General features: G+C 73.1%; 45 protein-coding genes and 3 pseudogenes (1 of these 48 cut by a window edge). 17 read left to right on the forward strand and 31 right to left on the reverse strand.

Annotation, left to right across the window (positions count from 1 at the left end; translation table 11 throughout):
- Window positions 1–147: 147 nt before the first annotated feature.
- Window positions 148–1968, reverse strand: a pseudogene (locus tag ABZ261_RS25455) (FAD-dependent monooxygenase); the annotation flags it as partial.
- Here ABZ261_RS25455 and mscL point away from each other — a divergent pair.
- Window positions 1901–2350, forward strand: coding sequence for a large conductance mechanosensitive channel protein MscL (gene mscL, locus ABZ261_RS25460; RefSeq protein WP_356863052.1), 450 nt, complete (start codon window positions 1901–1903; stop codon window positions 2348–2350). The pseudogene ABZ261_RS25455 and the gene mscL overlap by 68 nt on opposite strands.
- A gap of 75 nt (window positions 2351–2425) precedes the next feature.
- Here mscL and ABZ261_RS25465 read toward each other — a convergent pair whose 3' ends face one another.
- The 4 genes from ABZ261_RS25465 to ABZ261_RS25480 form a co-directional block, all read right to left on the reverse strand.
- Window positions 2426–2752, reverse strand: coding sequence for a DUF1048 domain-containing protein (locus ABZ261_RS25465; RefSeq protein ID WP_356862945.1), 327 nt, complete (start codon window positions 2750–2752; stop codon window positions 2426–2428).
- A gap of 1 nt (window position 2753) precedes the next feature.
- On the reverse strand, window positions 2754–3110 hold the full coding sequence (locus ABZ261_RS25470) for a DUF1048 domain-containing protein (RefSeq protein WP_356862947.1): 357 nt from the start codon (window positions 3108–3110) through the stop codon (window positions 2754–2756).
- Window positions 3107–3433 (reverse strand): PadR family transcriptional regulator, encoded by a 327-nt coding sequence (locus ABZ261_RS25475; RefSeq protein WP_356862949.1) that lies wholly within the window; start codon window positions 3431–3433, stop codon window positions 3107–3109. Before ABZ261_RS25475 ends, ABZ261_RS25470 begins: the two co-directional genes overlap by 4 nt.
- Before the next feature lie 122 nt (window positions 3434–3555).
- A complete protein-coding gene (locus tag ABZ261_RS25480) occupies window positions 3556–4569 on the reverse strand; it encodes a 2-hydroxyacid dehydrogenase (RefSeq protein WP_356862951.1) in 1014 nt (337 codons plus the stop codon).
- 372 nt (window positions 4570–4941) lie between these two features.
- Here ABZ261_RS25480 and ABZ261_RS25485 point away from each other — a divergent pair, with 372 nt between their 5' ends.
- Complete coding sequence (locus ABZ261_RS25485) at window positions 4942–6078, forward strand: serine hydrolase domain-containing protein (protein WP_356862953.1); 1137 nt, start codon at window positions 4942–4944, stop codon at window positions 6076–6078.
- 82 nt (window positions 6079–6160) lie between these two features.
- On the opposite strand, the gene ABZ261_RS25490 is transcribed toward ABZ261_RS25485, so the two are convergent.
- Together ABZ261_RS25490 and ABZ261_RS25495 are read right to left on the reverse strand one after the other, a co-directional pair.
- A complete protein-coding gene (locus tag ABZ261_RS25490; protein WP_356862955.1) occupies window positions 6161–7702 on the reverse strand; it encodes an ABC transporter substrate-binding protein in 1542 nt (513 codons plus the stop codon).
- On the reverse strand, window positions 7699–9744 hold the full coding sequence (locus ABZ261_RS25495; protein ID WP_356862957.1) for a hypothetical protein: 2046 nt from the start codon (window positions 9742–9744) through the stop codon (window positions 7699–7701). Before ABZ261_RS25495 ends, ABZ261_RS25490 begins: the two co-directional genes overlap by 4 nt.
- 266 nt (window positions 9745–10010) lie before the next feature.
- Between ABZ261_RS25495 and ABZ261_RS25500 the strand changes: the two genes are divergently transcribed.
- Window positions 10011–10994 (forward strand): aldo/keto reductase, encoded by a 984-nt coding sequence (locus tag ABZ261_RS25500; RefSeq protein WP_356862959.1) that lies wholly within the window; start codon window positions 10011–10013, stop codon window positions 10992–10994.
- Window positions 10995–11089: 95 nt separating this feature from the next.
- Entirely contained in the window at window positions 11090–11965 is an 876-nt protein-coding gene (locus ABZ261_RS25505) for a PhzF family phenazine biosynthesis isomerase (RefSeq protein WP_356862960.1), read from the forward strand.
- Window positions 11966–12024: 59 nt separating this feature from the next.
- Here the strand turns inward: ABZ261_RS25505 and ABZ261_RS25510 are convergent, their stop codons facing one another.
- Window positions 12025–13041: a multicopper oxidase domain-containing protein gene (locus tag ABZ261_RS25510; RefSeq protein WP_356862962.1), complete on the reverse strand. Its 1017-nt coding sequence runs from the start codon at window positions 13039–13041 to the stop codon at window positions 12025–12027.
- Between the two features lie 283 nt (window positions 13042–13324).
- Here ABZ261_RS25510 and ABZ261_RS25515 point away from each other — a divergent pair, with 283 nt between their 5' ends.
- The 3 genes from ABZ261_RS25515 to ABZ261_RS25525 all read left to right on the forward strand — a co-directional run bounded on the left by ABZ261_RS25515 (window position 13325) and on the right by ABZ261_RS25525 (window position 19022).
- A complete protein-coding gene (locus ABZ261_RS25515) occupies window positions 13325–15754 on the forward strand; it encodes a ThuA domain-containing protein (protein ID WP_356863054.1) in 2430 nt (809 codons plus the stop codon).
- Window positions 15755–15798: 44 nt separating this feature from the next.
- Complete coding sequence (locus tag ABZ261_RS25520) at window positions 15799–17949, forward strand: family 16 glycoside hydrolase (RefSeq protein ID WP_356863056.1); 2151 nt, start codon at window positions 15799–15801, stop codon at window positions 17947–17949.
- A 182-nt stretch (window positions 17950–18131) separates the two neighbouring features.
- Window positions 18132–19022: a neutral zinc metallopeptidase gene (locus ABZ261_RS25525; protein WP_356862964.1), complete on the forward strand. Its 891-nt coding sequence runs from the start codon at window positions 18132–18134 to the stop codon at window positions 19020–19022.
- 179 nt (window positions 19023–19201) lie between these two features.
- Here the strand turns inward: ABZ261_RS25525 and ABZ261_RS25530 are convergent, their stop codons facing one another.
- The 16 genes from ABZ261_RS25530 to ABZ261_RS25605 form a co-directional block, all read right to left on the reverse strand.
- Window positions 19202–20356: a TIM barrel protein gene (locus tag ABZ261_RS25530; RefSeq protein ID WP_356862966.1), complete on the reverse strand. Its 1155-nt coding sequence runs from the start codon at window positions 20354–20356 to the stop codon at window positions 19202–19204.
- Window positions 20353–21933, reverse strand: coding sequence for an alkaline phosphatase family protein (locus ABZ261_RS25535; protein ID WP_356862968.1), 1581 nt, complete (start codon window positions 21931–21933; stop codon window positions 20353–20355). The genes ABZ261_RS25530 and ABZ261_RS25535 overlap by 4 nt, the downstream gene beginning before the upstream one ends.
- A complete protein-coding gene (eboE, locus tag ABZ261_RS25540) occupies window positions 21930–23099 on the reverse strand; it encodes a metabolite traffic protein EboE (RefSeq protein WP_356862970.1) in 1170 nt (389 codons plus the stop codon). Before eboE ends, ABZ261_RS25535 begins: the two co-directional genes overlap by 4 nt.
- Before the next feature lie 3 nt (window positions 23100–23102).
- Entirely contained in the window at window positions 23103–24017 is a 915-nt protein-coding gene (locus ABZ261_RS25545; protein ID WP_356862972.1) for a TatD family hydrolase, read from the reverse strand.
- The gene (locus ABZ261_RS25550) at window positions 24017–24700 is read right to left on the reverse strand and encodes an EboA domain-containing protein (RefSeq protein WP_356862973.1); all 684 of its coding nucleotides are present in this window, start codon (window positions 24698–24700) and stop codon (window positions 24017–24019) included. The genes ABZ261_RS25545 and ABZ261_RS25550 overlap by 1 nt, the downstream gene beginning before the upstream one ends.
- Window positions 24697–25812 carry a sugar phosphate isomerase/epimerase family protein gene (locus tag ABZ261_RS25555; RefSeq protein WP_356862975.1) on the reverse strand — a complete coding sequence of 372 codons (1116 nt, stop codon included), beginning with the start codon at window positions 25810–25812 and terminating at the stop codon, window positions 24697–24699. Before ABZ261_RS25555 ends, ABZ261_RS25550 begins: the two co-directional genes overlap by 4 nt.
- The gene (locus ABZ261_RS25560) at window positions 25809–26966 is read right to left on the reverse strand and encodes an SCO3242 family prenyltransferase (protein ID WP_356862976.1); all 1158 of its coding nucleotides are present in this window, start codon (window positions 26964–26966) and stop codon (window positions 25809–25811) included. The genes ABZ261_RS25555 and ABZ261_RS25560 overlap by 4 nt, the downstream gene beginning before the upstream one ends.
- The gene (locus ABZ261_RS25565; protein WP_356862977.1) at window positions 26963–28087 is read right to left on the reverse strand and encodes an inositol-3-phosphate synthase; all 1125 of its coding nucleotides are present in this window, start codon (window positions 28085–28087) and stop codon (window positions 26963–26965) included. The genes ABZ261_RS25560 and ABZ261_RS25565 overlap by 4 nt, the downstream gene beginning before the upstream one ends.
- 102 nt (window positions 28088–28189) lie before the next feature.
- Window positions 28190–29533 carry a ThuA domain-containing protein gene (locus ABZ261_RS25570; RefSeq protein WP_356862979.1) on the reverse strand — a complete coding sequence of 448 codons (1344 nt, stop codon included), beginning with the start codon at window positions 29531–29533 and terminating at the stop codon, window positions 28190–28192.
- 14 nt (window positions 29534–29547) lie between these two features.
- Window positions 29548–32043, reverse strand: coding sequence for a PQQ-dependent sugar dehydrogenase (locus tag ABZ261_RS25575; RefSeq protein WP_356862981.1), 2496 nt, complete (start codon window positions 32041–32043; stop codon window positions 29548–29550).
- A gap of 190 nt (window positions 32044–32233) precedes the next feature.
- Window positions 32234–33238, reverse strand: coding sequence for a sugar phosphate isomerase/epimerase family protein (locus tag ABZ261_RS25580; protein ID WP_356862983.1), 1005 nt, complete (start codon window positions 33236–33238; stop codon window positions 32234–32236).
- Between the two features lies 1 nt (window position 33239).
- Window positions 33240–34514 carry a Gfo/Idh/MocA family oxidoreductase gene (locus ABZ261_RS25585; RefSeq protein WP_356862985.1) on the reverse strand — a complete coding sequence of 425 codons (1275 nt, stop codon included), beginning with the start codon at window positions 34512–34514 and terminating at the stop codon, window positions 33240–33242.
- A 106-nt stretch (window positions 34515–34620) separates the two neighbouring features.
- The gene (locus ABZ261_RS25590; protein WP_356862987.1) at window positions 34621–35658 is read right to left on the reverse strand and encodes a substrate-binding domain-containing protein; all 1038 of its coding nucleotides are present in this window, start codon (window positions 35656–35658) and stop codon (window positions 34621–34623) included.
- Window positions 35659–35675: 17 nt separating this feature from the next.
- The gene (locus tag ABZ261_RS25595) at window positions 35676–36695 is read right to left on the reverse strand and encodes an ABC transporter permease (protein ID WP_356862989.1); all 1020 of its coding nucleotides are present in this window, start codon (window positions 36693–36695) and stop codon (window positions 35676–35678) included.
- Window positions 36692–38212 carry a sugar ABC transporter ATP-binding protein gene (locus tag ABZ261_RS25600; protein WP_356862991.1) on the reverse strand — a complete coding sequence of 507 codons (1521 nt, stop codon included), beginning with the start codon at window positions 38210–38212 and terminating at the stop codon, window positions 36692–36694. The genes ABZ261_RS25595 and ABZ261_RS25600 overlap by 4 nt, the downstream gene beginning before the upstream one ends.
- 155 nt (window positions 38213–38367) lie before the next feature.
- Entirely contained in the window at window positions 38368–39549 is a 1182-nt protein-coding gene (locus ABZ261_RS25605) for an ROK family transcriptional regulator (RefSeq protein WP_356863058.1), read from the reverse strand.
- A 563-nt stretch (window positions 39550–40112) separates the two neighbouring features.
- On the opposite strand from ABZ261_RS25605, the gene ABZ261_RS25610 reads away from it, so the two are divergent.
- The 6 genes and pseudogenes from ABZ261_RS25610 to ABZ261_RS25635 all read left to right on the forward strand — a co-directional run bounded on the left by ABZ261_RS25610 (window position 40113) and on the right by ABZ261_RS25635 (window position 44404).
- A complete protein-coding gene (locus ABZ261_RS25610) occupies window positions 40113–40547 on the forward strand; it encodes a class I SAM-dependent methyltransferase (protein WP_356862993.1) in 435 nt (144 codons plus the stop codon).
- A complete protein-coding gene (locus ABZ261_RS25615) occupies window positions 40538–41782 on the forward strand; it encodes an NUDIX domain-containing protein (protein WP_356862995.1) in 1245 nt (414 codons plus the stop codon). The genes ABZ261_RS25610 and ABZ261_RS25615 overlap by 10 nt, the downstream gene beginning before the upstream one ends.
- Window positions 41779–42186, forward strand: a pseudogene (locus ABZ261_RS25620) (GNAT family N-acetyltransferase); the annotation flags it as partial. The gene ABZ261_RS25615 and the pseudogene ABZ261_RS25620, both read left to right, overlap by 4 nt.
- Window positions 42187–42282: 96 nt before the next feature.
- Window positions 42283–42654, forward strand: a complete 372-nt coding sequence (locus ABZ261_RS25625) for a MazG-like family protein (RefSeq protein ID WP_356863060.1) — start codon at window positions 42283–42285, stop codon at window positions 42652–42654.
- Window positions 42655–42828: 174 nt separating this feature from the next.
- Window positions 42829–43605, forward strand: a complete 777-nt coding sequence (locus ABZ261_RS25630) for an oxidoreductase (RefSeq protein ID WP_356862997.1) — start codon at window positions 42829–42831, stop codon at window positions 43603–43605.
- Between the two features lie 52 nt (window positions 43606–43657).
- Window positions 43658–44404: an SDR family oxidoreductase gene (locus ABZ261_RS25635; protein WP_356862999.1), complete on the forward strand. Its 747-nt coding sequence runs from the start codon at window positions 43658–43660 to the stop codon at window positions 44402–44404.
- On the opposite strand, the gene ABZ261_RS25640 is transcribed toward ABZ261_RS25635, so the two are convergent.
- From ABZ261_RS25640 to ABZ261_RS25650, 3 genes are all read right to left on the reverse strand, one after another.
- The gene (locus ABZ261_RS25640; RefSeq protein ID WP_356863001.1) at window positions 44353–45309 is read right to left on the reverse strand and encodes a LysR family transcriptional regulator; all 957 of its coding nucleotides are present in this window, start codon (window positions 45307–45309) and stop codon (window positions 44353–44355) included. The genes ABZ261_RS25635 and ABZ261_RS25640 overlap by 52 nt on opposite strands.
- 357 nt (window positions 45310–45666) lie before the next feature.
- The gene (locus tag ABZ261_RS25645; protein ID WP_356863003.1) at window positions 45667–47499 is read right to left on the reverse strand and encodes an FG-GAP-like repeat-containing protein; all 1833 of its coding nucleotides are present in this window, start codon (window positions 47497–47499) and stop codon (window positions 45667–45669) included.
- A 67-nt stretch (window positions 47500–47566) separates the two neighbouring features.
- A complete protein-coding gene (locus tag ABZ261_RS25650; protein WP_356863005.1) occupies window positions 47567–48286 on the reverse strand; it encodes a hypothetical protein in 720 nt (239 codons plus the stop codon).
- 305 nt (window positions 48287–48591) lie between these two features.
- Here ABZ261_RS25650 and ABZ261_RS25655 point away from each other — a divergent pair, with 305 nt between their 5' ends.
- Both ABZ261_RS25655 and ABZ261_RS25660 read left to right on the forward strand, forming a co-directional pair.
- Window positions 48592–49683 (forward strand): hypothetical protein, encoded by a 1092-nt coding sequence (locus ABZ261_RS25655; RefSeq protein WP_356863007.1) that lies wholly within the window; start codon window positions 48592–48594, stop codon window positions 49681–49683.
- Between the two features lie 43 nt (window positions 49684–49726).
- Window positions 49727–50263: a hypothetical protein gene (locus ABZ261_RS25660; protein ID WP_356863062.1), complete on the forward strand. Its 537-nt coding sequence runs from the start codon at window positions 49727–49729 to the stop codon at window positions 50261–50263.
- A gap of 52 nt (window positions 50264–50315) precedes the next feature.
- Here ABZ261_RS25660 and ABZ261_RS25665 read toward each other — a convergent pair whose 3' ends face one another.
- Window positions 50316–51842 (reverse strand): RICIN domain-containing protein, encoded by a 1527-nt coding sequence (locus tag ABZ261_RS25665; protein WP_356863009.1) that lies wholly within the window; start codon window positions 51840–51842, stop codon window positions 50316–50318.
- A 948-nt stretch (window positions 51843–52790) separates the two neighbouring features.
- Between ABZ261_RS25665 and ABZ261_RS25670 the strand changes: the two genes are divergently transcribed.
- Window positions 52791–53657, forward strand: a complete 867-nt coding sequence (locus ABZ261_RS25670; RefSeq protein WP_356863011.1) for a response regulator transcription factor — start codon at window positions 52791–52793, stop codon at window positions 53655–53657.
- A gap of 365 nt (window positions 53658–54022) precedes the next feature.
- Here the strand turns inward: ABZ261_RS25670 and ABZ261_RS25675 are convergent.
- From ABZ261_RS25675 to ABZ261_RS25685, 3 genes and pseudogenes are all read right to left on the reverse strand, one after another.
- Window positions 54023–54721, reverse strand: a pseudogene (locus ABZ261_RS25675) (beta-ketoacyl synthase N-terminal-like domain-containing protein); the annotation flags it as partial.
- Window positions 54718–55911, reverse strand: coding sequence for a beta-ketoacyl-[acyl-carrier-protein] synthase family protein (locus ABZ261_RS25680; protein ID WP_356863013.1), 1194 nt, complete (start codon window positions 55909–55911; stop codon window positions 54718–54720). The gene ABZ261_RS25680 and the pseudogene ABZ261_RS25675, both read right to left, overlap by 4 nt.
- A 22-nt stretch (window positions 55912–55933) precedes the next feature.
- Window positions 55934–56212 carry an acyl carrier protein gene (locus ABZ261_RS25685; RefSeq protein WP_356863015.1) on the reverse strand — a complete coding sequence of 93 codons (279 nt, stop codon included), beginning with the start codon at window positions 56210–56212 and terminating at the stop codon, window positions 55934–55936.
- Window positions 56213–56509: 297 nt separating this feature from the next.
- Between ABZ261_RS25685 and ABZ261_RS25690 the strand changes: the two genes are divergently transcribed.
- Window positions 56510–56989: the beginning of a ketoacyl-ACP synthase III family protein gene (locus ABZ261_RS25690; RefSeq protein ID WP_356863017.1), read on the forward strand. Its footprint extends 540 nt past the window's final position; only the first 480 of its 1020 coding nucleotides appear in the window; its start codon is at window positions 56510–56512; its stop codon lies off the right edge, out of view.

A 56989-nucleotide genomic window follows, 5' to 3' on the forward strand; every position in this document is an offset into this window, starting at 1 on the left:
GCGGCTCGCCCGCGCGCTGGAGGAGCGGACACCGGCCGAGGTGCGGTTCTCCACCACCACCCGGTCGCCGGTGCTCGCGGTCGACGACCCCGGGTCCTCCGTGGCGAGCCCCACATACCCGTCGGGCCGTACCAGGAAGAGTCCCCGGTCCCCGTACGCCCGGTGCGCGTGCCCGTCCACGTCGACGACGTCGGCCTGCCGGCCGGGCCGGCCGACCCGGACCAGCCTGTGGCGCTCCGAGGCCGGGGCGTCGGCCCCGCCGAAGGCGAGGAGCGTGGCGTGCGGGCCGCGGAAGAGGTCGAAGAGGCGGACGGGCCCGCACGGGGCGTCGGGGGCGCGGTCCCCGGCGCGCAGCGCGTCGTCCGCCAGTCCCTCGCGGCACTCGCGGGTCAGGGGGCTCTCGCGGTAGCCGAGGCCCAGTTGGAAGGTCTCGCCGCCGCGCCGGGAGAAGCCGCGGTCCGTGTCCGCGCGGTCCTGCTCGAAGACCTGAGTGGTGAGGGCGAGCACCTGCTGCGCGACCGGCCGCCGCTCGGCCTCGTAGGTGTCGAGGAGCGCGTCGGAGGCGCCGCGCAGCACCGCGCCGAGCTTCCAGCCGAGGTTGTACGCGTCCTGGATGCTGGTGTTGAGGCCCTGGCCGCCCGTAGGCGAATGGATGTGCGCGGCGTCGCCCGCGAGCAGGACGCGGCCGACGCGGAAGCGGTCGGCGATCCCGGCCTTGATGCGCAGCACCGACGACCACCGCACCTCGTGCACCCGCACGCCCTCGTGGCCGGTGCGCTCCACGACGAGCTGCTGGACGGCCTGCGGCGTGGCGTCGGGGGTGAAGTCCGGGCCCGCGCCCTGGAAGAAGGCGATCATCTGGAAGAGGTCCGACCCTTCGAGCGGGCGGAATGCGACGCGTCCGCCCGGCGCGGTGGGCCACACGTGCCAGTGCGCGCGGTCCACTCCGTCGACGAGGACGTCCGCGATCAGTGTCGGGTCGGTGACGAGCTCGGTGACGGGGAAGCCCACGCCGAGGGCCTTGCGGACCGTGCTGCGTCCGCCGTCGGCCGCGACCAGATAACCGGCCCGTACGGCCGACTCGGCGCCGTCCGGTCCCCGCAGCCGTGCCGTCACCCCGTCCGCGTCCTGCTCGAAACCGGTCAGCCCGCAGCCGAACTCGACGCTTCCGCCCAGCTCTTCGAGCCGCGCCTGGAGGATCTCGACGGTGCGCCACTGCGGGAGCATCCAGATGTCGCCGTACGGGACGGTGGGCGAGGGCTCGGAGCGCTCGACCACGTCCCATTCGGCGACCCGTGCGGTGCCGTCCCAGCTCTGGAGGCGCTGCACGGGGCCGCCCGCCGCCCGTACCGCGTCGATGACGCCCAGGTCGTCGAAGACCTCCAGGCTGCGCGGCTGGAGGCCGGAGCCGCGTGAGCCGGGGAAGCCGCGGCTCGCCCGCTCCACGACGCGGCAGGCGATCCCGCGCCGGGCGAGGTCGCAGGCGAGCACGAGGCCGGTGGGCCCGGCTCCGGCTATCAGGACTTCGGTGGTGGTTGCGGGCAGGCCCATCACATGCTCCTCGACGTCGTCGGGCCGCCCCCTCGGTGCAGGGGCGGCCCGCCTGACAGGGGGACATGACGGTACGTCATGGCGGAGGGGCGGCGAACCGGAGCGGTCGCGTCCCGGACACGCCCTGCCCGGTCGCCCCGGTCCTCGTCGTGGACGACGCGGGTGCGCGCGGAGCCGCTGTGCCGTGCCGCGCCGCGGAGTTCGGTGGCGACGCCGTGCGGGGTGTGTGGCGATCGGCTCAGGGCCGGTGTGCCGGCGGCACAGGGGGCACACGTAGGGCGGGCGGGCGACCGGTCCCGCCCTGGGCGCCGAAAGGCACACGGGAAAGGAGACGACACCGATGAAGGAACTGCTGGGAGGGTTCCGCAGTTTCATCCTGCGCGGCAACGTGGTGGACCTGGCCGTCGGCATCGTCATCGGGGCCGCCTTCACCGCCGTCGTCAACGGTTTCGTGAAGGCCTTCCTGACCCCGGTCGTGGGACTGGCCACGGGAGTGACGGGCGACTTCAGCCGCAAGACGTTCACAGCAGGCCGGACCACCTTCCCCTACGGCCAGTTCGTCAACGCCGCGATCAGCTTCCTCCTCATCGCGTCCGCGCTGTACTTCCTCGTCGTCCTGCCGATCAACCGGCTGCACGAGCGCTTCGCCCCGCACAGCGACGTGCAGGCCGAACAACGTGACTGCCCGGCCTGCCTGAACGTCGTGCCCGCCCGGGCCAGCCGATGCGGGCACTGCACCAGCGAGCTGACGCCGCTGACCGGGGCGGACGACCGCGGCGCTCCGCAGGCGCGCGTGTGACGCGCACCGGGACCGACATCGCCGTGCGCGGCGGAGGGCGGAGCTGCGAACGTCCCGGACCGCTGCCCGCGTGCGTCACTTCTCGCCCGCGCCGGACTCCGCGTCGAGGGACGCCTGGTAGAGATCCGCGTACGTGGGGGAGTCCTTGACCAGGTCGTCGCAGAACGCGGCGACGTCGGCGCCGATGAGTTCGACGACTCCCCTGCCCGCGGCGACGCCCTCCTCGAAGAAGTCGAGGATCCCGGGGAGCAGGGGCCCGTCGGGCAGGCTGATCGGTCCGACCTTGAACAGGTACTTCTGCATCTCCTTGTAGACGATCCGGTAGTCCGGCGGGAGTGCCTTGACCCGGGCCACGTGCGCCCGCCACTGCTTCTTGCCTTCGATGATGTCCTGGATGCTCACGTCAGCCTCCCAGCCGGCTCAGTTTCCTCGCGACGTTCCTGTTCAACTGCTCGCGCCACCGGTCGCGATACGTCCGGGCGCCCGCTCCGCCGGCCAGCGCGGTGCAGAAGCCCGGGACGTCCTCGCCGAGCACCTCGTGGGCGCTCTGCCCGTCCGCCGCTGCCAGTTCGAGCAGCCCCAGGGCGGAGTCGAGGATCGGCAGCAGGTTGCGGCCGGTGAAGTCCCCGTACGGGAAAAGGTGGGCGATGATCTGCCCCCACGCCGCCCGGTGGTCGTCCGGCAGGACCTCGGCCCGGGCCTCGAACGCCTTCCACTCCCTGGTGAGATCGCTGCCTGTGACCTTCTCCCAGAAGTTCATCTCCCGCCTTCCTTCAGCCTGTCGATGCGTGATGAGAGGTACTGCCACTTCGCCCAGAACTTCGCGAGTTCCTCGCGTCCGGCGTCGTTGAGCGCGTAGAACTTGCGCGGCGGACCGACACCGGAGGGTCGTTTCGTCACCTGGACGAGCCCTTTCCTCTCCAGCCGCAGCAAGATGGTGTAGACCGTCCCCTCGATGACGTCGGTGAAGCCGAGCTCGTTCAGCCGGCGGGTGATGGCGTACCCGTAGGTTTCCTCGCTGCCGATGATCTCGAGCACGCACCCTTCGAGCGTGCCTTTCAGCATCTCCGTCAGGTCGTCCATCGCGGATGCTCCTCAACCCTGTCGGTACTTGGTGACACCGAGTACCGCTGTACGGTACCACTGAGTAGTGGCAAGGGCGGCAGGACGGGGCTGCGGCGCCCGGGGATCCGCGGAGCGCGCGCTCAGACGGCGGCGGGCCGGACCAGGGTGTTGTCGCCGGTGCGGCCGGCCAGGTGGTCGGCGACGTTGCCGGCGGTGGACTCCGCGATCTGCGCCACGGCGTCCCGCGTGAAGTACGCCTGGTGCGAGGTGACCAGCACGTTGGAGAAGGTCATCAGCCGGGCGAGGCGTTCGTCGGTCATCACCTCGAGCGACTTGTCGAGGAAGAACACCCCGGCCTCCTCCTCGTACACGTCGAGGCCGACGCCGCTCAGCCGTCCCGCCCGCAGGGTCTGGAGCAGCGCGTCGGTGTCCACCAGGCCGCCCCGGCTGGAGTTGACCAGGATCGCGTCGTCCTTCATCAGCGCCAGGGCCCGGGCGTCCACCAGGTGATGGGTCTCCGCCAGCAGCGGCACGTGCAGGCTGACCAGGTCCGCCTCGGCGAACAGCCGCTCCCGTTCGACGTACTCCATGCCCAGGGCGAGGCAGTCGGGATTCCCGGCGACGTCCCAGCCCAGCAGCCGCATCCCGAAGCCGTGCGCGATGCGGGCGAACGCGGTCCCGATCTTCCCGGTGCCCACCACTCCGGCGGTGCGGCCGTGCAGGTCGCGGCCCATCAGCCCGTCGAGCCGGAAGTCGAACTCCCGCGTCCGGTGCGCCGCCCGCACGATCCGCCGGTCCACGGCGAGCGCCAGCGCCCAGGCGAACTCGGCGACTGCGTACGGCGAGTAGGACGACACCCGGGCCACGGTCAGTCCGAGTTCCCCGGCCGCCGTCAGGTCGATGTTGTTGTAGCCGGTGGCCCGCTGGGCGATCATCCTCGTGCCGCCCCCGGCCAGCGTGCGCAGAACCCCCGCGTCCAGGACGTCGTTGACACCGCTGAGCACCACCTCGTGGCCGGCGGCGGTGGGGGCGGTGTCCCGGTCGAGGAACAGCCGCAGGGAGCGCAGCCGATGACGGCCGGCGAACGCCCGGTCGAAGGCGTCCTGCAGCAGCGGCTCCTCGTCGGCGAGGACACCGTAGGCGACGATCTCCATGAGCTCTCCTCACAGGACGCGGGCGATCACCTGTCCCACCCTAGGCCCGGAGCACCGCGACGGCAGGGCCGGAAAGCCTCCCCGCACCGCCGGGTCGCCGGGCCCTGTCCGGGACTTCCGGCCCTGTTCGACGGCAGCGCTCCCCGGCGGGGTCAGGCAGCGGGGTGGTGAACCGCGACCCGGCGAAGGCCGCCCGGACGCGTCGCGGCGCAGGTCGTGGTGGAGCGCGGGGGCCGGTCCCACCGCCTGCACCGCCGCGGAGCCGGGACGCCCCCCGGGGATCCGTCGGGGTGGTGTCAGGGGTCGACCAGGGGCCGACCAGGGGGCGTCCCGGATGCCGCGGTGGGGGCAGACGCGGAACCATCTTCCACCATGACCTTCCTCTCCAGACGCGCCTTCACCGGCGCCTGCGCGGCCGGTGCCCTCGCCGTCCTCACGGGTCGCGCCAGCGCCCGGGCGGCATCGGCGTCCCCGGATCCCGCGGACCTGCAGGCCGCGATCAGCGATCTGTCGCATCCGCCGGCGACCGCCTCCCACCTGCTGATCGACCGGCGGGGCGACCGCTGGTACGGCACCGCGGGCGCCGCCGACCTCACGAGCGGGCGACCGGTCCGCGCCGGCGACCGGTTCCGGGCGGGCAGCGTGACGAAACCCTTCGTGGCGACGGTCGTCCTCCAGCTGTGGGCGGAGGGCCGCCTGGACCTGGACGCCCCTGTCACCGACTGTCTGCCCGGACTGTCCCTGCCCCGCAGCTTCCGCCGCATCACCGTGTCGCACCTGCTCGACCACACCAGCGGCCTGCCCGACCATCGGGGCCAGCCGGACCTCAGCACACCGGAAGCGGTCCTGCGCCACCGCTTCGACCACTGGACACCGCACGCCCTGGTCGCCACCGTGACGCACGACCGGCCGAAGTTCGCCCCCGGCACCAGGCAGGAGTACCGGGGCATCAACTACGTGCTGCTCGCCCTGCTCGTCGAGGCCGTGACCGGGCGTCCTTACGCAGACGCGATCGACTCCCGCATCGTGCGCCCCCTGAGACTGACCGGCACGCTGATCCCCGGCGGCGACCCCCGGCTGCACGGCCCCCACATCCATGGCTACCTGCGCATGACGGACGGCAGCCTGCGCGACGTGACGACGTACGACCAGTCCTCCGCATGGGGTGAAGGGGAACTGGTCTCCACCGCCGACGATCTCTTCCGCTTCCAGGACGCCCTGTTCTCCGGCGCGCTCCTGCCGCCCCGCGCGCTGGAGAAGCTGACCACCCTGCCGCCGCCCGCGGTGCGCATGCTGGACGGCGGCCCGGCCCGCTACAGCATGGGCCTGCAAGCGGTCAGGGTGAAGGGCACGCTCTTCTGGGGGAAGACCGGGGAGAGCTACGGGTACCGCACCCGCATGTTCGCCAGTGAAGACCTCGGGACCCGCCTCGTGCTGTCCTACACGCCCACTCCGCTGACGACCGAGGAGGACATGGTCGTGAGGATCGCCGACCTCCTCGTCCCCTGATCACCCGCGGCCGGCCGGCCTCCGGCCCCGCCGGGGCGGGCGGGGCCGGCGGGGCCGGACGCTCCCCGACGGCCCCGCGCGTTCACCTCTTCCTGGGAATCGAGCAGTTGACGTCGGGGGCCCGGCCCGCGGGCCAGGCGATGCGGTCGAAGACGGCGGTCTTCCTGCGCGGGTCGAGGTGGACGATGGGCACCGCCTTGTTGTGGGGGTTGCCGTACTGGTCGAGGCAGATCCAGCCGCTGGCGCCCCCGACCCGGTTGGTGCCGTGCAGCCGCAGCCAGCTGTCGGCGACCTCCGCGAGGGTGGGCATGTCCACTGCGCCCACGGCGTCGTTGCGGATGCCCTCGACCGCGGTGCCGACCGCGTCGTAGGTGATGATGATCCGGCCGTCGACGAGGTCGGGCGGGGTGGCGCCGGCCTCACGGAGCAGGCCGGTCAGCTCCTTCATCGCGGCCCTGCTGCCTCCCGTCCTCTCGGTGCTCCTGTCGCCCCAGGCATCGGGGTGGGCCAGTGCGGCGTAGCGGAGGGTGATGCCCGCGCCCTTGGTGAGAGCGTCCCAGTGGTGGGCGAACTTCTCGTCGACCGTGAGGGTCGAGGCGTGCGAGCCGGTGATGACGGTGTAGTGCTTGTTGCAGTTCCGCTCGCCCAGCTCGATCAGGAACTGCCTCAGCTGCACCGGCCGTCCGGCGAAGTAGACGGTCTTCGCGGCCGAGGTGCAGATGTCCGGGACCATCTGGTGGAAGTCGTTGGAGAGGTTCCCCTCGTCGTTGAAGTCGGGCGGGGAGCGGAAGGTCTCCGGCGCGTTGGGAGCGCCATCGGCGAGCTCCTCGAACCTCTTGCGCAGGCTCTCCAGATAGTTGTCGCCCTCCCGGATGTCTTCGATGACCATCGTCTCGGCGGGCTTGATGTCCTTGCCGTAGGAGGCGAGGGCGTCGGCCTGGTCGGCGTTGCCGGGGGCGACGCGGGCCAGCCCCGGGTACCGGTGCGGGTGCTTCTCCCCGTTCGCGATGTCGTCCGCGGTCATGGGGCCGGCGACCACGGGAATGCCCTTCTCCTCGGTCAGGTACGCGATGGCGTCCGCGGTCTCCTTCAGGCTGATGTTGATGCCGGCCACGGCCCGCAGGTTCTGCTTCTCGTCGGACGCGGCCCGTACCAGCTGGTCGGCGACCACCCGCCACTGCTTGTAGCCGCGGCCGGGGTTGGCGAGGAGGAGGCGGATCGGCGGTTGCCTGTTGGTGTTGTGGTTGGCGCGGTACTGGGCGAGGTAGGCGCCCTGGACCTGCTCGACGTACTCCCGCTGCTCGGCGGGGTTGTCGGAGATCATGGGGATCATCAGGGCGATGGTGGCGGGCGGCGTCGCCGCGCCCTTGGTCCGGTGTCCGGCGCGCTCGTTCTCGGCGCGGATGAGGCCGGTGACCTTCTTCAGCGACGGGTCGTAGGTGTAGGCGCCGTCCGTGACGCCCACGCACTCGTGCCGGGGGCCGTGCCTCGACACCCCGGGGGCGCAGGCCGGGTCGTCGGCGAACCAGGAGCGGTAGACGAAGTAGCCACCGGTCGCGACGGCGGTGGCAGCGGCTATGACCAGCAGGGCTTGGTACAGGGGGCCGGCGGGCCAGAGCTTCATGTGCGGGCCTCTCCGTAGGTCGGCAAGTCGGGCGCCTGACACCAGCGGTTCAGGAGCAGCGGCCACTGCTCGTACGCCTGGAAGAAGACCCGCTGGGCCGTGGGGGCGCTGCGCTGGGCGAGCGTGAGCAGTTGCAGCCGGACACTGTTGATCTTCTCCGTGTCGGGCGGTGCCAGAGGGTGTGACTGCTCCCAGAGGTTGGTCAGCAGGAGCCGCACGGCCTGGTGCACGGGGTCGTCGTCGGCCGTGCACGCCGGGCAGGTCGAAGGCGCCGCGGGCGGGGCGGCCAGGTTCGCCGGGGGGTGCGGCGCCGCGCAGACCAGGTTGAGGGCCGTGAGCCAGGACGGGGCGTCCTGTTCGGCCAGGCGGCGGTGCAGGGCCCGGGTGACCGTGTCCGCGTCACCGATCGCGAGCGAGTGGTGCAGGTAGCGGACGTCGTGCAGTGCCGTCGCGCCGCCGTAGGCGTCCGGTGCGTACAGGGAGCGCAGCAGCAGGTGGATGTTCCTCCACCGCTCGGCCCCCGGCGTCTCCTGGGCCCGTAGGTGCAGGTCGTGCAGGAGCAGGGTGCGCAGGGTGGGGTCGCCGACGAACGGTCCGTCGACGCCCGGCCAGGGACGGCGGCCCCAGTGGTCGTCGCGCAGCCGGACCAGGGTCTCCTGCACGGGGACACCCCCGGGGTCGCCGGGCGGGTAGTGGGCGCTGAGCTGGTGGGCGGCCGTGTCGTCCAGGGCCGGGGCGTAGTACACCAGGCGCGCTCTGGCGACCTCGGCGGGGATCAGGATCCGCAGCAGCCGCTCGTTCACGGACGGCCCCGGCTCGTCGCCGTGCGGCACGTCGAGCAGCGAGCGGAGGTCGAGGGGCTCCCCGCGGCGGATCTGTCCCCGGACGGCCTGCACCAGCGTGTGGGCGATCCCGGCCCGTCCGGCGCTGAGCCGGTGGATCACCTGGGCCGCGCCGGGCTCGGGCCGGTCCGCGCCGAACATCTCCTTGACCTCGTCGAGGCCGAGCTGCGCCAGCGGCAGCCGCAGCACCCAGCCCGCCGGGGCGTCCGGCGCCTCCCGTCTCCAGAACGGGCCGGCCGCGCTCCGCGTGGACGGGGCGCTCTCCGGATCCGGCACGGCCGGCTCCGCGGCGAGGGACGTCGCGACGACGCCCGGCCGGGACCGGGGGGCCTCCTCGTGCCACACGCGGGTCAGCGTGTCCCACACCTCACGGCCCAGCGCCGTGTGGACGTTGTCCAGCAGCAGCAGCGGGCGTGGCACACGGTTCGCCCGGCGCAGCCGGGTGTAGTGGTCGGCCAGATCCTCCAGGAGGGCCGCGTACAGGTGCCGTTCCGCGAGCCGCCGGTCGTCGGGGTCGCCGCGGAACCGCATGGCGAGCTCGGTCAGCTGGGCGTGCGCGTCGCCCTGGGAGCTCACCCGCCGCTCCGACCACCATCTCAGCCCGTCCCTGTTGGCGTGGGGGCCGAGCAGCTCGGTGGTGACGATCTCCGTGAGCGGCGGCACGAGCTCCCGCAGTCCGGGCCCCAGCCCCGGCACGGCGCCGAGGCCCTCCGTGACCTGTGTGATCCAGCCCGCCACCCGGTTCCTGCGAGCCTGCAGGTCCGGTTGGCTCTCCCGGAGCAGGCCCGCCAGCCGGCTGCGCGCCGCGGCGAGTTCGGCGGGCTGGACCGCCTGCCAGCTCGTGACCGCGAGCAGCCCCTGGGTGAGCCGCGGAAAGGCCAGCTTCCCGCGGAACTCCCGCGGCTGCTGACTCAGCCTGTCCATCAGGTAGAAGAGCAGATCCGTCGTACGCGACGCGTTGGCGGTGTCGTCGTCCGGGGGCGCGAGGCCGGGCTGGCCGAAGTCGTCCGCCGCGAGATCCGCGTACGCCTGCGGTATGCGCTGCGCGTACCGCTCCGCGAGCCGTTCCAGCAGCGCGGTCTTGCCGGTGCGCCGCCCGCCGGTGCACTCGACCAGCAGCGGGCTCCCGCCCGGAATACGCAATCGGCTGTGCCCCTCCGGCTTGAGCCCCACCAGTTCGGGTACCAGCTCGTCGAGCACGGCAGACCGTCCGTACAGAGTCACTGCGCTCCCCCGTCGTCCGACTCAGTGACGCCTCGTCAGGCTCGAAGAGAATAAGTGTCGCACCTCACACGGCGACACACAGTACGCACTGCAGCACCTCTCGGTTACGCAATCGTGACGCCCCGCGCACGGACGCGGGGCCCGCCCTGCGGTGTCCGGGCCGGCCCCGGGCCGGACCCCGACCCGCGGGGCGGACCGTCCGGCCGGGGTCACCCGGGGATCGCTCGTGAGGGGAACGGTGGATGAGACGGAACCGACTCGGCCGGAGCGAGGTGCACGTCACGGAGCTGGGATTCGGCGGCGGTCCGCTCGGCGGGCTCTACGCCCCGGTCGACGACGAGACCGCCGCGGGAGCCCTCGAAGCGGCCTGGGACAGCGGGATCCGCTGGTTCGACACCGCTCCGCACTACGGCCTCGGGCACTCCGAGCGCCGCGTCGGCGAACTGCTCCGCGGCAGACCGCGCACGGAGGTGACGCTGTCGACGAAGGTGGGCAGGCTCCTGGTGCCGCAGGATCCGGCGGGCCGCATGGACGAGAGCTTCGCGGTGCCGGCCACGCACCGCCGGGTGTGGGACTTCACGCGGGACGGCGTCTTGCGCAGTGTGGAGGACTCGCTGGAGCGGATGGGCGTCGACCGTGTCGACCTGCTGCTCCTGCACGACGCGGAGGACCGGTTCGAGGAGGCGTTGGAGGAGGGCTGTCCGGCCCTCGCCGAACTGCGCGCCCAGGGGGTGGTGGGCGCGATCGGCGCGGGGATGCACCATCCCGGCAAGCTGACCCGGCTGGTCCGCGAGTCGGACGTCGACGTGGTGATGCTGTCCGGCCGTTACACGCTGATGGACCAGAGCGCCCTGGACGAACTCCTGCCGGCGTGCGGGGAGCGGCAGGTGTCGGTTCTCGCGGCGTCGGTCTTCAACTCGGGCCTGCTGGCCGTGGCCCGCCCCGCCGAGGGCGCCGCCTTCGACTACGCGCCCGCCTCGCCGCGGATGCTGGAGCGCGCCCACCGCATGGCCGACGTGTGCGAGGCGCACGGTGTGACGCTGCCCGCGGTGGCGATGGCCTTTCCGCTCCGCCACCCGGCGGTCGCGGGCATCGTGGTCGGCATGCGCAGCGCCGAGGAGGTACGGCGCGACGTCGCGGCGTTCGGCGTGGAGATCCCGGCACAGGTCTGGGACGATCTGCGCGGCGAGGGCCTGCTGGACGAACGGGCCCCGGTGCACGGCTGACGGCTCCCCCCTCGGGACCGCCGTCCGGTCCTCGCCCCCGCCGCGCTGACCTACGGCGAGGAATACCCGCGGACCCGTCCCGCGTTCCCGGAACCATGACGACGAACGCCCCGCAGCCCGAGGTGCTGCGCTACACCGCCTTCTCCGGTGATCCCGACGGCGGCAATCCCGCCGGTGTCGTTCTCGACGCCTCCGCCCTGGACGACGACGACATGCTCGCCGTCGCAGCCGGCCTCGGTTACTCGGAGTCCGCGTTCCTGACCGCGCCCCCGGAGGGGCTCGGCGGCCAGGAGGGGCGGGCTTACGGCATCCGGTACTTCAGCCCCAAGGCCGAGGTGCCGTTCTGCGGGCACGCCACCGTGGCGGCGGCCGTCGCGCTCGCCGAGCGGACGGGCCCCGGGAAGCTGGTGTTCGCGACGCGCGCCGGCACCGTGCCGGTGGAGGTGACCGTGGAGGGCGGGGCGCTCAGGGCCACGCTGACCAGCGTCGAGCCGCACACCGAGGAGATCGCCGACGCCGACCTCGCCGAGGCGCTCGCCGCGCTCGGCTGGCCGTCCGCGGACCTCGACCCGGACTTCCCGCCGCGTATCGCCTTCGCCGGCGCCCGCCACCTCGTCCTCGCGGCGGCGACACGTGCGCGCCTCGCGGATCTCGCCTACGACTTCCCGCGCCTCGAAGCGCTGATGCACCGTCTGGACCTGACCACGCTCCAGTTGGTGTGGCGGGAGTCGGCCTCCGTCTTCCACGTCCGTGACCCGTTCCCGGTCGGCGGCGTCGTCGAGGACCCCGCGACCGGCGCCGCGGCCGCCGCGTTCGGCGCCTACGCCCGGGAGCTGGGCCTGGTCCCGCAGGACGCCGTCCTCACCCTGTATCAGGGCGAGGACCTGGGCCGCCCCGGCGAGCTCACGGTGACGCTGCGCGCGGGCGAAGCGCGCGTCCGTGTCAGCGGAACGGGAACCCGCATCGGCTGAGCCGCCGCCCCGGGGGTCCGGCGCCCCGCGGACCCCCGGGCTCACCCGGTCGCGGACCATCAGTGCCGGTGCCCGGCCTCCGGCTCGGCGTCCGGCGCGGCCTCGGCGTCCGGCTCGGCCTCGGTGACCTGCCCGTGCTCGTGCGGGTCGTACCCGGGAATCGTTCCGTCCGGCTTCTTCACCAGGAACAGCCCCACCATCCCCATGTCGGCGTGGCTCTGCACGTGGCAGTGGTACATCCAGGCGCCGGCGCCGACCCCCTCCCCCGCGATCACCTGGAACCCGAAGGAGTCCGCCGGGCCGACGATCTTGTTGTCGACGACCTGGCTCGGGTCGTCGGGTCCGGTGAGCATGCCCGTGCGGTTGTCCGCCCAGCGGTGCCCGTGCATGTGGAAGGTGTGGTAGTAGTCACCGTGGGTGATCATGACGAACTCGACCCGGTCGCCCACGGTGGCCTCGAAGTTCGGCCCCGAGTGCGCGGGCTTGTTGTTGATCAGCCCGTCGTTGAAGACGATGGTGTGCGTGGTGTCCGGCAGGACGTCGCCCTTGCGGCGGACGATCACCGGTCCGTACAGGCCCTTGCGGATGCCGCCGGTGCCGTGGTCGGTGCCCACGACGTGGTCGTGGTAGTGCCAGTAGCCGGCGCTCCCCGCCCGCCAGGTGCCGTCCTTGCGGCGGCCGGGCGCGTGCGTGCGCCAGGTGTAGGTGCGGGTGCCGCCCGGCTCCACGTGGCTGTTGTTCATGCGGGTGCCGTCGCTGGATATCTCGTAGTCGAGGCCGTGCACGTGCAGGCTCGCGGCGACGTCCATGGTGTTCTCGAACTCGATGTGCAGGGTGTCGCCCTCGTTGAGTTCGATCAGCGGGCCGGGGATCGTCGCCTTGCCCTTCTCCAGGCCGTAGCCCATCTGGCCGTCGGGCAGCTTCTCGGCGTACAGCTTGAGGTGCCTGACCTCGCCCCCGGCCGGGGCCGTCCTCGCCGACGTCACGGCGCCGGCCGGGTCCGGGGACAGCGACAGCGAGGTGGCGGCGACCGCACCGCCCAGCAGCACGCGCCGGTTGAAGCCGCGTCGGTTCATGCCGAACTCCCCCCGTGGGTACGGTGTTTGCAAGACGGAGCTGTGGTGAACCCGTGGGACGGTACCGGGCGCCGCCCTGTTTATCCACTCCCAGGACAAAGTTCGTCGCAACCTGGTCATACCTATTGGCGAACTGTGCAAAGAGGTCTAGCTTCCTTGGCGCTGCTGCCGCGACCAAGGAGGGGTGGGTGACCACGTGCGGTTCGCATCGCATCGACAACCCGAGCACTTACGAGGGTCGAGCGCCAAAGGCACGGGAAGAAGACGCGTCCGGCTGGCCTCCCTGACCGCCGGCTTCCTCGCGGCGGGGCTCCTGTCGGCTCCCGCGGCCGGCGCACGGCCGGCGCCGGACCCGTCCTCGACAACGATGTCGATCACGTCGCCGCCCGGTGGCGAGGACGTGCGCGTGCTGATCTTCTACGGGACCGCCGCGTCCGGGGACGAATCGCCGCTGGTGAACGCCGGGATCGCGGCGATCGAGAAGATCGGGCTCAGCGGCCCGGCGGCCGAGCGCTTCAAGGTCGAGGCCACCGACGACGCCTCCGTCTTCACCAAGGAGCGCAGACTCGGCCGCTACAACGCGATCGTGTTCCTCACCGGCGGCGGTGACGTCCTCGACGCCGACCAGGAGGCCGGTCTCGAGGCGTACATGGAAGCCGGCGGCGGTTTCGTCGGCATCCATGACGCGGCCCGCGCGGAACCGTACTCGGACTGGTTCACGGGCCTCGTGGGCGCCCGCCCGGCCGCGGGCGGTCCGTCGGGCGTCCAGCGGGCCACCGTCGAGGTCGGTGACCGCCGGCACCCCGCCACCAAGGACCTGCCGCTGCAGTGGAAACGGCCCGACAAGTGGCTGAACTGGCAGAAGAACCCGTCCGGCGAGGTGCACACCGTGGCGCGGGTGCGCGAGTCGACCTACCAGCCGGGAACCGGCGCGAACGGCTGGGACCACCCCGTCAGCTGGTGCCGGGACTACGACGGAGGACGGTCCTTCTACACCGGCATGGGCGGCACGGTGTCCTCGTACGACGAGGCCGACTTCCGCGCCCACCTGCGCGGCGCCCTGCTGTGGGCCACCCGGCTGGTGCGGGCCGACTGCAAGGCGACCATCACCGGCAACTACAAGGCGGAACGGCTCACCCAGCCCAACCAGCCGGGACGCAACGACCAGATCGGCGAGCCGCACGGCCTGGTCACCGCGCCCGACGGCCGCGTCTTCTACATCGGCCGCGGCGGCGCGGACTCCTCCCAGCCCGTGGTCACCGACTGGAACGACCCCGACATCGGCAAGGGCAAGGGCCAGATCCACGTCTACGACCCGGCCACCGGGAAGGTCACCCTGGCCGGTGAGCTCACCGTCTTCGGCAACAAGGGCGGCGGCGACGAGCTGACCAAGGTCGAGGAGGGACTCCTCGGGATCGAACTCGACCCGCGCTTCGAGCAGAACGGGTGGGTGTATCTGCACTACACGCCCCACTCCGAGATCAACCGCAGCACCCACATGGCCGAGCGGCGCGTGTCCCGCTTCACCTTCGACCACGCCACCAGCAAGCTCGACCTGAGCAGCGAGAAGGTGCTGCTGAAGTGGCCGGTGCAGATCCACAGCTGCTGCCACGCGGGCGGCGGGATGGCCTGGGACTCCAAGGGCAACCTGTACATCGCCACCGGTGACAACAACTCCAGCGGCTTCAGCGACGGTTACTCGGGCAACAATCCGCAGCCCGCATACAAGGGCGTGTCCTTCGCCGACGCGCGCCGCACCGCCGGCAACACCAACAACCTCAACGGCAAGATCCTGCGCATCCACCCGGAGCCGGACGGGACCTACACCCTCCCCGAGGGCAACCTGTTCACCGGCCGGGAGACCGCGGAGGGCGGCGGCAAGACACGCGGCGAGATCTACGTCATGGGCGTGCGCAACCCGGCACGCATCTCCGTCGACAAGGCCACCGACACGCTGTACGCGGGCTGGGTCGGACCGGACGCGGGCGCCCCGTCGACGACATGGGGCCCGGCCAAGTACGACACGTTCGCCGTGATCACCAAGGCGAGCAACCGGGGCTGGCCGTACTGCATGGGCAACCGGCAGCCGTACCGGGACCGGAACCTGCCGGACCCGTCCGAGCCGCTGGGCTGGTACGACTGCGACCACCCGAAGAACGAGTCGCCCAACAACGACGGCCTGGTCAACCTGCCCCCCGTGACCGGGAACAACATCTGGTACTCCCCGCAGGGCGGCGGACCCGACTACCCGCGCGACGCGAACGGCGTGCCGTCGTACAAGCAGGAGGAGGCGGCCTACCGGCTGCCGTGGCTCAAGGGCGGCGGCCAGGCCGCGATGGACGGCCCGGTCTACCGCTACGACGCCGCGAAGGCGAGCGGCACCGCATGGCCGGAGTACTGGGACGGCAAGTGGTTCGTCGGCGACTTCTACGACGCCGACCAGCCGCGCAACGCGGTGCTGATGGACCCGAAGACGCAGGGGGACGGCGGTCTGCCGGTGCACTCGGAGTCACTGAAGAAGATCGTGCCGACCGGGAACAACGGCATCAAGAACCTGATGGACTGGAAGTTCGGTCCGGACGGTGCGCTGTACGTCCTCGACTACGGCCGCGGCTTCTTCACCTCCGACTCCAAGTCGGCCCTGTGGCGGGTCACCTACACCGGAGGCGGGCCCACCCCGGCCGCCGGACAACTGGCGAGGGGGACGCGGTGATACGCGGGCGAAGGAAGTGGGCCGCCCTGCTGGCCGGCCTGCTGATGGTGCTCGGCCTGCAGGCGGTGCCCGCGGCCGGGCAGCCGGAGGCCGCCGGGGCCGCGGCGGAACAGGTCCTGACCTGGACCGCCGGCGACGACATCACCCGGTACGGGTCGGCGCCCGCCACGGCGGTGGCGGGCCCGGCGACGATCGTCTTCGAGAACAGCGCGGCGACCGGCAACACCATGGGCATGCCGCACACCCTGACCTTCGTCGCCAACGACCCCGAGTACAACAGCGACGTGCAGCTCAACATCCTCGCCAACCCCTTCGACGACCAGGGCGGCCGGCACACCGCCGAGGTCACGCTGACGCCCGGCCGCTACTTCTACCACTGCACGATCCCCGGGCACGGGGAGATGAAGGGCGTGCTGGTGGTGACCCAGGGCGGCGGTGCGGACACCACGGCGCCCACGACGTCGGCGGAGGTCACGGGCACGCGGAACGCCCAGGGCCAGTACGTCGGTTCGGCGAGCGTGACGATCGGCGCCACCGACGACGGCTCGGGTGTCGACCGCGTCGAGTACGCGCTCGGCGCCGACGGCGCCTGGCAGCCGTACACCACGCCCGTCGTCGTCGACCGGGTCGGCGACCACACGGTCCGCTACCGCGCCTTCGACAAGGCGGGCAACGCCGCCGCCGAGAAGAGCGTGGCCTTCACGGTGGTCGCCCGGCCGGCCGACGACACCGTGCCGCCGGAGACCTCCGCGACGGTCAGCGGCGAGCGAGACGCGGACGGGGCGTACATCGGCATGGCCACGGTGACCGTCACCGCCTCCGACACCGGGTCCGGCGTCAACGCCATCGAGTACGCGGTCGGTGACGGCGCCTGGCAGGCGTACACCGCGCCCGTGATGGTGCACCAGACCGGCGTCCACACCGTGCGCTACCGCGCCACCGACAAGGCGGGCAACGTCTCGGCGGAGAAGAACGTGCGGTTCACCGTCGTCGCCGCTCCCCCGCAGGACACCACCCCGCCCGTCACCGGCGCCACCGTGGAGGGCACGAGGAACTCCGCCGGCGCCTACGTCGGCCACGCCAGGGTGACCGTGAGCGCCGCGGACGAGGGCGGATCGGGCGTCGCTGCCGTGGAGTACTCCCTGGACGGCGGCCCCTACCTGGCGTACACCGGGCCCGTGGTCGTCGACCGCGCCGGCGCCCACACCGTGGCGTACCGGGCGAGCGACAGGGCGGGCAACACCTCCGCGCCGCTGACCGTGAGCTTCACGGTGGTGGCCGGCGGCGGGGTGCCCGCGCCGGACTGCCCGGAGTACGACGAGCGGCTGACGGTGATCGTCGGCACGGTCGACTCGGGGGTGCCCAACCGGGTGACGAACAACCGGTGCCGGATCAACGAGCTGATCGAGGACGAGAAGGAATGGACCTCGCACGCCCTGTTCCTCAAGCACGTGACGGGGGTGCTGGACCGGCTGCTGACCGAGGGCGTCCTCGACAAGCGGGAGAGCCGGGCCATCGACAAGGCCGCCCGCAGGTCCGGGATCGGCGAGCCCGGCCGCACCGAGGGCTACCGGACCATCCTCGACGGCACCCCGGAGTCGTTCGCGAAGTGGGAGCAGGTGGGCGGCGGCTCGTTCCGGCCGAACCCGGACGGGTCGATCACCTCCGGCACCACGAAGCCGGGTCTGGGCATGCTGTGGTTCCCCGAGCGGACCTACGGCGACTTCTCGCTGAAACTCCAGTGGCGTGACGACGCCCCCGGTTCCGGAAACGCCAACTCGGGTGTGTTCGTGCGCTTCCCGTGGGTCCACGACCACCCGGAGGAGACACGGCCGGAGTGGGTCGCCATCGAATACGGCCACGAGGTCCAGGTGTTCGACAGCCCCAGTGGCGACATGTACAAGACCGGGTCGGTCTACGGCTTCGACCGGGTGGGGCTCGCCGGCGCCGGAGTGACCCAGAAGGGCACCTGGAACGACTACGAGATCCGGGTGGTGGGCCAGCACTACTCGGTCTACCGCAACGGCGTGCTCATCAACGAGTTCGACAACGTCGGCGGGCTGGAGTTCGAGCCGCCGCGCTCGGGCGACCCCGGCACGGACGGGCGGCGGTTCGCCTCCGGCTACATCGGGCTCCAGGTGCACAGCACGACGGACGTGGTCTCGTTCCGGGACGTCCGGATCAGGGAGTTGTAGACCGCGGTACCGACCGGTCCGCCGTATCCGCCGTTCCCGGTGTCACCGGGCCCGGGCGGGTGCGGCGGACCGCCGCGTCTCCGCGTCCGGGGCAGGCTCCGCGCGCCGGCAGGACGCCGGGCACGGCAAACGGGGTACACGGAGCAGCGACCTGGCAACGACGTACCCCGAAGGTGGCCTCCATGCAGTTCGACGACAACGCCCGTCTGGACGCCTCCGAGGTGGAGGACGTGCGCGGCAGCCGGATCCCCGGTGGCGGAGCGGCCATCGGCGGCGGCATCGCCGGCCTCGTCGCGCTGGTCGTGGCCCTGGTGTTCGGCATCGGCCCCGACGGGCCGGGATCGCCCTCCGGTGGCGGCGGGCCCGCACCGGCCATGTCCTCCCCCGGCCGGGCGGAGCAGTCCTGCCGCACCGGGCAGGACGCCAACACCAAGGACGACTGCCGCATCGTGGCGGTGGTCAACAGCGTCCAGGACTACTGGACGCAGGAGTTCCGGCGCCGCCACCGTTCGTACACCGCGGCGCCGACGGTGTTCTTCAGCCGGCAGGTGGACACGGCCTGCGGCGCCGCCACGTCGGCGGTGGGGCCCTTCTACTGCCCCGGTGACCGGAAGGTCTACCTCGATCTCGACTTCTTCCGCGAACTGCGGACGAAGTTCGGGGCGACCGGCGGGCCCTTCGCCCAGGCCTACGTGGTGGCACACGAGTACGGGCACCACGTCCAGGACCTCGAGGGCACGCTGGAGAAGTCACGGGACGGGCTGACCGGCGCCGACAGCGCCTCGGTCAGGACGGAGCTCCAGGCCGACTGCTACGCCGGCGTGTGGGCGCACCACGCGACGACGGCCGCGGACGAGTCCACGGGCAGGCCGCTGATCACGAGCCTCACGGACGCGGACATCCGGGACGGGCTGGACGCGGCCGCGGCCGTCGGCGACGACCGGATCCAGGAGCGGTACCAGGGGCGGGTGACCCCGGACACCTGGACCCACGGCTCGGCCGAACAGCGTCAGCAGTGGTTCGAGCGTGGCCGCCGCACCGGGGACATGGACCGGTGCGACACCTTCCGCTGAGCGCCGCCGGGACGGCACGGCGGTGACACACCGCGTCCGCCCGCGGCGCCTGCGACCGGCCTGCGACCGGCCGGCGCCTGCGACGGCCGGCGCGACGAGGGCGGAGCGGCGGGGGCGGAGCGGCGGTGCGCCGGCGGCGGCATCCGAGCGGGGCGGACGCCGCGCCGGCGCGACCGGTGTCAGCGGCACCTCCTGCGCAGGGCCGCGAGGTTGTCGTAGCCGATCCGGGCGTACCTCAGCGACTGGCCGGGGTCCGTGGCGCTCGGCGCGTCGTCCTGCTCGACCATCGGATGGTGCCGTGTGCCGACGCGGGAGAAGAACGCGGTGTAGTCGATGTCGCCCGTGCCGAAGGGCACCATCTCGTAGCCCATGCCGTTCGTGGTGTCGACCGTGCCGTCCTTGGCGTGGAAGAGCGGGTAGCGCCTGTTGTGGCGTTCGACGAGCCCGGCCGGGTCGAAGACGCTCTCCCGGGTGGAGCCGTCGTGGGCGGTGTAGGTGCGGAACTTGTACTGGGCGACGTGCGCCCAGAAGACGTCCATCTCCAGCCACACGGACTTCGGGTCGGTGACCTTCAGGAAGTACTCCAGTCTGCGGATGCCGGAGCTGCGGGTGGGGCGGCCCCGGTCGTCCAGCGGGCCCCCGTCGAGCAGGAAGTCGTAGGCCGCGTCGTGGTTGTGGGTGTACAGCTTGACGCCCGCGCGCCGGGCGATCTCGCCGAGCGTGTTCCACTTGTCCGCCGCCACGTCCCAGTCGGCGCGGTAGGCGCTGCCGGTGGGGTCGCCACCGGTGCCCATGTGGTCCATGCCGAGGATGTTGGCGATCTCCAGGTGCTTCTTGAAGGTGTCGAGGTCGGCGGTCGTCAGGGGCCACGAGGACGGGATGAAGCCGTGGTTGCCCTGCGCGCGCAGCCCGTGGGCGTCGAGCCAGGAGCGCAGCAGCCGGGCGCCCGCGACCGACTCCAGGTCGGCGCCGCCGGGGGCGTTGGCGTGCTGGCCGTATCCGGCGAACTCCACCTGCCGGTAGCCGTAGCGCGACAGCTGCGCGAAGACCTCGCGGAAGCCGGAGGGCAGGTCCGTGGCGAGCGGGTCGCGGCCCGTCGCGTCCCGGACGGTGTAGAGGATGATGCCCCGCCGGTCCGCAGGGACGAGGACGTCGCCGCCGTGGCGCCGGTCCCGGCCGCGGTCCTGGGCCAGGGCGGGTGAGGAGCCGAGGACGGGTGCGGCGACGGCCGCGGTGGCGGCGGCGGTGCAGGTGCTGAGGAAGCGGCGGCGGCTGATGCCGAGGGTGCGGCGCAGGGCGTCGCCGGTTCCGGATCCGTCGTTCGAGGCGGTCACGAGGTCTCCCTTTCGGGTCGGTGTGCGGCTGGCGGGCGTGCCGGTGGGTGTCCGGCCGCGCCGGGGACGGTGCCGGTCGGCGCCGGTGGGTGCGCCCGGTGCGCGGGGAGCGAACCGGTGCCCGGGGCGCGTCCGGGAGCGCTGGGGGCGCCGGCCGGTGGCTCGTCGGACCGTGTCAACGACAGACCGGCCAGGCGGAGCAGCAGGGATTTCACCTCGGTGGCCGCGACGCGGTCGCCGAGCGCACGGGGGGTGGAGCACAGGATGAGCGGACCGTCGTCGTCGCTCTCGGGAAGGCGGCCGTGGCTGCCCCGGACGGGCGAGGGGTCCAGCGGCACGACCGCCATGCGGTAGCGCAGGCCGAGCTTCTTGCGGGCCACCGCGCCCGCCGCCTTGACCCTGACGTAGGGATCGAGGGGGTCCAGGAACAGTTCGGCCGGGTCGTAGCCGGGTTTGCGGTGGATCTCGACCAGTTGCGCGAAGTCGGGCGCTCGGGCGTCGTCCAGCCAGTAGTAGTACGTGAACCAGGCGTCCGGTTCCGCGACGGCGACCAGTTCGCCCGAGCGGGGATGGTCGAGGTGATGGGTCTTCTTGCCCTCGTCGTCCAGGAGGCACGCGATGCCGGGCAGGTCGGCGAGGACCGCCCGGGTGGCCGCCAGGTCCTCGGGTCTGCGGACGTAGACGTGGGCGATCTGGTGGTCGGCGACGGCGAAGGCCCGCGAGGCCGCCGGGTCGAGGTATTCCATGCCGTCCTGGGTGTGCACCTCGAGCAGGCCGGCGCGGCGCAGGGCGCGGTTGACGTCGACGGGGCGATCGGCGCGGGTGATGCCGTACTCGGACAGGGCGACGACGGTGCGGCCCGCCGCGCGGGCCTCGTCGAGCAGCGGCGCCACGGCCGCGTCCAGGTCGGCGGCCGCCTTGTGGGAGCGGGGGTCGTCCGGGCCGAAGCGCTGCAGGTCGTAGTCGAGGTGGGGGAGGTAGGCGAGGATCAGGTCGGGGCGGCGGGTGCGCATGACGTGGCGGGTGGCGTCGATGATCCAGCGGCTGGACACGAGGTCGGCGCCGGGGCCCCAGAAGTGGAACAGCGGGAAGGTGCCGAGTTTCTCGGTGAGTTCCCCGTGCAGGGCCGGTGGGCGGGTGTAGCAGTCGGGTTCCTTGCGGCCGTCGGCGTGGTAGACCGGGCGGGGGGTGACGGTGATGTCGGTGTCGGCGCCCATGGCGTACCACCAGCAGATGTTGGCGACCGTGTAGCCGGGGTGGGCGCGGCGTGCGGCGTCCCACAGCTTGTCCCCCGCGACGAGGCGGTTGTGCTGGCGCCACAGCAGCACCTCGCCGAGTTCGCGGAAGTACCAGCCGTTGCCGACGACGCCGTGTTCGCCGGGGTGCGCGCCGGTCAGGAAGGTGGACTGGACGGCGCAGGTCACGGCGGGCAGGACCGTGCCGAGCGGGGCGCGGGAGCCGGACCGGCCGAGCGCCTTCAGCCGGGGCATGTGGTCCAGCAGACGGGGGGTGAGGCCGACGACGTCCAGGACGAGGAGCGGGACGGGGCCACCGGGCGGTGCGTCGGAGTAACTCATGGGAGCTCCTTCAGGCCGAGGTCCGTCAGCAGGTCGCGGGCGAGGGCGAGTTCCGCGGCGATGCCGTCGGCGAGCTGGGAGCGGGTCCGTGGCCGCAGTCCGGGTGGCAGGGCCTGCCAGGTGTAGGTCTCCACCTCCAGGTGCCGGGTCATCGGGTGCGGGCCGCCGACCAGGCCGGTCAGCGCGGCGCGCAGCACGGGCAGGGTGGAGGTGAGGGGAGCGGCGGGAGCCGCGTGCAGGGGCACGTGGAAGTGAGCGCGCCACGGGGAGGTGTCGGGGAGGGCTCCGCCGGCCAGGGCTTCGCCCAGGTCGTCGGTGCCGCGCAGGCCGGTGGCGGTGGCGGTGCGGGTCTGGTGCAGGAAGCGCGGCTCGTCGAAGGCGGCGAGCGCGGCGCGGACCTCGGGGAGGCGGGGGTGTTCGGCGTGCAGGGCGGCGGAGAGCTGGGACTTGACGACGGGGACGCGGGCCGCGGCGAGCGCGGCGAGCGCGGTGTGCGGGTCTTCGAAGGAGGTGGCGAGGTGGCAGGTGTCGACGCAGACGCCGATGCGGGGGTGGCCGATCCGGGTGAGCGGGGCGATGGCGTCGGCGGTGGTCTCCACCGCGCAGCCCGGCTCGGGCTCCAGGCCGACGCGGATGGAGCGGCCGGTGAGGTCGTCGAGGGCGTCGAGGCGTTCGGCCAGGGTGAGCAGGGCCGTGCGGGCGGCCCTGGCACGCTCGTCGTCGTAGGCGGTGCGCCAGGCCAGCGGCAGGGTGGAGACGGTGCCTTCGGTGACGTCCTCCGGCAGGAGGCCGGCGAGGACCCGGGCGAGGGCGGTGGTGTGGGCGAGCCGCTCGGGGTCGGCCCAGTCGGGCCGGTACACGCGGTACTTGACCTCTTCCGCGCCGAAGCCCTGGTAGGGGAAGCCGTTGAGGGTGACGACCTCCAGGCCGCGCCGGTCGAGCGCGCAGCGCAGGCCGCGCAGCGCGGACGGGTCGCTGACGAGGGCGTGGGCGGCGTCCTCGGCCAGCCACAGCCCGATGCCGAGCCGGTCGCGGCCCAGGCGCCGGCGTACGGGTTCGCAGTGGTCGCGGAGCTGGGCGAGGACGCCGTCGAGGGTCTCGGCCGGGTGCACGTTGGTGCAGTAGGCGACGTGGACGGTGGACCCGTCGGGATGGCGGAAGCGCACGGGTCACCCCTCCGGTACCGGGACGCCGCCGCGGTGCTCGCCGTCCCGGTCCGGCCGCAGGCCGTCGTCCCGCAGCTCGCCGCGCAGGACGGAGTTCCCCTCGTGGGTCGCGGCCGTCTCGGGTACGTCGAGGACGAGACGGCCGCTTCGGCCGTAGAAGGCGACCGGGTTGCGCCACAGCACCCGGTCGACGTCGTCCTCGCCGAAGCCCTCGGCGAGCATCAGGTCACCGACCCTGCGGGGCCCCAGCGGGTCGCTTCTGCCCCAGTCGGCCGCGGAGTTGACCAGCACCCGCTCCGTCCCGTAGGCGCGCAGGATCTCCACCATGCGCCGCTCGTCCATCTTGGTGTCGGGATAGACGGAGAAGCCCAGCCAGCAGCCGCTGTCCTTGGCCCGGCGGACCGTCGTCTCGTTCAGGTGGTCGACCAGCACCCGGTCCGGGGCGAGTGCGGACTCCCGCACCACGTCCAGGGTGCGGCGCAGCCCGGCCGCCTTGTCCCGGTGCGGAGTGTGCACCAGGGCCGGCAGCCCGTGGTCGGCGGCCAGCTGCAGCTGCACGGCCAGCGCGGTGTCCTCGGCCGGCGTCATCGCGTCGTAGCCGATCTCCCCGACCGCCACGACCTGGTCCTTGACCAGGTAGCGGGGCAGCTCCTCCAGCACGGGCGTGCAGCGCGGGTCGTTGGCCTCCTTCGGGTTGAGGGCCAGGGTGCAGTGGTGGGTGATGCCGTACTGGGCGGCGCGGTAGGGCTCCCAGCCGAGCAGGGAGTCGAAGTAGTCGCGGAAGGACGCCGGGGAGGTGCGGGGCTGGCCCAGCCAGAAGGCGGGCTCGACCACCGCGCGCACCCCCGCGGCATGCATCGCCTCGTAGTCGTCGGTGGTCCGGGAGGTCATGTGGATGTGCGGGTCGAAGATGCGCATCAGGACTCCTCGCCGTCGGTGCCGTCCGGGTGGGGCCGGGTGGCCGTGGGGTCGGTCAGGGCCAGAACGCGGTACAGGTCGCCGGGCACGGTGCGGCCGGCCGCGGAGCGCTCCGCGGCGTAGTCGCGGAGCATGCGGGCCAGTTCGGCGTCGCCGCGGGCGCGTTGCGGCAGCCCGGCCACCTCGTCGACGGGCACCCCGGTGAACAGGCACTTCAGGACGGCGTGCCGCCAGAGGTGGGCGTCCAGGTGGCGGGCGGCGTAGGGGCCGACGGCGGCGGCGACGAGCCGGGTGTCATGGGTGCGCAGGGCGTCCTCGACCAGCGGCAGGGCGTCGGGGCCCGGCACGAGGTGGGGCAGGGCGTGCAGCACCGCGCGGCGCTCGGCGGCGGTGCCCTGGCGGTAGACGCGGGTCAGGGCGGCCGCGTCCGCGCGGGCCGCGTGCAGGATCAGGAGCCGGGCGACGTCGGCGTGTTCGGGGCCGCAGCGCCGGCCGGCCTCGGCGATGCGCAGTTCCCACACCGAGATGGGGCCGCGGGCGCCGGGGTGGGCGGCCGCTTCGCCCAGCGCCTGGTCGAGCCAGTCCCGGGCGGCGTCGTCGAGCCGGGCGGCGAGGCGGGCACGGAGGTCGTCCGGCCGGATGCGGGCGAGGGTGGTGCCCGGGTGCGTGTGCGGGTCGGTCACGGGGTTCTCCCTTCGGGGCCGGCGCCGGGCGCGCCGGCGAGGCGTGCGTGAGGCGGGGTGCCGCCGGTGTGGGGAGTCCGTCGCGGGTGGCGGGCGGGGTCTTCGGTGGGGTCTGCCGGGCCCGGGGCCGGGGTGTCCGGGGCCGGGGTGTCCGCGGCCGGGGTGTCCGGCAGGGGGTGCCCGGCGGACGCGGCGGCCCGGCGGAGGAAGTCCAGGGAGTGCGCGGCGAAGTGGGGGCCGGCGTGGGAGTGGCGGGGCAGTTCGACGACGGTCAGGCCCTGGTACCCGGTGGCGGCGAGGGCCGCGAGGACGGCCGGGAAGTCGATCTCGCCGTCCCCGAACGGGAGGTGCTCGTGGACGCCGCGGCGCATGTCCTCGATCTGCACGTGCCGCAGCCAGGGGGCGGCGGCGCGTACGCAGTCGGCGGGAGCCAGGGGCTCGAGGCACTGGCAGTGGCCGATGTCGAGGGTGAGTCCGAGGGCGTCCGGGTCGCCGAGCGTCCGGCGGAGGCGGTGGAAGTCGGCGAGGGTCGCGAGCAGATGACCGGGTTCGGGTTCCACGGCGAGCGGGACACCGGCGGCTGCGGCCGCTTCCAGGACCGGGGCGAGTGTCCGCGCCAGCCGGGCCCACGCGGTGTCCTCGTCCGTCGCGGCCGGGGGGACGCCGCTGAAGCAGTGCACCGCGTGGGCGCCGAGGTCCGCGGCGACGCGCACGGCCCGGATCAGCAGGTCGGCGCGGCGGGCGCGGTCGTCCGGGTCGGGGTCGAGCAGCGAGGGCCCGTGTTTGCGGCGCGGGTCGAGCACGTAGCGGGCGCCGGTCTCGACGGTGACCTGCAGGCCGAGCGCGTCCAGCCGCCGCGCGACCCGGCGGGTGCGGGCGGCGAGGTCGCGGGCGAGCGGGTCGAGGTGCATGTGGTCGAGGGTGAGGCCGACGCCGTCGTAGCCGAGGTCGGCGAGCAGGTCCAGGGCGTCGCCGAGGCGGAGGTCGGCGAGGCCGTTGGTGCCGTATCCGAGGCGGATCCGGCGCTGCGGGGCGGTGGCCGCGGCGGGGGTGGGGCTGTGCCGGGCGGGGTGCCCGGCCGGCGGCTCGGGGGCCGGGGTTGCGGCGTTCATGTGATGCTCACCTTCCTCGCGAACCTCCGTGCCGCCGGGGCCAGGGCGGCGGTGAGCAGCGCGGTGGCGCGGGCGCCGGAGCGGGCGGCCAGTGCGGCCTGGAGCGGGATCATGGCGCGGATGCCGCCGCCGACGGCCCGCTGCGTGAGCGGGGGCGAGGGGTTGAGCGCGGCATGGAGGTAGGGCCGGCCGGCGGTCGCGGCGTACGCGACGGCGAGTGCCGCCGGCAGGACGTCACCCGCGGCGGGCCGGGGGGCGCGGTGCGCCGGGGACCGTCCGGGGCCTGCCCGGCCGGCGGTGCCCGCCGGGGAGCCGGTGCGCGGGTCCGCGGCCGCTCCCGTCCCGGTGCGCACCGGTGTCCCGGCGTCCGTGCGGGTCGCGGCGGGCGGTGGGCCCGGCGGGCTGGGGGCGGCTGCTGCCCCTCGGCCCGCCGGGAGTGCGAAGGGGTGGTGCGGATGCCCGGCGGGGCCGGGGGCCGGCGTGCTGCGCGCCGGCTCCCCGGGCGTCCGCGGCCGGGTGCGGCGGCGGCTCAGCAGGTGGGTCAGGACGCCGGTCGCGGTCAGTGCCGCCAGAGGAGCCCGCGAGGAGCCTCCCCGGGCCTCCTGCCGGGAGACCGCCGTCACCGCGAGGGTGTGGGCGCCGAGCAGCGCCGCGGGGGCGAGGGCCTCGCGGGTGCGCCCGGCGGTGGCCGCGGCGCCGAGGAGCAGGTCCAGGCTCCTGGCCGCGGCCATCGCCGCCGGGCCTGCCGGGGTGTGCTTCAGGGCGAGGTCGTACGCCCAGACGGTGCCCGCGAGGGGGACGGCGACCGCGAGCGCGGGGCGGCCGGCGCGGGCGGCCAGGGCCAGGCCGGCGCCGGTGAGGGCGCCGGCCGCGGCGAGCGCGGCGGCCGGGCGTATGCGGCCGGACGGGAGGGGGCGGTGCGGGCGTTCCGCGGCGTCCTCGTGGCGGTCGGCCCAGTCGTTGAGGGCCATGCCCGCCTCGTACAGGAGGAGGGAGGAGCCGACGGCGAGGAGGGTGCGGGGGCCGGGGCGCGGGGCGACCGCGGCCGCGCCGGCCAGGGCGTCACCGGGGACGGTGAACAGGGCGGGCACCCGCAGGAGTTCCGCCCAGGCGGTGAGGCGGGGGCGGGCCGGCGGGCCGGGCCGGCGGCTCACCGGTCGCTCTCCCGCAGCCGCCGCGCGAACCGCACGAGGGCCGCGTACTGCTCGCCGAGGGCGGAGGGGCCCTGGCCCACCGGGTCCTTGAAGTAGAAGCCGAGGCCGGCGAGGGGACCGGTGAGCCCGGCCTCGTGGGCCCGGGCGGTGAGCCGGGCCAGATCCAGGACCAGGGGCGCGGCCAGGGCCGAGTCGCAGCCCTGCCAGGTGGTCTGGAGCACCATGCGCGCGCCGAGGAAGCCGTCGAAGGCGATGTGGTCCCAGGCGGTCTTCCAGTCGCCGAGGGCGGGCACGTCGTCGATGTGGACCTGCCCCTCGGGGGCGGTGCCGAGCGTGTCGGCGAGGACGCGTTCCTTGCCCGCGTTCTTCGCGGCGGCGGCAGCGGGGTCCGCCAGGGCGGCGCCGTCCCCGCCGCCGAGCAGGTTGGTGCCGGACCAGGCGCGTACCGCGAGGGCGCGCTGCGCGAACATCGGGCCCAGCACGGACCGCAGGAGCGTCTGACCGGTCTTGCCGTCGCGTCCGGCGTAGGGGAGGCCGGACGACTGGACCGCCCGTGCCAGCGCCGGGTGCTGCAGGCCGGTGGAGGGCGTGAAGTTCACGTACGGGCAGCCGGCGCGCAGGGCGGCTGCGGCGTAGAGGGAGCTGGCGGGAAGGTCCCGGCCGGTCGGTGCGGGCTCGGTGGACGCGACGTTGACCACGACGGCCCGGGCGAGGCCGTGGCGGTGCACGAAGTCCTGGATGTCGCTCGCGAACGCCGTCACCAGGTCCTCGGGGTCGCGCGTGTCTCCGGGGAGGGGGCCGCCCGCTCTGATCTCGCGGTCGGCGGCGGTGAGTTCGGCGGCGACGGCGGACGGCAGGCCGTGCGGGAGGACGCCGCCGGCGGCGAGCGCCTCGGCGCGTTTGGGCAGCGGGCAGCTCAGCGTGTCGTGCCCGCCGAAGACGAGGGACGGCAGGCCGGGCAGGCCGCAGCCGGCGAAGGGGGCGGTCTCGGTGACCATCCCGGTGGGCGGATGCAGACCCGCGGTGACGGCGGCGCACCCGGCGACGACGGTGGTGGCGACGGAGCCGCGTGCTCCGATCAGCCAGACACCGACTCGGGCGGGGGGAAGGGACGCGGACATGGGCAGCCTCCTTGTCGTGCGCGATCCCGGGCAGCGTGCGAGTGCCGGAGCGGTGGGGCCGGCACGGCGGACGGGGGTCCGCAGTCCCCCGTCCGCCGCCGCTCAGCCGGCCTTCACGGGCAGTTCCTTGATCCGCACGTCGCGGAAGGACACCGTGTCGTCGGCTCCGTGGTTCTGCAGGCCGATGTGCCCGTCACGCAGGCTCCGGGCCGGATCGGTGTTGGTGAAGTCGTTGATCTTCACACCGTTGAGATAGATGCGGACCCGTTCGCCCTCCACACGGATCTCGTACGTGTTCCACTCCCCCGGCGGGTTCAGCGCGCGATCGCGCTTGTCCAGGTCGGCGGACCGGAAGCCGTAGACGGATCCGGTGGTCTTCTCGGGCACGTCCGTGGCGTCGATCTGGATCTCGTAACCGTTGTCCACCGCCGACCACGGGTCGTCCGAGGGCGGGAAGCCCACGAACACGCCGGAGTTGTCGTCGCCGGCGGTCTTCCAGTCGAGCTTCAGGGAGTACGCGCCGAAGCTCTTGCCCGCGTACCAGAGCAGGCCCATGCCGCCGGTCGACGTCAGCGTGCCGTCGTCGCCGAGGGTGAACGAGCCGGGGCCCGCCTGCTTCCAGTCGGTCAGCGATTCCCGGGTGCCGTCGAACAGCGGCCGGTAGCCGGTCTCCGGGCGGCAGTCCGCCTGTGCGGCGCCGGTCGCCCAGCGGATCCCGCCCAGCAGGTGCTGCCGGAAGGCGGGTTCGGCGTAGGACTCCCCGGTGTGGCCGCCGCCGGTGTAGAAGGCGCGGCCGCCCTGGTAGGTCTGGCACCAGGCGATCGGATGGTCGCCGTTCATGGCGCCGCCGGTGTACGACGACTCGTCGAGCGTGGCGAGGATGCGGGCCCGCGCCCGGGGGTTCGAGCGGTAGTCGTACCACTCGTCGGTGCGGTTCCAGACCCCGGGCAGCGCGGCGGTCGCCGGGTGTCCGCGGTCCTCGACGTCCACCCGGGCCGGCTGGACCGCCGGGTGCGACCGGAAGTAGGCGCCGACCAGGCCCCCGTAGAAGGCCCAGTCGTACTCGGTGTCGGCGGCGGCGTGCACGCCGACGTACCCGCCGCCGCCCCGGATGTACCCCTCGAAGGCGCGCTGCTGGGCGCCGTCGAGGACGTCGCCGGTCGTGGACAGGAAGACGACCGCGGCGTACCGCTGCAGGTTCGCCGCGGTGAACGCCCCGGCGTCCTCGGTGGCGTCGACCGCGAAGCCGGCCGTGGCGCCGAGCTCCTGCACGGCGGCGACGCCTTCGGGGATCGAGTCGTGCCGGTAGCCGGCCGTCTTGGAGAAGACGAGCACCCGCTCGTCGGGGGACGGGGCGCCGGTCGTGGACGCGGCCGGTCCCGTCACGCAGCCGAGGAGCAGGGCGGCTCCGACGACGGCGGTCGCTGTGCGTGCTGGTGTCGCCATACGACTCACTCCTTTCAGCCGGTCGTGAAGGTGAAGTCGTCCACGTCGTACAGGGCCCGGGTGCCGCTGCCGCGGAAGACCAGGTGGAGCGTCGTGGTGCCCGCGGGGGCCCTGGAGAGGTCCGCGGTGACGTCCTGGAAGGTCTCCCAGCCGCCGGTCACCGGGACGGTCGCCTTGCCCAGGAGCCGTCCGGTCGGCGAACCGGCGCGTATCTCGAGGGTGCCGCCCGCGCCGGCCGAGGAGACGCGCGCCGTGATCTTCCGGGCGTTGCCGAGGGCGTACGGCGTGAAGGAGATCCAGTCGCCGTCGTGGATGTCGCCCACCGTCCTGCCGCCGTGCGCGGCGGCCTTGGTGATCACCGCGACGCCCGAGGAGCCGCCGAAGTGCTCGGCCTGGCGGTGCCGTGGCTGGACGACGTTCTGGTCGTGCGAGGTGAGGGCCGCCTGGCCGCCGCCTCCGCCGTCGGTGTACTCGGCGTCGAAGACGCCGAAGATGTTGGCGTCCTCGTCGTGGCCGCCGTCGGCGCTGGTCCTGATGGTGCCGGAGCAGCCGTTGGCCGAGGTCAGCGGGTGTCCGTGGCTGTCGTGGCCGAGGATGAAGCTGACCTTGACCTTGGAGCAGTCGATGCTTTGGTCCTCCGGGTCGGTGACCTGCACCGTGAACGGCACCGCGTCCCCGAAGTCGAACAGCTGCCCGTTCTGGGGGAGTTGCAGGGTGACGGTGGGGGCGGTGTTGCCGACGACGACCTGCACGCCGGCGCTTCCGGTGCGGCCGGTGCCGTCCTTGGCGGTGAGCGTCGCCGTGTAGGTGCCGTTGCCGCGGTACCGGTGGGTGGGGTTGGCCTCGGTGGAGGTGGTGCCGTCGCCGAAGTCCCACCGGTAGGTGAGCGTGTCGCCGTCGGCGTCGGTCGTGCCGGCGGAGGAGAAGCGGACCTTCAGCGGCGCCTGGCCCGAGGTCCGGTCGGCGGCGGCCTGCGCGACCGGTGAGTGGCCGCCGGTGGCGTTCTCGATGCGGTACAGCGCGGAGTTGGCGTCGCCGCCGAACCATCCGGTGCCGTAGTCGAGGACGTACAGCGCGCCGTCGGGGCCGAACGCCATGTCCATCACCTGGGTGCCGTTCCACGGCACGGGGTTGATCGACTGGACGGTCCCGTTGGCGTCGCTGGAGATGCGCTTGATCCAGCGGCGGCCGAACTCGCCGGCGAAGAAGTCGCCGTCGTACGCCTCCGGGAACTTGACGGGCGAGTCGAGCGAGGCGTCGTAGCGGTAGACCGGTCCGCCCATCGGGGATTCGGAGCCGTCGCCGAACTCGGGCACCAACGGCCCGTCGTAGGGGATCCAGGCCGGCTGCGCCGGGGGCAGGTCGGTCAGGCCCGTGTTGTGGGGCGAGGTGTTCTTCGGGGCGGCGCAGTCGAAGGCCTCACCGGACGTCCTGGTGGCGAAGTCGAAGTCGCGGTAGGCGTCGTTGTCGCCGGTGCAGTACGGCCAGCCGAAGTTGCCGGGTGCGGTGACGCGCGCGAACTCGACCTGGCCGGCGGGGCCGCGGGCCGGGTCGGCCGCGCCCGCGTCGGGGCCGTAGTCGCCGACGTAGAGGACGCCGGTGGCCTTGTCCACGCTGAAGCGGAACGGGTTGCGGAAGCCCATCGCGTAGATCTCCGGGCGTGTCCTGTCCGTTCCGGGGGCGAAGAGGTTGCCGTCGGGTATCGAGTACGAACCGTCGGCCTCGACCTTGATCCGCAGGATCTTGCCGCGCAGGTCGTCGGTGTTGGCCGAGGTGCGCTGGGCGTCGAAGGCCGGGTTGCGGTCGGCGCGTTCGTCGATGGGGGTGAAGCCGTCGGACTGGAAGGGGTTGGAGTCGTCCCCGGTCGACAGGTACAGGTTGCCGGCCGCGTCGAAGTCGATGTCACCGCCGACGTGGCAGCAGATCCCGCGGGACGTCCGCACGTCGAGGATCTTCTTCTCGCTCGCCGTGTCGAGGGTGCCGTCCGTCTTCAGGACGAACCGGGAGAGCCGGTTGACGCCGTCGAAGCGCGCGAAGTCCGCGGCGGTGCCGGTCTCGGGGGCGTCGCCCTCGGGGGTGTCGAGCCGCGGCGCGTAGTAGAGGTAGACGAAGCGGTTGTCGGCGAAGTGGGGATCGACGCCGACTCCCTGCAGGCCCTCCTCGTCGTGCGTGTAGACGTCGAGTCGGCCGGCGATGCGGGTGCCGCCCCCGGCGTCGGTGATGCGGAGCACTCCGTCGCGCGAGGTGTGCAGGACCGAGCGGTCCGGGAGCACGGCGAGCGACATGGGCTCGCCGACCTCGGGCTCGCCCTTGGCGAGGGTCACCTGCTGGAAGTCCTCGGCGGCCGCCGCCTCGCGGCCGGTGCCGGCCGCGCCGGCCTGCGGGGCGGCGAGGGTGAGGGACGCGCCGGCGAGCAGGGCTGTGCCGAGCAGGGCCAGCGCCTTGCGTAAGGCCGGGCGTCTGCGGTGCGCGGCGCCGTCGGTGCGGGTGGTGTCGTGTTTCCCGTGCACAAGTGCCTCCAGGTGGGGCTGGTTGTACTGGCGGGTGCGGGTGGACCGGGATGCGCGCGTCGTCCCGGACGTCACAGGTGTCGCGTGCCGGTGGCCGCCGGACGGCCGGACCGCGCGCGAGCGTGGGGTCGCGCGGGGCGATGCCGTGCGGCGGTCTCCTGGCCGCCGCCGGTCCGTGCCGGCGGACCGGCTAGCCGTTGCCGCCGAACGCCGCGTCGAAGGAGGCCGACGGCGGCTCGAAGTCGTAGGCCCTGAGGCGGCTCAGGGCCTCCGGGGCGCCCTGGAGCCGGTCCATGCCGGCGTCCTCCCACTCGACGGAGACGGGACCTCGGTAGCCGATGGAGCGCAGCATCCGGAAGACGTCCTCCCAGGGCACGTCACCGTGGCCGGCGGAGACGAAGTCCCAGCCGCGGCGCGGGTCGCCCCAGGGCAGGTGCGAGCCGAGGCGGCCGTTGCGCCCGTCGAGGCGTCTGCGGGCCTCCTTGCAGTCGACGTGGTAGATGCGGTCGCGGAAGTCCCACAGGAAGCCGACGGGGTCGAGGTCCTGCCACACGAAGTGCGACGGGTCGAAGTTGAGGCCGAAGGCCGGCCGGCGCCCGACGGCCTCCAGGGCGCGGTGCGTGGTCCAGTAGTCGTAGGCGATCTCGCTCGGGTGGACCTCGTGGGCGAACCGCACGCCCTCGGCGTCGAAGACGTCGAGGATCGGGTTCCAGCGCGACGCGAAGTCGTCGTAGCCGCGCTCGATCATGGACTCGGGAGCGGGCGGGAACATGGCGACCAGGTGCCAGATCGCGGAGCCGGTGAAGCCGACGACCGTGTCGACGCCGAAGGCCGCCGCCGCGCGGGCCGTGTCGGCCATCTCGGCCGCGGCCCGCCGCCGTACGCCCTCGGGTTCGCCGTCGCCCCAGATGCGGGCGGGCAGGATGGCGCGGTGGCGCTCGTCGATGATCGCGTCGCAGACCGCCTGGCCCACCAGGTGGTTGGAGACGGCCCAGCACTTGAGGCCGTGGGCGTCGAGCAACCGGTGCCGCGACGCCAGGTAGCCGGGGTCGCGGAGGGCCTTGTCGACCTCGAAGTGGTCGCCCCAGCAGGCGAGTTCCAGACCGTCGTAGCCGAAGTCGCGGGCCAGCCGGCAGACCTCCTCCAGCGGCAGGTCGGCCCACTGACCGGTGAAGAGCGTGAACGCGCGCGGCATGCTAGAGGCCTCCTGCGACCGTTACGGGGGTGTAGACGGAGTTCTTCCCGGCGCTCTCCTCCACTGCCGCGAGGACGCGCTGCACCTGCAGCCCGTCGGCGAAGGAGGGGTCCGGCCGGCGGCCCTCGGCGACGGCCCGCACCAGGTCGCGGGCCTGGTGCACGAAGGTGTGCTCGTAGCCGAGGCCGTGGCCCGGCGGCCACCACGCGTCGAGGTAGGGGTGGTCGGCCTCGGTGACCAGGATGCGGCGGAAGCCCGCGTGCGCGGCCGGCTCGGTGGCGTCGTGGTAGGAGAGTTCGTTGAGGCGCTCCAGGTCGAAGGCCAGCGAGCCGCGCTCGCCGTTGAGTTCGACGCGCAGGGCGTTCTTGCGTCCGGTGGCGTACCGGGTGGCCTCGAAGGAGGCGAGCGCCCCGGAGGGGAAGCGGCCGGTGAACAGCACGGCGTCGTCCACGGTGACCTCTCCGGTGCCGTCGGCCGCGGGGGCGGCGGGTGCGTCGGCCGCCGCGCCGGGCAGGGGACGCCGGCGTACGAACGTCTCGGTGAGCGCGGAGACCCCGGCGAGCCGCTCCCCGGTCAGGTGCTGGGCGAGGTCGACGATGTGCGCGCCGAGGTCGCCGAGGGCGCCCGACCCGGCCCGTTCCCTGCGCAGCCGCCAGGTCAGCGGGAAGGCGGGGTCGACCAGCCAGTCCTGGAGATAGGTCACGCGGACGTGGCGCAGGGCGCCCAGCCGGCCCTCGGCGACCATGGTCCGGGCCAGCGCGGTGGCGGGTACCCGGCGGTAGTTGAAGCCGACCATGGCCACCTGTCCGCGCCGGTGGGCCGTTTCGGCCGCCTCGGTCATGGCCTCGGCCTCCTCGACGGAGTTGGCGAGGGGCTTCTCGCACAGGACGTGCTTGCCGGCGGCGAGGGCGGCGAGGGCGATCTCGGCGTGGCTGTCGCCGGGGGTGCAGATGTCGACGAGGTCGACGTCGTCCCGTGCGATCAGGGCCCGCCAGTCGGTCTCGGCGGCGGCCCAGCCGTGCCGTTCGGCCGCGGCCCGCACCGCCTGTCCGTCGCGTCCGCAGATCGCGGCGAGGACGGGCCGGCGCGGCAGGTCGAAGACGTGGCCGACGGTCCGCCACCCCTGGGAGTGCGCGGCCCCCATGAAGGCGTAGCCGACCATGCCCACGCCGAGCGGCGGCCTGCCGGAACCGTCGCCCGTGTCGTCGCCGGGGCTCGCGCCGGTCCGGGCCCCTGCGTGCGCCCCGGCCCCGGCGGGCTGCTGCGGCTGTCCCATGCGGTGTCCTCCTCGTCGTGGTGGCGCGGTGGGGGGCCGAGCGGCGGCTCGGGCCCGTGGCGCCGGGCGTCCTGCGGTGCCGGGCGTCCTGCGGTGCCGGGCGTCCTCACCGGAAGCCGGTGGACATGTACCGGTCGACGTTGTCCTTGTCGACGACGGCCGAGTAGAGCGTGAGCGCGGTGGGGATCTCGAACTCGGCGAGCCCGCCGACGCCCTTGCCCTGGCCGAGGGCGCGGGCGAGGTCGATCGCGGACGCGGCCATGGTCGGCGGGTAGAGGACGGTGGCCTTCAGGACGCCGTCGCCCCGCTTGATGGCCTGGAACGCGGACAGCGCGCCCGCGCCGCCGACCATCAGGAAGTCGTCGCGTCCGGCCTGCTCGACGGCGCGCAGCGCGCCCACGCCCTGATCGTCGTCGTGGTTCCACAGCGCGTCGAACTCGGGCTGCGCCTGCAGCAGCTGGGCCATCTTGGCCTGCCCGGACTCGACGGTGAAATCGGCGGCCTGCCGGGCCACCTTCTTGATGTCGGGGTAGTTCTTCAGGGCGTCGTCGAAGCCCCGGGTGCGCTGCTTGGTGAGTTCCAGGTTGTCCAGTCCGGCCAGTTCGACGACCCGGGCGTTCTTCTTGCCCTTGAGCTTCTCGCCGATGTAGTGGCCGGCGTTGAGGCCCATGCCGTAGTTGTCGCCGCCGATCCAGCAGCGGTACGCCTGCGGGCTGTCGAAGACCCGGTCGAGGTTGACCACGGGGATGCCCGCGCGCATCGCCTTCAGGCCGACCTGCGTGAGCGCCTTGCCGTCGGCGGGCAGCACGACCAGCACGTCGACCTTCTTGTTGATGAGCGTCTCGATCTGCCCGATCTGGGAGGCGGTGTCGTTGGAGCCCTCGGTGATCTCCAGCGTGACGTCCCGGTACGTCGCGGCGCGGCTCCTGGCGTTGTCGTTGATGGCGTTGAGCCAGCCGTGGTCGGCCTGCGGACCGGCGAACCCGATGGTGACGTGCTTGCCGGGCCTGTCGTCGGCCGGCTTGTCCTCGGCGGCCGGCTTCTCGTCCTTCGGCTCGTTGCTGGTGCATCCGGCGAGGAGAGCACCGGCCGACGCGGCGGCGGTCCCGAAGAGCAGTCCTCTGCGGCTCGTGAGCTCTGGCATGGCGGTGAACCCTTTCCTCAGGTCGTGCTCGTCGACCGGCGCTGGACCAGCACGGCGGCGACGATGATCGCGCCCTTGGCGATCTGCTGGACGTCGCTCTGCAGGTTGTTCAGAGCGAAGATGTTCGTGATGGTGGTGAAGATCAGGACACCCAGCACGGAGCCCGTGACGGTGCCCCGGCCGCCGCTGAGCAGGGTGCCGCCGATGATCGCGGCGGCGATCGCGTCCAGTTCGTACAGGTTGCCGTTGGTGTTCTGGCCCGAGCCGGACAGGACGATCAGCAGGAAGGCCGCGATGCCGCAGCACAGTCCGGACAGCAGGTACAGGTACAGCCGCTGGCGGCGGACGTCGATGCCCGCGAGCCGGGCGGCCTCGGGGTTGCCGCCGACGGCGATCGTGCGCCGGCCGAAGGTGGTGCGGTTGAGGACGAGCCAGCCGACGACGGTCACGAACGCGAAGACCAGCACCAGCGGCGGGACGCCCAGCACGTAGGCGTCGCGTTCACCGAGCCGGAGGACCGCGTCGACGGTGACGATCTGCGTCCGGCCGTCCGTGATCTGCAGGGCCAGTCCGCGCGCCGAGGCCAGCATGGCCAGGGTCGCGATGAACGGGACCATCGCGCCGTACGCCACGAGCAGCCCGTTGACCAGGCCGCAGCCCACGCCGACGACGACCGCGGTGAACAGGATCCCGGCGAGACCGTATTCCTGCGTGGCGACCGTCGTCGCCCACACCGAGGCGAGGGCGACGATCGCGCCGACCGACAGGTCGATGCCGCCGGAGGTGATGACGAAGGTCATGCCGACGGTGACGACCCCGACGACGGAGGCCTGGGTCAGGACGAGTTGCAGGTTGCGGGTGTCCAGGAACTCGTCCGGCCTGGTGAGGCCGCCGACGGCGATGAGGGCGAGGAGCACGCCGAGGAGCGAGAGGGTGCGCACGTCCGTGCGGGCGGCGAGGGTGCGCCAGGCGGGCGGTTCGCTCACCGGTGCCGCCGTTTCGGCGCTGCCCCGGGGCGGGGAGACGGGCTGCGTCATGACGCCGGGCTTCCTTCCATGACGAGGTCGAGTACGCGGTGTTCGTCGAGCTCCCGGGCGGGAGCGGTGTGCACGACGCGGCCCTCGCGGAGCACCAGGACGCGGTCGGCGAGGCCGAGCACCTCGGGCACCTCGCTGGAGACCAGCAGGACACCGAGGCCCTCGTCGGCGAGGCGGCGGATGACCGCGTACAGCTCGGCGCGGGCCCCGACGTCGACCCCGCGGGTCGGTTCGTCGAGCAGCAGCACCCGGCAGCCGCGCAGCAGCCAGCGGGCCAGGACCGCTTTCTGCTGGTTGCCGCCGGAGAGGGTGCGCACGGGGACGGACGGGTCGTCCGGGCGCAGGGACAGCTCGCGGGTCACGGCCCGCGCGGCGGCGCGCTCGGCGCCCCGGTCGAGCCAGCCGGCGCGCGCGAAGCGGGACAGGGAGGACACCGACACGTTGCGGGTGACGGACTCCAGCATGAGCAGCGCCTGCGCCTTGCGTTCCTCGGGGGCGAGGCCGAGACCGGCCCGGACGGCGGCGCGCACGCTTCCCGGTCGCAGCGCGCGGCCGTCCACGCTGACGTGGCCCGCGCTGGGCCGGCGGGCGCCGTAGATCGTCTCCAGGATCTCGGAGCGTCCGGAGCCGACGAGCCCGGCCAGCCCCACGATCTCGCCGGGGTGCACGGTGAGATCGAGCGGTTCGAACTCACCCGTGCGGGCGAGGCCGCGGACCTCGAGCAGGGGCTCGCCGGAGGTCACGCGGGTGTCCGGCCGGTCCGGGAAGACGTAGGCGACGTCGCGCCCGGTCATCAACGCGACGATCTCGCGGGTCGGGGTGGTCTTCGCGGGCAGTCCGACGGCGGCGGCCCGGCCGTCCTTCAGGACGGTGACGCGGTCGCCGATCCGCCGGATCTCCTCCAGGCGGTGCGAGATGTAGACGACGGCGACGCCGTCCGCGGTGAGGTCGCCGACGATGCGGAAGAGGTTGTCGACCTCGTCCGGGTCGAGGGCGGCGGACGGTTCGTCCATGACGATGAGGCGCACGTCGTGGGAGAGGGCCCGCGCCATGGACACGATCTGCTGCTGTGCCGCGGGCAGTTCGCCGACCGCGCGGCCGGGATCGATCTCCGGATGCCCGAGTCGCGCGAGCAGGGCGGCGGTCGAGGCCTTCGCCGCCCTGCCGCGCACGACGAAGCCGGCGGCGGTGGGTTCGTGCCCCAGGTACACGTTCTCGGCGACCGACAGGTGTTCCACCAGGTCGAGTTCCTGGTAGATCGTGGCGATGCCGAGGCGCATGGCGGCGACGGGCGAGCGGAGGACGACCGGCTCCCCGCGCCAGTCGAGACGGCCGTCGTCCGGCTGGTGGACGCCGGCGAGGACCTTGATGAGCGTGGACTTGCCGGCGCCGTTCTGGCCCAGCAGGCAGTGCACTTCGCCGGCCTGGACGTCCAGGTCGACGCCGTCGAGGGCGCGGACGCCGGGGAACGACTTGGTGATGCCGGACATCCTGAGCAGCGGTGGTTCTGGTGCCATGGCGATTCCCCCTGGCGGGCGTGCGGGCCGGTTGCAGGGCTCGGTCGGCCTGCGGAGGCAGGCGTTCTCAGGCAGAGCAGGAGCAGGGTCACGCTGACGCGCTGTACAGGAGGGCGGTGCGGCTCAACGGCCGCGGGCACCGCCGGCGGGTGTCGCTAAGCGGGTGAGAACAGGTGGTCGCTGATGAGCCGGGCCGCGCCGATGACTCCGGCGGTGGGGCCCAACTCCCCCAGCACGATGGGCAGGTTGCCGGTCGCCAGCGGCAGCGACTGGCGGTAGACCTGGGTGCGGATCGCGGCGAGCAGGGTGTGGCCGAGCCCGGTCACCCCACCGCCGATCACCACCAGGCCCGGATTGAAGAAGCTGACGAGCGCGGCGATGACCTGGCCGACGCGGTCGCCGCCCTCGCGGATCAGGTCGAGCGAGGTGGCGTCGCCCGCGGCGGCCGCGGCGGCTACGTCCGCGGCGCTCAGGGAACCGTTCGCCTCCAGCCTGGCCGCGAGTTCGGCCGACCGCCCCTGCCGGGCCGCCTCCAGCACGTCGCGGGCGAGCGCCGCCCCGCTGAAGTGGGCCTCCAGGCAGCCCCGGTTGCCGCAGGCGCACGGATGTCCGTCGGGCACGGCCTGGATGTGCCCGATGTCCCCGGCGCTGCCCGTCGTCCCGCGGTAGACCTCGCCGCCGACGACGATGCCGCAACCGATGCCGGTGCCGATCTTGACGTAGAGGAAGTCGCCCACGGAACGCGCCAGGCCCGCGTGCTGCTCCCCCAGCGCCATGAGGTTCACGTCGTTGTCGACCATCACGGGGCAGCCCAGTTCCTGGCTGAGCGCCTCCCGCACGGGGAAGCCGTCCCAGCCCGGCATGATCGGCGGCGCGACCGGCACGCCCTCCGGGAAGCGCACCGGCCCCGGAACGCCGACGCCTGCGCCGTCGAAGCCCTCCGCGAGCCCGGAGGCGCGCAACTTGGCCGCCATCGTGAGGACTTGCTCGAAGACCGCGACCGGGCCCTCGCGTACGTCCAACGCCTGGTTGATGTGCCCCAGCACTTCCAGCTCCGCGTTGGTGACGGCCACGTCGACCGAGGTCGCGCCGATGTCGACACCGAGGAAGCGCAGGTCGGGGGCGAGCCGGATGTTGTGGGAGCGGCGACCGCCGCGCGAGGCGGCGAGTCCGTCGGCCACGACCACGCCCGTCTTCAGCAGCCGGTCCACCTCCACGGCCAGTTTGGACCGGGAGAGGTCGACCTGATCGCCGAGCTGAGCACGGGAGGCGGGGCCCTTGTCCCGCAGCAGCCGCAGGAGCCTGGCCTGGTGAGCGTTCGCGGGCCGTGCGGTCATGCGTCTCACGGACCCCTCCCGCCCCATCGGCCACTGCCCTTGGCTTTCGAGGGGAACGTACCAGCAGCCGCCGAAGGTGGAAAGAAGTTCTGCACGGATTGCCGCCGACTTTCTCCATCCAGAGGACAAAGGAAGTCGTCACCCCCCTGGCGACACGGGGCGGCGAGTCGACGGACGGCAGCCGGGGCGGCCGGCACCGGCCGCGGGGGCGGACCGCTGCCCATAGGCGACGTGCGTCCCGCTGCCGCATCCCGCAGTAGGCGCTCCGCCCGGCACGCTCGGCGTTTCGGCCACCCTCGCTCCGTCCCCCGGCCCAGGCACCGCAAGGGCCGCTGCACTCGCAGGCTCCTGTGCGCGCGATCCCAGGGCTGCCGACACGTCCGAAACACATGTGTTCGAAGTCCCCGGCCGACTCGTTGAGCCGCAGGAGCAGCCCCACGACCGTCAGGAGGAGTCCCGGTGACTTCGGCCGGCACCACCGCACGATGTCCGGACACCCGGCCCGGCCGGCGGACCCGGCCACCCGAAGAGCCGGGGTCCCGCCCGTCCATGACAGGAGCCGGATGACGACGACCGACACCACAGCCACCGCCGACTACTGGGAGCCGCTCTGGGCCGGCGGACGCCGGTACCGGGAAGTCGGCGACACCGAGGCCGCGTTGCTCGCCGCACACATCGGACCCGGCCGCGGACGCCCGGCTCTCGACATCGGCACCGGCGACGGCGCCCCGGCCTACCACCTCCACCGGCTCGGCCACCGCACCACCGGCGTCGACTGCGCGCCCCGGCAGCTGATGGACTTCGCCGCCGACGACCTGAGCGCACTGCCGGCTTCCGCGGTCTGGGTCGTCTCCGAGATCGCCGGCCGCCGCGAGGCCGGGGACCCCCGCCGGCACCTCGGTGTCAGCCCCGCGGAGGCCGAGATCCTCACCGCGGGCTGGTCCGTCGTACGCACCGCGGACATCGACGTGCTGCGCTGCTACGCACTGTGCCCCTGAACATCGGAGCCACGACGTTGGACATCGAACGGCAGACCCGCCTCGCCTGGGAGGCGTACGGAGAACACCACCTACGGCGGGGCACCCCCCTGCCGGAAGTGGACCGGATCACCTGGGGACCCGCGGCGGACGGGCCGGGGGACGACCTTCTCGGGGGCCTCGGCGGCCTGCGCGTCCTGGACATCGGCTGCGGCCCCGCCCGGCACGCCGCCCACCTGGCCCGCACCCACGGCGCGCACGTGGACGCCGTCGACGCCTCCCTCGGCCAGATCGAGCGGGCCCGCGCCCGCCACCGCGGTGTGCCGGGCCTGCGGCTGATCCACGCCGACGCCGTCGACCACCTGGTCACGGCGACGCCGTACGACGTGGTGTACTCACTCAGCGCCTTCCACTTCCTCGACCCGCACCGGCTCCTGCCCGCCCTGGCGCCCGCCCTGAAGCCGGGCGGACGGCTGTGCTTCACCGTGCTGCACACCAACTCCGCCGGCGACGGTCCGGCGTCGGCCGTCACGCCGCGCCCGGAGGTCCTGCGCCTGGCCGGCGGCGACGATCTCACCGTCCACATGTGGGTGCTCACCCCCGAGGTGTGGGCAGACCTGCTCGCGCAGTACGGGTTCCGTGTGCGGGACATCACCGTCCTCGACGCGCCGGAGGAGCACAATCACGCCTCCTACCGGCTGTTCCGGGCCGAGCGGCCGGCCCGGATCACCGCCCGTCCCCGCACCGCGAGACCGCCTGCCGCCCACGCTGCCGTCGGCGTCGGCGCCGTGCTGCTCGGCCCCCGGGGGCTCCTGCTGGGCCGGCACCGGCTGGGCACCCGAGAACTGCCCGGAGGCACGGTGGAGCCGGGCGAGTCCTTGCAGGAGACGGTCGTGCGCGAACTCGCCGAAGAGACAGGTCTGTACGCCGACCCCGCCGACGTCCGCCTCCTCGGCATGCTTCTCGACCGGGTCGGCGACGTCGTCCGCGTCACCTTCGGCGCGCTCGTCGTCCGCTGGCGGGGCGAGCCGGCCGACCAGCCCGGCGAGAGCGTCGGCGACTGGCGCTGGTGGCCGCTGGACGCCCTGCCTCCGGACCTGTTCGAATGCAGCGCCCAGATCCTCACCACGTGGCGCACCGACCTGCCGATCGACCACGCACCCGCCCACTTCACCCCCGTCGCCGACCCGGAGACCGCCCTCCCCCACGCCGGCAGCCCCGACCGGACCGCGCCGCCCGCCAGGACCGATCCATGACCCCTCCACGCCGTGCCACGCCCGCCGACGCCGACGGCATCGCCCGCCTGCGATCGGATCTGCTCCTCTCCCAGCCGCTCGACCCGACCTGGCCGGCCCTGGGCCGGGACCAGCTGGCCGGACACCTCCAGCCCGGCGGCGATGCCCGGGCCTACGTCGTCGACGCACCCGGCGGTGGACTCGCCACGTGCGCCCTGGCCCTGGTCGGCCCCGTGCTCCCGGCCCCGTGGCACCCCCGGGGGCCGGCCGCGCGCATCCAGGCGGTGGCCACCCGACCCGAACACCGGCGCCGTGGCCACGCCAGGGCCGCCCTCACCGCACTCCTCGACGACCTGACGCAGGAAGGCGTCACCCACGTCGAAGCGCACGCCAGTGACGAGTCCAGGCCCCTGTACGAGGCACTCGGCTTCGTCAGCGACCCGGCGCTCATGCGCAGAACCACACTGCCCCCGCGACCCCGCGGCGTACACACGCGCGCCGCCGCCACCGGTGAATGGCACGTGATCCGGCGTCTGGCCGACACGTTCAGCGGCCACGACACCGGGAACGGGCTCCGTCCGGGGGAGCAGTGGACCCTGCAAGTGCTCAAGCTCACCGAGGAGGTGGGCGAGGCCGCGCAGGCCGTCATCGGCGCCCGGGGCTCCAATCCGCGCAAAGGGCACAGCCACACGTGGGAGGACGTGCAGGACGAGGTGGCCGACGTCGTCATCACCGGCATGGTCGCCCTGGCACGGATGCGACCCGACGCACGCGAACACCTCATCGGCCTCCTGGCCCGCAAAGCCGAGAGGTTCCTCTGCGGGCAGGACTCCACCGAGGAGGCGCTTCACCGACCCGTGTCGCAGGACCGGCCGTCGCCCGATTTCCTATAGGCAACCCCTATAGCGCCTGCTCGTTTTCCGTCTTTGCCTCACGATCCACCGCGGACCTACGGTGAAACAGCTCGCCGAGGAAAGAAGCGCCCGCGGTTTCTGCGAAAGTGCCGCCCTGTTCGCGTCGCTCTTATTCGGCCGAGCGCACCGATACACCGTGGAAAGGACAGCGGCATGACCACGACCCGGCACGAATCAGGAATGCGAGAACTCGCGGGGAAGCGAGCCGTGGTCACGGGCGGTTCGCGCGGAATCGGCGCGGCCGTCGTGCGCCGGCTCATGGAGGCGGGCGCCGAGGTGCTCACGACCGCCAGGTCGAGGACGAGCACGGTGCCGGAGGGCGCCGCGTTCGTGGCGGCCGATGTGCGGACCCGGGCCGGAGCGGAGGCGATCGCCGCGGCCGCGCAGGAGACTCTCGGCGGGGTGGACATCCTGATCAACAACGCGGGCGGAGCGCGACCGTTCCCAGACGTCTGGGCCATCCCCGACGAGGAGTGGCAGGACCAGCTGGACCTGAACTACCTGGCGTCGGTGCGCCTGGATGCGCTGCTGACTCCGGGGATGCGTGAACGGCGGTCGGGCGCGGTCGTGCACATCTCCACGGCCGCCGTTCCGACCTCGGCGCCGCCGTTCCTCCACTACACGGCGGCGAAGGCGGCGCTGCAGAACTACAGCCGGGGACTGGCTCTGCAACTGGCTCCGTTCGGTGTACGAGTCAACACGGTCTCTCCCGGCAGGACCGCCACCCCCGGCGGCGAGACGACGCGGGAGCAGTGGGCGAACCTGGTCGAGGGGCCCGGCCAGCACGACACCGTCCCTCCGCTGGGACGGGACGGCCGGCCCGACGACATCGCCGACGCGGTGCTGTTCCTCGTATCGGACCGGGCGAGCTGGCTGACCGGAAGGAACCTGACCGTGGACGGCGGCGAATTCCCGGTGGCGGTGGGGTGACGGCGGCGGCAGAAAAGGCAGGACCGCGTACGAAGAAGTGAGGATCCCGGAAATGAACGAGAACTACAGCGGCAAGAACGTGGTGATCACGGGCGGCAGCAGCGGCATAGGTTTCGCGACCGCGAAGCTGCTGGCGGACGCCGGAGCACGCGTGGTGATCACCGGCCGTTCCCGGACCACGCTGGACCATGCCGCGGAGCGCCTCGGCGAGAACGTGCTGGCCGTCCGGAGCGACGTCTCCTCGCTGCCCGACCTGGACGCTCTGGCCGCCCACGTACGCGACGCGCTCGGCACGGTGCATGCCCTGTTCGTCAACGCCGGCATCACCAGCGCCATGCCCTTCGCGTCGACGACCGAGGAGATGTACGACGAATCGTTCGCGATCAACGTCAAGGGCGCCTTCTTCACCGTGCAGAAGCTCGCTCCGCTGCTGAGCACGGGCGCCGGCGTCGTCCTCACCACCTCGGTCGCGAACGTCATGGGCATACCGGAGACCAGCGTCTACGCGGCCGGCAAGGCAGCGCTGCGCTCGATGGCCCGCAGCTTCTCCCGCGAGCTCCTTCCGCGCGGGATCCGTGTCAACGCGATCAGCCCCGGTCCCGTCGACACGGGAATCCTGGAGAAGACGATGCCGAAAGAGGCCGCCGACCGGTTCAAGGCGGAGCGGATCGCGGCGAGCCCCATGCGGCGTTTCGGGACCCCGGAGGAAGTCGCCAGGGCGGTGGCGTTCCTGGCCTTCGAGGCCACTTACACCACGGGCGCCGAACTCGTGGTGGACGGAGGCATCACCCAGTTGTGAGCGGGGCCTGATCCGTCGTCGGAGAAGCCGGTCGAGTACCAGGTCTGCTGACGCAGGAACTCGAGCAGGGCCATCTCCGCCGGACCCGCGCCGGGCCGGATCGCGGCGACGGTGGGCATGGAGACCGCCGGAAAGACAGGACGCGTGAGGTGCTCGAACCCGGGAGGCACCGCGGACGTCGGAACGAGGGTCACCCCCAGCCCGTGAGCGGCCCAGCGCACCGCCGTCGCCGTCTGGGAGACGCGGGCGACCGTCGTCGGGGCCAGTTCGTTGTCCCGCAGCACGTCCCGCAGCACGCCGTCGAGCGCGCTGCCGTGGTCGAACCTGATCCACGGCTCCCGCGCAAGATCGCGCAGCTCGACCCGGTCCGCGGCGAGCTGCGCGTGCTCGGGACTCAGCACCACGACGAACTCCTCGTCGCCGAGGTGGTGGCCCTCGTACAACTCTTCCTTGCACGGCCCGCCCACCAGGCCGACGTCCACCACACCGCGGCGCGCCAGCCGCTCCAGCTCGGCGGGGTCCGCCTCCTCGAACACGGTGATCTCCAGTCGCGGGAAACGGCGGCGCAACGCGCTCAGCGCGCCCGGCAACTGCCGCGTCCCCAGTCCCATCTGCGCCGCGACCACCAGCTCGCCCTCCAGCTCCTCGGCACCGGCACGCGCCGTCGCCTTCGCCCGCCGCGCCGCCCTCACCGCGACCTCCGCGTCCCGCACGAACGCGCGACCGACCGCGGTGGGCACCAGCCCGGTCGGCGTGCGGGCGAACAGCGTCACGCCGAGTTCCCGCTCCAGACTGCGGATCTGCTGCGACACCGACGGCTGGGCGACATGCAGCAGCTCCGCCGCCGCCGTCACCGAGCCCGCCTCGGCGACAGCCAGGACGTACTCGAACTGGCGCAGCGTCATCGCCTCATGTCTCCCCTCTGCCCTCTGCCCTGCTCCACATCCCACGGCGGGGTGCGTCGAGTCCCGGGACGTGCCCAGACCCTGATCGCCGGCGACGAGCCGCCGACGACGGCCCGCCGCGGCACAGAGCAACGCGATCACGGCCCGACCGTATTCCCGGGTCCTGTACCGGTGAGGAAGCGGTCCCCGCCAGGGCCGCCACCACGCAGGCCCGCGTCCGCCCAGCCGGGAGCGGAACCACGACTCATCCATGCCGCGCGGCACGGGCCTCGCGCGGCGCGACACGGGGCATGGCCCGTTGCCGACCGGGGTCCGTGCCGTCGTCGTGCTGCTCGGGGGTCTCGCTACCGGGTCCTGCTACCGGGTCCTGAAGCGGCGGAAGAGGTTCCGGGCCACGTACACGCCCGGGCCGCCGAAGCCGACGATGTCGAGGCGTCCGTCACCGGTGATGTCGGCGAGGAAGCGCGGGTGGCGGTTGACCCGCCATGCGCCGGCGGCGTCGTCGTAGCCGAAGCCGCGGCACACCAGCTGGGCCTGTTCGAAGGTGCCGTCGCCGCGGCCGTGCGCCACCCAGACGCCTCGGTCGCCGAACCCGACGATGTCCGGGTTGCCGTCGCCGGTGACGTCGGCGAGGAAGCGGAGGTGCTTCCTGCCCGTCCATCCCTGGGCGTGCCCGAAGTCGTTCAGGACGAGCCTGGCGGGCTCGAACGTGCCGTCGCCGCGTCCGCGTGAGACGGCGACGCCCTGCGGGCCGAATCCGACGATGTCCACCGGTCCGCCTCCGGTGGTCGCCACCAGGAAGCGGGGGTGTTCCTCGACCGTGCTCCACCCCTGGTCGGTCCCGAAGTCGTCGAGGACGTACAGGGGGTCGGCGAAGACGCCGTCCTCGTCCTGCAGCGAGATCCAGACGCCGTCGTCGTGGCAGCCGACGATGTCGGCCCTGCCGTCGCCGGTCGTGTCGACGAGGAACCGGGGATGCCTGCCGGCGAGCCAGCCGCCCGCCTTCTCGCTGTGGCCGAACGCCCGGAGCGCCGGTTCGCCGGGAAGCGGTGCGTACGTGCCGTCCTGGTCCTGGCGCGAGATCCAGACGCCGTCGTCGTGGCAGCCGACGATGTCGGCCCTGCCGTCGCCGGTGGTGTCGACGAGGAAGCGGGGGTGCTTGTCGGCGAGCCAGCCACCGGCCTGCTGGCTGTGCCCGAACGCCCTGAGGACCAGCTTGCCGCCGGCAGGCGTGAACGTCCCGCTCTCGTCCTGAACGGACACCCGGACCCCATCGGCGGCGAGCACCACGGCATCGGGCCGGCCGTCGCCCGTCGTGTCCGCCAGGGTCCACAGGTCCGCGGGACTCGCGGAGGGCGCGGGTGGGTGCAGGACGCGTTCCTCGTCGTCGAACGTGCCGTCGCCCCTGCCGGCCGACGTCACGGCTCCCTTCGCGGGTCTGAGCCCGACGACGTCCGCCCGCCCGGTTCCCGTGGTGTCGGCGAGGAACCGCGCCCCGGGCCCGGCCCACCAGGTGGGACGACCGCTGGGAGCAGGACCGGCCCCGTCGCTCTGCCATCCGCCGGCGTCCTGGTCGCTTCCGAAGCGCCTGAGGACCAGCAGCATGTCGCTGAAGGAGGGTGTGGCGCCGGGCGCCGGCCGCAGCGCGCCCGAGCGGGCCAGCCGCCAGGACCGGCGGCCGTTCCAGTGGCTCAGGGGCGCCCAGCGCAGCGCCGGGTCGCTGGTGCGCTCGGGCTCGGCCGTCACGAACCGCCAGCGCTGGCTCGCCGCGTTCTCGTCGTACTCGCGCAGGACGACCCGGGTGTCGTCCGGGCCGGGGCCGAGGAGGTCGAGCACGGCGCCGTCGGTCACGGCCTCGATGAAGTAGAGGCCGGCTTCGCCCCCGACGGGGACGATGTGCCACTGCTGGTTCTTCCTGCCGGCGGTGGCGTCCCACTGGCGGACGCCGCGGTCCGCGGCGGCGGGGTTGTCGAGCACCTTGCCGCTGACCGCGTTGCGGATCACGTACGCCTGCTGGTCCTGCGCGGCCCCCACGGGCGTGAGCTGCCACCGCTCCGGGCTCGGGCCGCCGTCGGGGAAGTCGCCGACGACGAGTGCCCCGTCCGCGCCCGGCGCGGCCCGGGCGCCGAGGGTCTTCCCGGTGGCGGCGTTGACGATCTCCAGTTTCAGTTCTTCCGTGGGCACGGGCATCGGGCTGCCTCTTCCAAGCGGTGCGGACGTGGGCCGGGGACGGGTGCGGTGCGGCGGTGGCCGGCGTTCACGTGAAGACGTGGTGGTAGGGCACGTCCCACTCGTTGGGCAGCCGCGGGTAGAACGTGTTGATGACCGTCCCCGTGAAGTCGCCGCCCCAGTTGTAGGTGACGCGCACCTCGCTGTCGGCCGTCACGGCGTGGTCCTTGAACCCGAGGATGGCGTCGGGGTGGGTGATCGGGACGAACGTGATCCCGCCCCACGGCGTCACCGTGACGACCCAGAGCTGGGTGTCCTCGGGCGCGCCGTTCTTCCCGCGCCACTTTTCGCCGACCTTGTCGGGCAGGCCGACCTGGACGGTGTCGGCCGTGCTCTTGGGGGCCTCCTGGTGGACGGTGATGCGCCTGCGCTGCGGCTTCGGCGTCCCGTCGTCGCCGCGGCCGGCGTCGGCCTGGCCCCCGGCGGCGGGTTTGGGCGTCACCTGGCCGGCCGCGCTCTCGATGACGTACAGCGGCCGCTGCCCGAAGAAGCCCGCCGGGGTGATGTACCAGAGGTGGCCCTTGGCCTCCTTGGTGGCCGGATCGAGCGCGGTGGCCAGTTTGACGCCCTTGTCATGGCTCGCCTCCTGCAGTTCGACGGGCCGCAGGTAGCCGCCGTTGAACGCGTGCACCAGCATGACCGGCCGGTTCTCGACCAGCGCTGCCACGATCGCGTTGTCGTGGCTGTTCACGGCGACCGGGCCGCCCACCACCAGATTCGTCATCGTCGTGCGTTCTTGGGTGTACATGCGGAAACCTCACCTGTTCCGGACACGGACAAGAATGCGCCGACCCCTCGGCGCCGCGGCCTGTCGGACCGGAGAAGACCGGAAGACTTCAAAGGGCACCGACCGAGCGGTCGACAGCTTCCGAAAGTACCTTGGAAAGCGGCGACTTGAGCAGTGAGCGAACCGCAATCACTCGATTGAGCGTGATCCCGGAATACGCCTTCACGGGAAATGCGGCCCATGCTAGCTTCGATCTCCGGATCGCGTCAGATCGCTTTTTCCAATTCATCCAGCATGGTTCTACGAGCATCAGTCGAGGACGGGGAATGCCTTCCACCGCGTATCTTTTGGAACGGGCCAAGCGCCAGCCGCTGACGAAGAAGAACCTGCGGGAACTCGACATCGAGCAGACCTGGCAGTCCATCCTGAACCACCCCAATCTGATCTACGTCGACAGCAGCGGCGTGAAGCACAAGCCCGTCGGGTTCTCCGTGAACAAGTCGAGCTTCGGCGCCTTCCCGGGGACGGCGTTCCAGCTGGGCTGGCTCGCCTACATGAATCTCGGGGAGCCGCTGATCGAGGAGCGGGGCGACATCGGCCAGCCGCCGCCCGAGACGTTCTCCTCGCGCACTTACGTCAACCGCAGCCAGTCCCCGATGACCTTCACCGACTCGGTCGACTTCACCGTGTCGAACGGGGTCACGTGGTCGCTGCACGGGGAGGCCAAACTCACCTTCGGCGGCAGTGTCAGCGCCGCGCTCCAGCTGCAGCTGCAGAACCAGCTCCGGCTGGACCTCCAGTCGCAGCTCGGGACGCAGTTGCGCAACGACATGACGAACAAGAACGCGACCACCGTGACGAACAAGAACAGCAAGGACAGCGTCGGGGTGGACAATGCCAACGCCACGGAGACGGCCACGACGAACTCGTCGGGGAACTCCGCGACCAACACGGTGACCAACTCCGTCGGATTCACGACCACGGGCAGCGCCACCGGCACCGCGGCGCTCAACGCCTCGCTGCTGCTGGGTGTCTCGGCCTCCGTCGGCGGCTCCCTGACCACGAGCTGGGCATCGAAGTCGCAGATCTCCGGTCAGGTCCCGGCCGGCTCGCGCGTGCAGACCATCGTGACGCAGCGGCGTACCCGCAGGCATTACGTCTACGAGATCCCGGTGACGTTCTCCGGACTGATCGCGGTGAGGTACGACGTGCCGGTGAAGGTGTTGTCTCCCCCGCAGCCGGGAAGCCCCGCCGACGACCGCGTGGTCGCCCGCGACATCGGCGACATCGACCTGGCCGGCGGCGGCTTCCGCATGAAGGGACTGGCCGAGGTCGTCTCCGCCCTGGAGGTCGACCACACGATGTTCGACGTCGAGCCGCTGACCTACAGTCCGCGAGCCCTGTACAAGCAGCCTTGACCGGCGGCCGGCCCCGCCCCCACGACGACCAGGGATGACGACCATGGTGTTCGACAACATCTTCAGCTCCGCAGGCAGGACCGCGGGGCTCTTCTCCGTGACCACCGACGGCGACAAACCGCAGCCCGGTGCGGACGTCGACTTCGAGGACGCCGACGACGACACGTACGACGACACCAGCACCAGCCTGTTCAGCACCGCCATCCACGGGGCCTCCTCCCGCGCGAAGGTCGTGCAGGAGCAGTCGCCCGAAGCGCGGGCCATCCTGGGCTTCCTCGGCTCCTTCATCCAGACCACCCAGGCGTCCGCCGGCGTGCAGGCCGAGTACGCCCGGAATCCCGGCTCGGTGTCGCAGGCGGCTGCGGCCGGCATGCAGGAGTCGAGTGCGACGGTGACAGAGCACAGCGGCCTGCAGAAGGACGAGGATCTGCAGAACAGGCCGAGGAAGAGCGATTTCACCACGCCGCCCAAGGCCCCGGAGCCTCCCTCGGCGACCAAGCCGACCGCCGAGGACCCGGAGCCCCCCAGGACACCCGAGACACTCGGGTCGGCGCCCGAGGACCCGTCCGGTTCCCGGTAGCGCACGCACCTCGAGGGGTCGGGGGCGAGACCGCCCCCGACCCCTCCGTGCGTCACACGGGAACCAGCTGCCACTGCCGGCCCTGGTGGTTGTCCTCCGCCCCGTCCTGCTTGATCGCCGTGGGAGCGTTGGTGTCCACGCGCAGCAGCAGACCGCTGTTGCGGTTGGCGATCTCGTACGCCCGCGGGGCGCCGTTCGCGGAGCCCACGGGGATCAGCCGCCAGTGCTGGTGGTGTGCGTCGGCGCCCCCGTAGGCGCGCTGCGCGAGCACCGCGCCGGTCGTCCGCTGCGCTCCGAGGACCTCCAGGACCTTGCCGCTGCGCACGTTCTCGATCCGGTACAGGACGTCTCCGTCGTGCTGGCCGGCAGCGACCAGCCGCCACCGCTGATGGTCCCTCGGGGCGGCGAGCACCTGATGGATCTCGGCCCCGTCCCTGGTGGACTCACGCGCGACCGCCATCCGCAGCCGGCTGCGGACGTTGGCCCAGTAGACCACCGTGCCCGACTCGGGCAGCCCGGCCAGCTTCGCCGACGCGATCCTCCGGACCCGGCTGTTGACGAAGTCGGCGATGTAGAGGCTGTCGACACAGTCCACGGCGACCGCGATCGGATTGTTCAGCTGGGCCGAAGCGGCCGGGCCGCCGTCTCCGCCGAAGCCCGCGGCGCCCGTGCCGGCGACCGTGCCGATCGTCCCGTCGGCCGCGACTTTGCGGACCCGGTGGTTGCCGTAGTCGGCGATGTAGACGGTGCCGGCGCTGTCCACCGCCACCCCTGTCGGGCCGCTGAGCTTGGCCGAGCCCGCCGGGCCGCCGTCACCCCCGAAGCCCGCGGCGCCCGTGCCGGCGACCGTGCTGATCGTCCCGTCCCCGGCGACCTTCCGGACCCGGTGGTTGCCGTAGTCGGCGATGTAGAGGTCGCCGGCGCTGTCGACCGCCACCGCGTGCGGGCCGTTCAGCTGGGCCGACGCCGCGGGGCCGCCGTCTCCCTTGAACGCCCCGGTCCCGTTCCCCGCGACCGTGCTGATCTTCCCGTCGGGCGTGACCTTCCGGACCCGGTGGTTGTGGTATTCGGAGAAGTAGAGGGTGCCGGTACTGTCGACCGCCACTCCGAACGGGCCGTTCAACCGGGCGGCGGTGGCAGGACCACCGTCACCGCTGAACCCCGCGGCGCCCGTGCCGGCGACCGTGCTGATCTTCCCGTCGGGCGTGATCCTGCGGATCCGGTGGTTGCCGGCATCGGCGATGTAGACGGCGTCCGCGCTGTCCACCGTCACTTCCCGCGGCCAGTTCAACTGAGCCGCCGCCGCGGGGCCGTTGTCCCCGCTGAACCCCGCGCTGCCGGTCCCCGCGACCGTGCTGATCCTCCCGTCCGTCGTGATCTTCCGGACCCGGTGGTTGTAGTAGTCGCAGAAGTAGACGGTGCCGGTGCTGTCCACCGCCATCCCGTACGGACGGTTCAGCTGAGCCGACACGGCCGGGCCGTTGTCCCCTGAGAACCCGGCGCTGCCTGACCCCGCAACGGTGCGGATCGCAGGCGCGGAGTTCTCGCCACCTGTGGCGGCCTCCTGAGCAGTGCTCATCGTCATCCCTTCAGTCACCGATCGTTCTCATCAGGCGCGAGAGCCGCTGCCGTCATCCCGCGCACCCGCACCCGCGTGCGGCACCGACGCGTCTTCACGGGCGGGCCGGCACGTTCTCTCGGCATCACCGTGCGGGTGACGACCGACCTCGCCGTTTCGAGTCCACCAACCGCGGTCTCAGCCGGCTCCGCCCGCGGACTTCCGTCACCCGCACGGGAGGCTCACACCACCTTGGGGGGTGAACCTGCGGCACGGGGAGCTCACGGCTGCGCGCCCGTGGCCCGAGGAGGTCGACGAGATGCGCGCCGGCGCCGGGCGGCCACGACCCGAGGGGCACGGCGCAGGTGGACGGCACAGCGTTCGGGGGACCGTGCCGGGTGTCTGGAGGTGGGCGGAACAGGTGCGCCGGCGCCGTCGGACGGCCCGGACCGCACGCGCCGGCCCGCGCGGCGGCGGGGCGGGGGGCCGGGGTGGGCCATGTCACCTCGTGCAGGCAGAGGTTGACAGGCTGGGCGGCCGGTTTGCTACCGTCCGAAAGTCCTGTCATGAGGGTCGGTCCCGGTACCAGGTTGCCTGCACTTCGAGGAGCCTCATGCGTGTCTGCCCGAGCGCCGACCGTCCGGCGCGGAGCGGGCGTCGGGCCGTCACGACCGGCGGGACAGCACTGCACCCTCACGTTCCTCCACGCACACGCGACGCCCGTCCGCCCGGCTCGGGTCCGACGACCGCCCCGGACCGGCGTCACGAGGAGCTGACAACGGTGTCAGCCACGTCGTCGGGAGCCGGGGACGCGGGCCCCGGCCCGCGCGGCGGCGGTCCGTCCCGGGAGACAACGGAGCGGGGGAGCGATGAGCGGCCATGTGCGGGGGGTGGGCGGCCGGAACACGGCTGCCGCGTGGACGTCCGCCCCTCTTGAGACGTCAGACCGCGATCATCAGGGGCTCTTGCATGACATCGCCATCGATACGGATCGTCATAGCGGACGACCACAGCCTGGTCCGTGACGCACTCAGCGAACTGCTGGGCGCTCAGGCGGGGATCGCTGTCGTCGGGCACGCGGCCTCCTGCACCGAGGTGGTCCGGGTCGTGCGCGCGCTGCGGCCCGACCTCGTCCTGCTCGACCTGCGCATGGCCGGCCGGCGGGGCGGCGAGACGGTACGGAGGATCCGGCGGGCCGCGCCCGCCACTCAGGTACTGGTGCTGTCCGCCCGCAGCAGCGCACGTGAGACCGGGGAACTGCTCGCGGCCGGGGCCGGCGCGTGCCTGCACAAGAGAGTCGGCCGCGGCGAGCTGCTGCGCGCCATCGACGCCGCCTGCGCCGGCCGATCCGCCGCGGTGCCGCCGACCCCTGCGGACGGCCCCTGCCTCGCCTCGTCGCCGCCTCCGTCCCGGCCGGCGGCCGACTTCTCGTTACGGGAGCGCGAGATACTCGGCTGCGTGGCCTCGGCGATGAGCAACCGTCAGATAGCGGCGGTCCTCGGCGTCACCGAGGGCACGGTCAAACGGCACCTGCACAACGTGTACCGCAAGCTCGGTGCCGTCTCCCGGGTCGACGCCGTCAACAAGGCGGTGGCGGCGTCCCTGATCCCGGACCGGCCGCCGCTGCCCGCGACGGGGGCCGGCCGTACGGCCACGGTCGTCGCCGCGGCGGTACGGCCGGCCGGGCCGGGATCCGTCGCTCAGGTGACCGTCGGCGGCCGCCGCAGCAGCGCCGCCGCCACCGAGCCGTCCGCGCCGACCGACGTCACCAGACCCCAGCGGGCCCGTCCGGGCGCCGCCTCCTGCTCCCAGAATCCGAGGAGAGCGGCCAGCTGAAGGGCCGCGCCCGCGCTGTGGGTCTCGCCCAGCACGTCCTGCGCCCGCAGCACGACGGGGCGGCAGCCGTCCAGGGCACGGCCGCGGCCCCGCGCCTCGACCGCCGGCCAGCCCCGCAGTGCGGTGGCGCCGGCCGACACGACCTCCACCTCCTCCGGCGCGGCGCCGCCGGCCGTCAGGGCGTCGGTCACACAGCGGGCCAGCGCCTCGGCGACCGCGCCGGGACCGTCCTCGGGCGGGGCGAAGCCGGTCTCGCAGGCGAGCAGTTCCGCCGTCGTCCCGTGGGCGGCGCCGGTGCCGCGCTCCAGGACGAACACCGCGCCGCCCTCGCCGACCGGGTGCCCGGCGGGCGCTCCGGCCCGGTGCCACGCCCAGGCGGTCTGCGGGCTCAGCTCCTCCATGGCGCCGGCCAGCACACGGGTGGCCTGGCCGGTGAGCAGGGCGTTGCGCGCGTACCGCAGCGCCGACAGGCCGGAGATCCGGCCGCCGGCCAGGGAGGCGTTGACACCGGTGAACCGGTGGCGCATCGCGACCTGGCTGGCGGCGTGGTTGAGCAGGATGCCCGGGAAGAGCGCCGGGCTGACCAGGTACGGCCGTTCCTGCTCGTAGGTGTCGCGGAAGAACTCGCCGATCGCACGGGCGCTGCCCGTGCTGCTGCCCAGGACCACCCCGGTGGTGGACCGCTGCTCCTCGGGCACGGGCTCCGGCAGGCCGCGCAGGGCCAGCTCGCAAGCGGTCATGCCGAGCACGGCCGTGCGGCTGAGGCTGCTCAGGCCCTTGCGTCCGAGGTACTCGCGCGGGTCGAGGTCGGGCACGGGCAGCAGGCGCAGCGGCGGCAGCGGCTCGCCGGCCGGCGCATCGGCGATCTCGGCGCTCCCCTGCTCCCGGGGCGGCAGCGTCCCGGTCCGCAGGGCCTCGCCGAGCGCCTTGCCGCCGACACCGGCGGGGCTGAGCACCCCGTAGCCGGTGATGGTCACGACGGTGGACGGGTCCCGGTCCGCCGGCACGGCGCCCCTTGCCACGGCGTCCGGTGTCACGGCACCCGTCGGTGCGGCGTCCGTCATTGCGGCCTCCCCAGGATGACGATGGCGTTGTTGCCGCCGAAGGCGAAGCCGTGGTTCTCCACGATCCGCGGCCGCGCCGGCCGGGCCTCGCCGGCGACGCAGTCCAGGTCCGGCCCCAGCGCGGGATCCGGGGTCCGGACCGTCGCGGTGGGCGGCAGGAAGCCCTCGTGGAGGGCCGCACAGCAGGCGAGCGCGCCGAAGCCGCTGGCCGCGCCCATGGTGTGCCCCAGCATCGACTTGATGGAGCTGATGGGAGGGACGCGGTCGCCGAACACCTCGCGGACCGCGGCCACTTCGGTGGTGTCGTTGGCCCGCGTGCCGGTGCCGTGCGCACAGATGTAGTCGATCTCGTCCGGCTTGACCCCGGCGTTGTGCTGGGCGCGGCGGATGCACTCGGCGATGCCGTCGCGGTCCGGCTGTGTCGGGTGCTTGGCGTCGCAGGTGACGGCGTGGCCCAGCACCTCGGCGTAGACGCGGGCTCCGCGCGCCTGCGCGCTCTCCCAGGACTCCAGGACCAGCGCGACGCCGCCCTCGCCGGTGAGGATGCCGGCCCGTGCCTCGTCGAACGGGCGGCAGGCGTCGGGGGCGATGGCGCCCAGGCGGTGGAAGCCGGCGTGGGTGGCGCGGTTCACCGCGTCGGCGCCGCCCACCACCATCACGTCGGCGAAGCCGCCCCGGATCTGGTCGAAGCCGTACCCGAGGGCGTAGTTGCTCGCCGCGCAGGCGGTGCCGAACGTCTGGGCCTCGCCGCGCAGCCGCAGTTCGGTGTTGACGGCCGCCGCGATGCGGTCGGCCGGGGCCTGCGCGATCAGGCCGGGGTCGGTCCCGGCCGGGCCGCGCTCCAGCCACTGTTCGGTCAGCTCCTGGAAGACGCGGGCCTCACCGTTGGTGGTGCCCATGGCGCTGCCCGCCCGGCGGGCGGACAGCTCGGCCGTGTCCCACCCGGCGTCCCGCACCGCGAGACGGGCGGCCGCGGCGGCGAACTGGCTGCTGCGGCCCCAGCGTCGCGGGTCGAGGCGTTCCAGGTGCTCCTGCGGCACGAAGTCGTGGACCTCGCCGGCCCGGGTGTGGTCGAACCCGGAGGCGTCGAAGGACCGGATCGGCGAGATCCCGCTGCGGCCGGCCCGCAGGGAGTCGATGAACGGCCGGGCGCCGATGCCCAGGCTGCTCACCGCACCGAGTCCGGTCACGACGACGCGGTGTGTCGCCGTCTCAGACACCCGCTGCCTCCGCGGACGGCTGGTGACGGGCGACCAGGTCGTAGGCGGCGTTGAGGTCCTCCAGCTCGGTCAGCTCCTCCTGCGGTATGCGGATGCCGAGCAGCCGCTCGAAGCGGGAGAAGATCTCGATGGCCATGAGGGAGTCGGCGCCGAGGTCCTCCAGGCTCTTGTCCTCGACGAGCTCGTCGGCCGGGACCTCCAGGACGTCCGCGACGATCTCACGGACCCGGGCGCGCAGTTCGGAGGAGAGCGGGGTCGTCAGGTCGGACATGGTGGTTTCCCTTCTCTGCGGACGGGTGGGGTGCGGAATGCGGCGGGCGACGGCGGCTTCGGCAGGCGTTCACCGGTCATTTCCGCCGGCCCGGTCAGCATGCTGCCACGGCATCGAGAACCTGCCGACAGGCATCCGGTGAATATGATCCGCATTCCATTCCGGTTTTATGCGCCGTCGATTTCGACCCGGGTTTTATGCGCCGTCGACCTCCCTTCCAGAGAATGCCCGCTGCTGGGACGGTTGCGCCCAGCTGTCGAGTTGAAGGGGCTTGCACCGATGAGACCGCCCGTACCCGTGGGTATCGCCTCAGTCGCCCTGTGGCTTCCCGCCGGACGCGACGTCGCCGCCGACGCGGTGGCCGAGGGCCGGCTGGAGGCGCGGGTGGCGAGGGACCTGGGGCACCGTGAGCTGCCCGTGGCCGAGGACGTGTCGGCTCCCGACATGGCGGTGCGCGCCGCGTCCGAGGCACTGCGCCGGTCGGACGCGGTCGCCGGCGACCTGTCCCTGCTGTGCCACTCCTGGATGTACTACCAGGGCCACGACCTGTGGTCCCCGCCCCACTACATCGCCGACCAGCTGGGCGCGCACGCCGCCCTGCCGGTCGGCGTACGGCAGATCTGCAACGGGGGAGCGGCCGCGCTGGAGCTGGCCGTGGCGCGGATGTCCCTGGAGACCGGCGTACGGCACGCCCTGGTCACCACGGCGGACCGGTTCGTCCCGCCGGGCTTCGACCGCTGGCGCAGCGACTACGGCGCCGCGTACGGGGACGCGGGG

It is taken from the genome of Streptomyces sp. NPDC006193 (genome assembly GCF_040613915.1).
GTDB lineage: Bacteria > Actinomycetota > Actinomycetes > Streptomycetales > Streptomycetaceae > Streptomyces.

What these genes read in the sequence shown, in the direction of transcription:
- ABZ261_RS25470 (WP_356862947.1), bottom strand. Translation starts at nt 3,110, where the DNA reads ATGAACTTCTGGGAGAAGGTCACAGGCAGCGATCTCACCAGGGAGTGG.
- ABZ261_RS25475 (WP_356862949.1), bottom strand. Translation starts at nt 3,433, where the DNA reads ATGGACGACCTGACGGAGATGCTGAAAGGCACGCTCGAAGGGTGCGTG.
- ABZ261_RS25480 (WP_356862951.1), bottom strand. Translation starts at nt 4,569, where the DNA reads ATGGAGATCGTCGCCTACGGTGTCCTCGCCGACGAGGAGCCGCTGCTG.
- ABZ261_RS25485 (WP_356862953.1), top strand. Translation starts at nt 4,942, where the DNA reads ATGACCTTCCTCTCCAGACGCGCCTTCACCGGCGCCTGCGCGGCCGGT.
- ABZ261_RS25490 (WP_356862955.1), bottom strand. Translation starts at nt 7,702, where the DNA reads ATGAAGCTCTGGCCCGCCGGCCCCCTGTACCAAGCCCTGCTGGTCATA.
- ABZ261_RS25500 (WP_356862959.1), top strand. Translation starts at nt 10,011, where the DNA reads ATGAGACGGAACCGACTCGGCCGGAGCGAGGTGCACGTCACGGAGCTG.
- ABZ261_RS25505 (WP_356862960.1), top strand. Translation starts at nt 11,090, where the DNA reads ATGACGACGAACGCCCCGCAGCCCGAGGTGCTGCGCTACACCGCCTTC.
- ABZ261_RS25510 (WP_356862962.1), bottom strand. Translation starts at nt 13,041, where the DNA reads ATGAACCGACGCGGCTTCAACCGGCGCGTGCTGCTGGGCGGTGCGGTC.
- ABZ261_RS25520 (WP_356863056.1), top strand. Translation starts at nt 15,799, where the DNA reads ATGGTGCTCGGCCTGCAGGCGGTGCCCGCGGCCGGGCAGCCGGAGGCC.
- ABZ261_RS25525 (WP_356862964.1), top strand. Translation starts at nt 18,132, where the DNA reads ATGCAGTTCGACGACAACGCCCGTCTGGACGCCTCCGAGGTGGAGGAC.
- ABZ261_RS25535 (WP_356862968.1), bottom strand. Translation starts at nt 21,933, where the DNA reads ATGAGTTACTCCGACGCACCGCCCGGTGGCCCCGTCCCGCTCCTCGTC.
- ABZ261_RS25545 (WP_356862972.1), bottom strand. Translation starts at nt 24,017, where the DNA reads ATGCGCATCTTCGACCCGCACATCCACATGACCTCCCGGACCACCGAC.
- ABZ261_RS25555 (WP_356862975.1), bottom strand. Translation starts at nt 25,812, where the DNA reads ATGAACGCCGCAACCCCGGCCCCCGAGCCGCCGGCCGGGCACCCCGCC.
- ABZ261_RS25565 (WP_356862977.1), bottom strand. Translation starts at nt 28,087, where the DNA reads ATGTCCGCGTCCCTTCCCCCCGCCCGAGTCGGTGTCTGGCTGATCGGA.
- ABZ261_RS25570 (WP_356862979.1), bottom strand. Translation starts at nt 29,533, where the DNA reads ATGGCGACACCAGCACGCACAGCGACCGCCGTCGTCGGAGCCGCCCTG.
- ABZ261_RS25580 (WP_356862983.1), bottom strand. Translation starts at nt 33,238, where the DNA reads ATGCCGCGCGCGTTCACGCTCTTCACCGGTCAGTGGGCCGACCTGCCG.
- ABZ261_RS25585 (WP_356862985.1), bottom strand. Translation starts at nt 34,514, where the DNA reads ATGGGACAGCCGCAGCAGCCCGCCGGGGCCGGGGCGCACGCAGGGGCC.
- ABZ261_RS25590 (WP_356862987.1), bottom strand. Translation starts at nt 35,658, where the DNA reads ATGCCAGAGCTCACGAGCCGCAGAGGACTGCTCTTCGGGACCGCCGCC.
- ABZ261_RS25595 (WP_356862989.1), bottom strand. Translation starts at nt 36,695, where the DNA reads ATGACGCAGCCCGTCTCCCCGCCCCGGGGCAGCGCCGAAACGGCGGCA.
- ABZ261_RS25600 (WP_356862991.1), bottom strand. Translation starts at nt 38,212, where the DNA reads ATGGCACCAGAACCACCGCTGCTCAGGATGTCCGGCATCACCAAGTCG.
- ABZ261_RS25605 (WP_356863058.1), bottom strand. Translation starts at nt 39,549, where the DNA reads ATGACCGCACGGCCCGCGAACGCTCACCAGGCCAGGCTCCTGCGGCTG.
- ABZ261_RS25610 (WP_356862993.1), top strand. Translation starts at nt 40,113, where the DNA reads ATGACGACGACCGACACCACAGCCACCGCCGACTACTGGGAGCCGCTC.
- ABZ261_RS25630 (WP_356862997.1), top strand. Translation starts at nt 42,829, where the DNA reads ATGACCACGACCCGGCACGAATCAGGAATGCGAGAACTCGCGGGGAAG.
- ABZ261_RS25635 (WP_356862999.1), top strand. Translation starts at nt 43,658, where the DNA reads ATGAACGAGAACTACAGCGGCAAGAACGTGGTGATCACGGGCGGCAGC.
- ABZ261_RS25640 (WP_356863001.1), bottom strand. Translation starts at nt 45,309, where the DNA reads ATGACGCTGCGCCAGTTCGAGTACGTCCTGGCTGTCGCCGAGGCGGGC.
- ABZ261_RS25645 (WP_356863003.1), bottom strand. Translation starts at nt 47,499, where the DNA reads ATGCCCGTGCCCACGGAAGAACTGAAACTGGAGATCGTCAACGCCGCC.
- ABZ261_RS25650 (WP_356863005.1), bottom strand. Translation starts at nt 48,286, where the DNA reads ATGTACACCCAAGAACGCACGACGATGACGAATCTGGTGGTGGGCGGC.
- ABZ261_RS25655 (WP_356863007.1), top strand. Translation starts at nt 48,592, where the DNA reads ATGCCTTCCACCGCGTATCTTTTGGAACGGGCCAAGCGCCAGCCGCTG.
- ABZ261_RS25660 (WP_356863062.1), top strand. Translation starts at nt 49,727, where the DNA reads ATGGTGTTCGACAACATCTTCAGCTCCGCAGGCAGGACCGCGGGGCTC.
- ABZ261_RS25665 (WP_356863009.1), bottom strand. Translation starts at nt 51,842, where the DNA reads ATGAGCACTGCTCAGGAGGCCGCCACAGGTGGCGAGAACTCCGCGCCT.
- ABZ261_RS25670 (WP_356863011.1), top strand. Translation starts at nt 52,791, where the DNA reads ATGACATCGCCATCGATACGGATCGTCATAGCGGACGACCACAGCCTG.
- ABZ261_RS25685 (WP_356863015.1), bottom strand. Translation starts at nt 56,212, where the DNA reads ATGTCCGACCTGACGACCCCGCTCTCCTCCGAACTGCGCGCCCGGGTC.